Source organism: Streptomyces sp. NPDC048584 (assembly GCF_043199595.1).
Classification (GTDB): domain Bacteria; phylum Actinomycetota; class Actinomycetes; order Streptomycetales; family Streptomycetaceae; genus Streptomyces; species Streptomyces edwardsiae.
In genome coordinates, this window is the sequence record NZ_JBICWF010000004.1 from 458,595 (window position 1) to 513,326 (window position 54,732).

At 70.6% G+C, this 54,732-nt stretch carries 39 protein-coding genes (1 of these 39 cut by a window edge); 9 read left to right on the forward strand and 30 right to left on the reverse strand.

The features are described 5' to 3' along the window. From ACGFR9_RS12375 to ACGFR9_RS12385, 3 genes are all read right to left on the reverse strand, one after another. Window positions 1–181: the 5' portion of a LytR C-terminal domain-containing protein gene (locus tag ACGFR9_RS12375; protein WP_393206209.1), read on the reverse strand. Its footprint begins 1,550 nt before the window's first position; the window shows 181 of its 1,731 coding nt (coding positions 1–181); its start codon is at window positions 179–181; its stop codon lies off the left edge, out of view. A 16-nt stretch (window positions 182–197) separates the two neighbouring features. Further along, on the reverse strand, window positions 198–836 hold the full coding sequence (nadD, locus tag ACGFR9_RS12380; RefSeq protein ID WP_030217775.1) for a nicotinate-nucleotide adenylyltransferase: 639 nt from the start codon (window positions 834–836) through the stop codon (window positions 198–200). 61 nt (window positions 837–897) lie between these two features. Further along, complete coding sequence (locus ACGFR9_RS12385) at window positions 898–1,062, reverse strand: hypothetical protein (RefSeq protein WP_393206212.1); 165 nt, start codon at window positions 1,060–1,062, stop codon at window positions 898–900. Between the two features lie 421 nt (window positions 1,063–1,483). Between ACGFR9_RS12385 and ACGFR9_RS12390 the strand changes: the two genes are divergently transcribed. Beyond that, window positions 1,484–2,581 carry a M48 family metallopeptidase gene (locus tag ACGFR9_RS12390; RefSeq protein WP_393206215.1) on the forward strand — a complete coding sequence of 366 codons (1,098 nt, stop codon included), beginning with the start codon at window positions 1,484–1,486 and terminating at the stop codon, window positions 2,579–2,581. A gap of 91 nt (window positions 2,582–2,672) precedes the next feature. On the opposite strand, the gene ACGFR9_RS12395 is transcribed toward ACGFR9_RS12390, so the two are convergent. The 5 genes from ACGFR9_RS12395 to proB all read right to left on the reverse strand — a co-directional run bounded on the left by ACGFR9_RS12395 (window position 2,673) and on the right by proB (window position 7,606). After that, complete coding sequence (locus tag ACGFR9_RS12395) at window positions 2,673–3,746, reverse strand: hypothetical protein (RefSeq protein WP_393206218.1); 1,074 nt, start codon at window positions 3,744–3,746, stop codon at window positions 2,673–2,675. Window positions 3,747–3,834: 88 nt separating this feature from the next. After that, window positions 3,835–4,422 (reverse strand): hypothetical protein, encoded by a 588-nt coding sequence (locus ACGFR9_RS12400; protein WP_393206221.1) that lies wholly within the window; start codon window positions 4,420–4,422, stop codon window positions 3,835–3,837. A 51-nt stretch (window positions 4,423–4,473) separates the two neighbouring features. Continuing rightward, window positions 4,474–5,760 carry a glutamate-5-semialdehyde dehydrogenase gene (locus tag ACGFR9_RS12405; protein WP_393206224.1) on the reverse strand — a complete coding sequence of 429 codons (1,287 nt, stop codon included), beginning with the start codon at window positions 5,758–5,760 and terminating at the stop codon, window positions 4,474–4,476. A gap of 63 nt (window positions 5,761–5,823) precedes the next feature. Continuing rightward, complete coding sequence (locus ACGFR9_RS12410; protein ID WP_393206227.1) at window positions 5,824–6,291, reverse strand: hypothetical protein; 468 nt, start codon at window positions 6,289–6,291, stop codon at window positions 5,824–5,826. Between the two features lie 133 nt (window positions 6,292–6,424). Further along, window positions 6,425–7,606 (reverse strand): glutamate 5-kinase, encoded by a 1,182-nt coding sequence (proB, locus tag ACGFR9_RS12415; RefSeq protein ID WP_393206230.1) that lies wholly within the window; start codon window positions 7,604–7,606, stop codon window positions 6,425–6,427. Window positions 7,607–7,917: 311 nt separating this feature from the next. On the opposite strand from proB, the gene ACGFR9_RS12420 reads away from it, so the two are divergent. Further along, window positions 7,918–9,963, forward strand: a complete 2,046-nt coding sequence (locus ACGFR9_RS12420) for a hypothetical protein (RefSeq protein ID WP_393206233.1) — start codon at window positions 7,918–7,920, stop codon at window positions 9,961–9,963. 78 nt (window positions 9,964–10,041) lie between these two features. Here the strand turns inward: ACGFR9_RS12420 and galE are convergent, their stop codons facing one another. Next, window positions 10,042–11,010: a UDP-glucose 4-epimerase GalE gene (gene galE, locus ACGFR9_RS12425; protein WP_393206329.1), complete on the reverse strand. Its 969-nt coding sequence runs from the start codon at window positions 11,008–11,010 to the stop codon at window positions 10,042–10,044. 326 nt (window positions 11,011–11,336) lie between these two features. Here galE and ACGFR9_RS12430 point away from each other — a divergent pair, with 326 nt between their 5' ends. Together ACGFR9_RS12430 and ACGFR9_RS12435 are read left to right on the forward strand one after the other, a co-directional pair. Further along, on the forward strand, window positions 11,337–13,568 hold the full coding sequence (locus ACGFR9_RS12430) for a CDP-glycerol glycerophosphotransferase family protein (protein ID WP_393206236.1): 2,232 nt from the start codon (window positions 11,337–11,339) through the stop codon (window positions 13,566–13,568). Window positions 13,569–13,593: 25 nt separating this feature from the next. Next, window positions 13,594–17,157, forward strand: coding sequence for a CDP-glycerol glycerophosphotransferase family protein (locus tag ACGFR9_RS12435; RefSeq protein ID WP_393206239.1), 3,564 nt, complete (start codon window positions 13,594–13,596; stop codon window positions 17,155–17,157). Between the two features lie 103 nt (window positions 17,158–17,260). Here the strand turns inward: ACGFR9_RS12435 and ACGFR9_RS12440 are convergent, their stop codons facing one another. The 8 genes from ACGFR9_RS12440 to ACGFR9_RS12475 all read right to left on the reverse strand — a co-directional run bounded on the left by ACGFR9_RS12440 (window position 17,261) and on the right by ACGFR9_RS12475 (window position 28,109). Next, window positions 17,261–18,403: a glycosyltransferase family 2 protein gene (locus ACGFR9_RS12440; protein WP_393206242.1), complete on the reverse strand. Its 1,143-nt coding sequence runs from the start codon at window positions 18,401–18,403 to the stop codon at window positions 17,261–17,263. Between the two features lie 198 nt (window positions 18,404–18,601). Then, window positions 18,602–20,047, reverse strand: coding sequence for a GTPase ObgE (gene obgE / locus ACGFR9_RS12445; protein WP_393206245.1), 1,446 nt, complete (start codon window positions 20,045–20,047; stop codon window positions 18,602–18,604). Window positions 20,048–20,152: 105 nt separating this feature from the next. Then, window positions 20,153–20,407, reverse strand: coding sequence for a 50S ribosomal protein L27 (gene rpmA, locus ACGFR9_RS12450; RefSeq protein ID WP_030217742.1), 255 nt, complete (start codon window positions 20,405–20,407; stop codon window positions 20,153–20,155). Window positions 20,408–20,421: 14 nt separating this feature from the next. Beyond that, window positions 20,422–20,742, reverse strand: coding sequence for a 50S ribosomal protein L21 (gene rplU / locus ACGFR9_RS12455; RefSeq protein WP_030217740.1), 321 nt, complete (start codon window positions 20,740–20,742; stop codon window positions 20,422–20,424). A gap of 191 nt (window positions 20,743–20,933) precedes the next feature. Next, entirely contained in the window at window positions 20,934–21,995 is a 1,062-nt protein-coding gene (locus ACGFR9_RS12460) for an iron-containing alcohol dehydrogenase family protein (protein ID WP_393206249.1), read from the reverse strand. Then, window positions 21,983–22,735, reverse strand: a complete 753-nt coding sequence (locus ACGFR9_RS12465; protein ID WP_393206251.1) for a sugar phosphate nucleotidyltransferase — start codon at window positions 22,733–22,735, stop codon at window positions 21,983–21,985. Before ACGFR9_RS12465 ends, ACGFR9_RS12460 begins: the two co-directional genes overlap by 13 nt. A gap of 163 nt (window positions 22,736–22,898) precedes the next feature. Next, window positions 22,899–27,026 carry a ribonuclease E/G gene (locus ACGFR9_RS12470; protein WP_393206253.1) on the reverse strand — a complete coding sequence of 1,376 codons (4,128 nt, stop codon included), beginning with the start codon at window positions 27,024–27,026 and terminating at the stop codon, window positions 22,899–22,901. Window positions 27,027–27,287: 261 nt separating this feature from the next. Further along, entirely contained in the window at window positions 27,288–28,109 is an 822-nt protein-coding gene (locus tag ACGFR9_RS12475; protein WP_393206255.1) for a TIGR03936 family radical SAM-associated protein, read from the reverse strand. 640 nt (window positions 28,110–28,749) lie between these two features. On the opposite strand from ACGFR9_RS12475, the gene ACGFR9_RS12480 reads away from it, so the two are divergent. The 3 genes from ACGFR9_RS12480 to ACGFR9_RS12490 all read left to right on the forward strand — a co-directional run bounded on the left by ACGFR9_RS12480 (window position 28,750) and on the right by ACGFR9_RS12490 (window position 33,076). Next, entirely contained in the window at window positions 28,750–29,481 is a 732-nt protein-coding gene (locus tag ACGFR9_RS12480) for a DUF2637 domain-containing protein (RefSeq protein ID WP_393206257.1), read from the forward strand. Window positions 29,482–29,582: 101 nt separating this feature from the next. Next, the gene (locus tag ACGFR9_RS12485; protein ID WP_393206259.1) at window positions 29,583–30,812 is read left to right on the forward strand and encodes a septum formation family protein; all 1,230 of its coding nucleotides are present in this window, start codon (window positions 29,583–29,585) and stop codon (window positions 30,810–30,812) included. 701 nt (window positions 30,813–31,513) lie between these two features. Next, entirely contained in the window at window positions 31,514–33,076 is a 1,563-nt protein-coding gene (locus ACGFR9_RS12490; protein ID WP_393206262.1) for a recombinase family protein, read from the forward strand. Window positions 33,077–33,421: 345 nt separating this feature from the next. Here the strand turns inward: ACGFR9_RS12490 and ACGFR9_RS12495 are convergent, their stop codons facing one another. Continuing rightward, window positions 33,422–33,619 (reverse strand): hypothetical protein, encoded by a 198-nt coding sequence (locus ACGFR9_RS12495; RefSeq protein WP_393206265.1) that lies wholly within the window; start codon window positions 33,617–33,619, stop codon window positions 33,422–33,424. Between the two features lie 991 nt (window positions 33,620–34,610). On the opposite strand from ACGFR9_RS12495, the gene ACGFR9_RS12500 reads away from it, so the two are divergent. After that, entirely contained in the window at window positions 34,611–36,614 is a 2,004-nt protein-coding gene (locus tag ACGFR9_RS12500; protein ID WP_393206332.1) for a SpoIIE family protein phosphatase, read from the forward strand. Between the two features lie 194 nt (window positions 36,615–36,808). Here the strand turns inward: ACGFR9_RS12500 and ACGFR9_RS12505 are convergent, their stop codons facing one another. The 12 genes from ACGFR9_RS12505 to ACGFR9_RS12560 all read right to left on the reverse strand — a co-directional run bounded on the left by ACGFR9_RS12505 (window position 36,809) and on the right by ACGFR9_RS12560 (window position 53,445). Then, the gene (locus ACGFR9_RS12505) at window positions 36,809–38,767 is read right to left on the reverse strand and encodes a TIGR03960 family B12-binding radical SAM protein (protein ID WP_393206268.1); all 1,959 of its coding nucleotides are present in this window, start codon (window positions 38,765–38,767) and stop codon (window positions 36,809–36,811) included. A gap of 64 nt (window positions 38,768–38,831) precedes the next feature. Next, a complete protein-coding gene (locus ACGFR9_RS12510) occupies window positions 38,832–40,403 on the reverse strand; it encodes a CHAD domain-containing protein (protein ID WP_393206271.1) in 1,572 nt (523 codons plus the stop codon). 63 nt (window positions 40,404–40,466) lie between these two features. Continuing rightward, the gene (gene rodA, locus ACGFR9_RS12515; RefSeq protein WP_393206274.1) at window positions 40,467–41,669 is read right to left on the reverse strand and encodes a rod shape-determining protein RodA; all 1,203 of its coding nucleotides are present in this window, start codon (window positions 41,667–41,669) and stop codon (window positions 40,467–40,469) included. Then, the gene (gene mrdA, locus ACGFR9_RS12520) at window positions 41,666–43,960 is read right to left on the reverse strand and encodes a penicillin-binding protein 2 (protein WP_393206277.1); all 2,295 of its coding nucleotides are present in this window, start codon (window positions 43,958–43,960) and stop codon (window positions 41,666–41,668) included. The genes rodA and mrdA overlap by 4 nt, the downstream gene beginning before the upstream one ends. Before the next feature lie 115 nt (window positions 43,961–44,075). Continuing rightward, window positions 44,076–44,744, reverse strand: coding sequence for a rod shape-determining protein MreD (gene mreD / locus ACGFR9_RS12525; RefSeq protein WP_393206280.1), 669 nt, complete (start codon window positions 44,742–44,744; stop codon window positions 44,076–44,078). A gap of 13 nt (window positions 44,745–44,757) precedes the next feature. Further along, window positions 44,758–45,699: a rod shape-determining protein MreC gene (gene mreC / locus ACGFR9_RS12530; protein WP_030217707.1), complete on the reverse strand. Its 942-nt coding sequence runs from the start codon at window positions 45,697–45,699 to the stop codon at window positions 44,758–44,760. Between the two features lie 196 nt (window positions 45,700–45,895). After that, entirely contained in the window at window positions 45,896–46,915 is a 1,020-nt protein-coding gene (locus ACGFR9_RS12535; protein ID WP_004001297.1) for a rod shape-determining protein, read from the reverse strand. Between the two features lie 304 nt (window positions 46,916–47,219). Next, on the reverse strand, window positions 47,220–47,633 hold the full coding sequence (ndk, locus tag ACGFR9_RS12540; protein WP_030217700.1) for a nucleoside-diphosphate kinase: 414 nt from the start codon (window positions 47,631–47,633) through the stop codon (window positions 47,220–47,222). A 65-nt stretch (window positions 47,634–47,698) separates the two neighbouring features. Further along, window positions 47,699–48,049: a DUF4233 domain-containing protein gene (locus ACGFR9_RS12545; protein WP_393206285.1), complete on the reverse strand. Its 351-nt coding sequence runs from the start codon at window positions 48,047–48,049 to the stop codon at window positions 47,699–47,701. Between the two features lie 6 nt (window positions 48,050–48,055). Next, window positions 48,056–49,576 carry a bifunctional folylpolyglutamate synthase/dihydrofolate synthase gene (locus ACGFR9_RS12550; RefSeq protein WP_393206288.1) on the reverse strand — a complete coding sequence of 507 codons (1,521 nt, stop codon included), beginning with the start codon at window positions 49,574–49,576 and terminating at the stop codon, window positions 48,056–48,058. A gap of 43 nt (window positions 49,577–49,619) precedes the next feature. Beyond that, window positions 49,620–50,663 carry an acyltransferase family protein gene (locus tag ACGFR9_RS12555; RefSeq protein ID WP_393206291.1) on the reverse strand — a complete coding sequence of 348 codons (1,044 nt, stop codon included), beginning with the start codon at window positions 50,661–50,663 and terminating at the stop codon, window positions 49,620–49,622. Between the two features lie 130 nt (window positions 50,664–50,793). After that, a complete protein-coding gene (locus ACGFR9_RS12560) occupies window positions 50,794–53,445 on the reverse strand; it encodes a valine--tRNA ligase (RefSeq protein WP_393206294.1) in 2,652 nt (883 codons plus the stop codon). 137 nt (window positions 53,446–53,582) lie between these two features. On the opposite strand from ACGFR9_RS12560, the gene ACGFR9_RS12565 reads away from it, so the two are divergent. Further along, entirely contained in the window at window positions 53,583–54,542 is a 960-nt protein-coding gene (locus ACGFR9_RS12565; RefSeq protein WP_393206297.1) for a hypothetical protein, read from the forward strand. The last annotated feature ends 190 nt before the right edge of the window (window positions 54,543–54,732 follow it).

The following is a 54,732-nucleotide window of genomic DNA, read 5'->3' on the forward strand; positions in this document are numbered from 1 at the left end:
GGTACGGGTCGTAGCCGTAGCCCTGCTGCTGGTAGGCGTCGTACTGCTGGGCCTGCTGGGTCTGCTGGGCCTGCTGGTCCGTGGCCTGGCGGTAGACAGGCCGGCCGTACTCGTCGTAGCCGACGAGTTCGTACGGGGCGCCCCCGTCGGCCCCGTATCCCGCGTCGTATCGGTCGTTCACCGGTGCCCCTCTCGGCTCACTCGCCGCGGTACAGGTCGCGCTTGTCGATGTAGCGCACGACGCCGTCCGGCACCAGATACCAGACGGGTTCTCCCTTGGCGACTCTCGCACGGCAGTCCGTCGAGGAGATGGCGAGGGCGGGAACCTCGACGAGCGAGACCCCTCCCTCGGGGAGACCGGCGTCGGTCAGATGGTGGCCGGGCCGGGTCACGCCGATGAAGTGCGCCAGGGAGAACAGTTCCTCGCTGTCGCGCCAGGTGAGGATCTGGGCGAGGGCGTCGGCGCCGGTGATGAAGAACAGGTCGCTGTCCGGGTTGAGCGCGCGCAGGTCGCGCAGGGTGTCCACGGTGTAGGTGGCACCGCCGCGGTCGATGTCGATGCGGCTGACCGAGAACTGCGGGTTCTCGGCGGTCGCGATGACCGTCATCAGATAGCGGTCCTCTGCGGGGGACACCGCGCGGTGGCTCTTCTGCCACGGCTGGCCGGTGGGAACGAACACCACCTCGTCGAGGCCGTACTGCGCGGCGACCTCACTGGCGGCCACCAGGTGCCCGTGGTGGATCGGGTCGAAGGTGCCGCCCATCACGCCGAGACGGCGTCTGCCCTGCCGGGACGGGCCGCTGCCGGGGCCGGTAGGCATGTCCTGCTCTCCCATGCGTGCAGACCCTACCGGCCCCGCCCGAGGACCCCGTCCGCCAGGGCGGCCGTCGCGGGGCTCAGCGGTCGCGGTTGAAGCGGGTGGTGATCCAGAGCAGGAGCAGCAGGATGAACAGGGCTCCACCGCCGACGAGGGCGGGGTTGAGGCTTTCGTGGTTGCCACCGTGCTCTCCGCCCTCGGCGGCAAGGGTGGCGAACTGGGCAGCGGCGCTGTGGATGCTCATCTTCGGCAGGACCTATCGCGTGTGGGCGGGATAAAGACGTGGCCTCATCGTATGCGGGGGCCTTCGCGGCGATCACGCCGACTCCGCCGTTCCGGGCGGACGCGAGGGCGGACGCGGAGGTCGACGCGAGGGCCGACGCCGGGGCCGACGCGGGGGCCGACGGGAGGACGCGAGGAACCTTCCGCGCCGCTCAGTCGTCCTTCCGGCTGTAGCCGCGCAGCAGGAACCACGCGGTGAGCGCGCAGCCCACCAGCATCACGACCAGAAGCACCCGGATCAAGATCTCGCACCTCCTCGGCCGTCCCGTTCGTCCGGCACTGCCCGTCCAAGGTAACTCCGCCTAGGCTGGGCTTCGCCGCGGGGGACGCGCAAGGGCCGCACCAGGGGCCGCGAGGGGTCACCAGACGCACATGGGGGATACATGTCCGACGGCCATCAGCACAACGGGCACGAGAGCGTGCCGAGCAGGCAGCGCAGGCGCTTCCCCGGGATCTCCACGCGCGCGTACGAGCATCCGGCGGACCGTTCCGCGCTGGTGGCGCTGCGCAAGCTGACCGGTTTCGACACGGTGTTCAAGGCGCTGAGCGGTCTGCTGCCCGAGCGCAGTCTGCGGCTGCTGTTCCTGTCCGACTCGGTGCGGGTCTCGGACCGGCAGTTCGCGCATCTCAACGACATGCTGCGGGACGCCTGCTACATCCTGGACCTGGAGAAGGTCCCGCCGATGTACGTCAAGCAGGACCCGAATCCGAACGCGATGTGCATCGGCCTGGACGAGCCGATCATCGTGGTGACCACGGGCCTGGTGGAACTCCTCGACGAGGAGGAGATGCGGGCGGTCGTCGGGCACGAGGTCGGGCACGCGCTGTCCGGGCACGCGGTGTACCGGACGATCCTGCTGTTCCTGACGTCGCTGGCGGTCCGCGTCGCGTGGATCCCGCTCGGCAATGTCGCGATCATGGCGATCGTGACCGCGCTGCGGGAGTGGTTCCGCAAGTCGGAGCTGTCGGCGGACCGTGCGGGGCTGCTGGTCGGCCAGGACGTCCAGGCCTCGATGCGCGGCCTGATGAAGATCGCGGGCGGCAACCATCTGCACGAGATGAACGTGGACGCGTTCCTGGAGCAGGCCGAGGAGTACGAGGCGGGCGGGGATCTGCGCGACTCCGTGCTGAAGATCCTGAACGTGCTGCCCCGTTCGCACCCGTTCACCACGGTGCGGGCGGCGGAGCTGAAGAAGTGGGCGGCGTCCCGTGACTTCCAGCGGATCGTCGACGGGCACTATCCGCGCCGCGAGGAGGACAAGGACGCGTCGGTGCGGGATTCCTGGCGGGAGTCGGCGAGTAGTTACGCGGGGGATGTGCGTAGCTCGAAGGATCCGCTGATGAAGCTGGTCAGTGATATCGCGGGTGGTGCGGGGGATCTGGGCGGGCGGGTTCGCCGGGGGTTCGGCGGGTTCACGTCGGCGCCGCCGCCGCCGAAGCCGGCCGCGGGGGACGACGAGCCGCCGCGCGACGGGGCGTAGTTTCTTCGCCCCCGCCGCCCGTTCCCGTTCCCCGGGGGCGCTGCCCCCGGACCCCCGCTCCTCACACGCCGGAGGGGCTGGGTTGCGACTCTCACAGCCTCGGCTGAGCCCCGGCGGCGAGCGTGCCGCACAGGGCCGGGGTGCTGCCCGTGGCGTACGGGTCGGTGCCGGTGGGGGCGGCGGACTTCGCCGTCTGGCCGGAGAGCAACGGGTTCAGGCGGGTGGTCGCGTCCTCCGCACAGGACAGCGGCCCAGCCTGGACGTACGCGAGGACGAGTTCCGCCTGGTGCAGCCGCAGATCGTCGCGGTCGAAGCGGAAGTGCAGTTCCCGCCGGACGGTGAAGAGGGACGCCTCGGTGTCCTGCCCCGGCCCGGCCGGACGCAGTGCGTAGACGAAGGTGTGGTCCGTGACGACCTCGAGGGTGGACGAGTCGGTCTCGGCGGCCTGCATGGTGCCCCGGACGCGGATCTCGTGGTCGGCCAGCCGCACCCGGGCGGGGTCGAAGCGGACCAGCCATCCGGTGGGCGCGTGCCGCCCGTCGGTGGTGGGCCGGTCGAAACTCTCGTCGAACTGGTCCAGCTGACCGGAGTCCACCAGCACCCGCACCGGCCGGGTCTCGCCGCCGGTGAGCACTCCCGGGTCGAGTCCGGAGCGTACGAGGTAGTCCTTGGCGGTGAGCAGCGCGGACACCACCTGGCCGTCGGAGAAGTGCTCGGTACGGCGGGACGCGGGGAGCGGGACCCCCTCGGCGCCGGGCCGGAACCCCGCCGCGGGACTGTGCGCGTACAGCCGTTCGACGTCGGTGGTGCCGGGGACCTCGCCCCGTGGGGCGAGCGGGACGACGGTCATCCGCAGCGGCTCGGCGGGCCGGTCGGCGGCGGGACTGCGGTAGGGGTGACGTACGCCCATGTAGACGGCGGTGCCGAAGGCCACGGCGATCAGCAGGACCAGGATCAGCGCCTGCCGGGACAGTCCGCGGCGGCTGCGCGGCGGGCGGCGGCGTACGGCGGGGGCGTGGTCGGTGATGCGCTCCTGGGCGGAGTACTCCTGGAGCCGGGCAGCGCGGACGAAGGACTCGTCGAAGACGACGGACCTGTACTCGTCCTCTCCACCTCCGGGGGCTCCCTCGGGCGTCCCCTCGGGTGGGTCCGAAGGCCCTCCCATATCTTCAGGGTAGGTCGGGGAGGGTCCCGGTAAACGCCCTGCCGAGGCCAACTTCTGACAGGTTCTCAACAGGTCGGAGGGCCGGTCCTCAGGGGCTGCCGGGCGGGATCACCGGGACGGTCTGCCGGGAGTGGTCGGCCGGCGCGGAGGGTGTCGCCGCGCCGCCCTGCTCCACGCCGGTGGTGGCGGGCGGCGGGGCCGGCTCCTGCCGGCCGGAGGAGGCACCCCGGTAGACGGCCGAAAAGGCGAGCGCGACCATGCCGACGCCCATCACCAGGGCGAGCATCCAGGCGACGGGACGGTGCCAGCGCACCTGGCCGCCGTAGGAGCCCGGGAAGCCGTAGCCGTCCTCCAGGACGTCGGGGTCGTCGTCCCGGTCGTCGTAGCCGCCCCGGTAGCCGCCGTACCCGTCGTCGTACCGCTCGCCGCGCGCTCGGGCCCGGTGGGCCTCGGCCTCGGATGCCTCGGCTCCGGCCTGCGCGGCCGCCAGGAGACGCTCGACGGCGGTCGGCTCGTGCATCTCGGCCGCCTGTACGAAGGCCTCGTCGAAGACCACGGAGGCGAACTCTTCGTCCGACACCCCGCGGTCGTGGTCGTCGTCGGGCTCCCCGCCGTCAGGGAACGGCGTGCCCCCCACGTCCTCCGGCACACATCCAGAGTAGACCTGGGGGGTCATTTTGGGCAGACGGTATGGAAATTCATCCGTCCGCCGAGACGCCTGTGCGGCTCAGCGCCGTACGTGACCGTCGCCGGTGACGATGTACTTGGTGCTGGTCAGCTCCGGCAGGCCCATCGGCCCCCGGGCGTGCAGCTTCTGCGTGGAGATGCCGATCTCCGCGCCGAAGCCGAACTGGCCGCCGTCGGTGAACCGGGTGGACGCGTTCACCGCGACCGTGGTGGAGTCCACCAGCTGGGTGAACCGGCGGGCGGCCTGCTGCGAGGTGGTGACGATGGCCTCGGTGTGGCCGGAGGTCCACAGCCGGATGTGCTCGACGGCCCGGTCGAGGGAGTCCACGACGGCGGCGGCGATGTCGTGGGAGAGGTACTCGGTCTCCCAGTCCTCCGTGGTGGCCTCCACGACGGTGGCGCGGGAGTCCTTGGCGTACGCCATCACTCGCTCGTCGGCGTGCACGGTCACCCCGGCGTCGGCGAGCGCGTCCAGGGCGCGGGGCAGGAACTCGGCGGCGATGTCCTGGTGGACGAGGAGCGTCTCGGCCGCGTTGCACACGCCGACCCGCTGGGCCTTGGAGTTGACCAGGATCTCGACGGCCGTGCCGAGGTCGGCCTGCGCGTCCACGTAGACGTGGCAGTTGCCGGTGCCGGTCTCGATGACGGGGACGACGGACTCCCGGACGACCGTGTTGATCAGCGAGGCGCCGCCGCGCGGGATGAGTACGTCGACCAGGCCGCGGGCGCGCATCAGCTCGCGCACGCTGTCGCGGCTCTCGCCGGGCACCAGCTGGACGGCGTCGGCGGGCAGGCCCGCGCCGTGCACGGCGTCGCGCAGCACCCGCACCAGCGCGGTGTTGGAGCGGTAGGCGGAGGACGAGCCGCGCAGCAGGACCGCGTTGCCGGACTTCAGGCAGAGGGCGGCGGCGTCGACCGTCACATTGGGGCGGCCCTCGTAGATGATCCCGACGACACCGAGCGGCACCCTGACCTGGCGCAGATCGATGCCATTGGGGAGCGTGGAGCCGCGGACGACCTCGCCGACCGGGTCGGGCAGCGCGGCCACGTCCCGTACGTCGGCGGCGATCGCGCGCACCCGCTCGGGGGTGAGCGTGAGCCGGTCGATCATGCCCTCGCTGATGCCGGCCTCACGGGCCCTGGCGACGTCCTCGGCGTTGGCCTCGACGATCTCGCTCGTACGGACCTCCAGCGCGTCCGCGACGGCGAGCAGCGCGTCGTCCTTGACGGCCCGCGGCAGCGGCGCGAGGGTCGCGGCGGCCCCCTTGGCCCGGTAGGCGGCCTGGTTGACCGGGGACATCGAGTCGTACGGCGAGAGCGTGGTCATGAGGGAAGGGTAGTGCGGGCGGCCGGCCCGGACGGCGGTCATCCCGAACCATGAGACACGGGTTCAAAAGGGATGGACGCCCACCGGGGTGGCCGGCACCGGCCCGTACCCGGCGGCGACCCGCTGGTGGTAGGTGGCCCGGTCGATGACCTCCAGGCCGACGATCTCCCACGGCGGCAGGCCGGCGGTCTGGCGGTGCTCGCCCCACAGGCGCAGCGCGACGGCGGCCGCGTCGTGCAGATCGCGGGCCTCCTCCCAGTAGCGGATCTCCGCGTGGTCGTCGGCGTAGCGGCTGGTCAGCAGGAACGGGTGGTCGTGGGCGAGCTGCTCCAGCGACCGCCGCACCTCGGCGACGGGGGCGGGCGCGCCGGAGACGCTGAGGGTGACGTGCCACAGGCGGGGCAGATCCCGGGGTTCGCCGCCGCCCTGGCACCGGTCACCGGTCGTGACGCTGCTCAGAGCGCGCTCCTCGCCGGCCGCACGGGAGCCGGCACCGCGAGACGCCGTCGTCCCCGGGCGCACTCGTCTCACGACGGCCTCCTTCACGCGCGGACCCACCCGGCGGTCGGGCGGATGTGTCCTCGCAACAAAGTTGAGCAGGCCGCCGGGGCCCGTGGGGCGCTTTTGCGGAACGTCCACCACCGGGGGTGGACGATTCGGCACATTACGGATGCAGGACCACCAGATCGTCCCTGTGTACGACCTCGCGTTCGTACTCCGGTCCGAGATCCCGGGCGAGTTCATGGGTGGAGCGGCCGATCAGGAGCGGGATCTCCCTGGCGTCGAAGTTGACCAGGCCCCGGGCCACCGCCCGCCCCTCGCGGTCCCGCAGCTCCACCGGGTCGCCCGCGCTGAACTCGCCGTCGACGCCGGCGATCCCGGCCGGCAGCAGCGACTTGCGGCCCTGGACGACCGCGCGCACGGCACCGTCGTCGAGGGTGATCGAGCCCTGCGGCGCGGAGGCGTGCTGGAGCCACAGCAGCCGGTCGGCGGAGCGGCGCCCGGTGGGGTGGAAGTAGGTGCCGGTGTCGCCGCCGGTGAGGGCGTCGGCGGCGTGCACCGTGCTGGTCAGCACCACCTGGATGCCGGCGGCGGCGGCGATCGAGGCGGCCTCGACCTTGGTGACCATGCCGCCGGTGCCGACGCCCGCCTTGCCGGCGCTGCCGATCTCGACGTGGGCGAGGTCTCCGGGACCCCTGACCTCGGCGATACGGGAGGTGCCGGGGCGGGCGGGGTCGCCGTCGTAGACGCCGTCCACGTCGGAGAGCAGCACCAGCAGGTCGGCGCGGACCAGGTGGGCGACGAGGGCGGCGAGCCGGTCGTTGTCGCCGAAGCGGATCTCGTCGGTGGCGACGGTGTCGTTCTCGTTGACGACCGGGAGCGCGCCCATCGCCAGCAGCTTGTCCAGGGTGCGGGAGGCGTTGCGGTGGTGGGCGCGGCGGCTCATGTCGTCGCTGGTCAGCAGCACCTGGCCGACGCGGACGCCGTAGCGGGCGAAGGAGGCGGTGTAGCGGGCGACCAGCAGCCCCTGGCCGACACTGGCGGCGGCCTGCTGCCGGGCCAGGTCCCGGGGCCGGCGGCGCAGCCCCAGCGGGGCGAGTCCGGCGGCGATGGCACCGGAGGAGACGAGGACGATCTCCCGCTCCCCGCCGCCCGCCCGTCTCCCGCCACCGCCCTCGGCCGAGGCCCTGCGGGCCGGGCCCGCGTTCCGCACCTTCGCCAGGACGTCCACGAGCGCGTCCACCCGGTCGGCGTCGAGTCCGCCCTCCGCGGTGGTCAGCGACGAGGAGCCGACCTTGACGACGATCCTGCGCGCCTCGCCCACGGCCCGCCTCACCCCTGCCACCTTGCCGCCGTCCCCTCTCCTGGCCCGCCCTGCTCACCGGGCAATCTACGTGAACGGGATGTGTGTCACGTCACTGGTCCACGCTACGGACAGCCCCGGCCGCCATCCGGAACGAAGGCCGACAGGCGGGAGAAGGGCCCCGGCCGCCACGGACGCCGCGGACGCCACGGACGCCACGGAACGGGCCGGCCGGAGCGGCGGCCCGTTCCGCGGCCCGTTCCGCGGCCGCTTCACGGATACGCGCGTGTCGTCGGGCGGTCACCGGGCGTTAACCGGGCACGGACGACCTGGTCCGTCCCAACGCTCCTGGAGTGACCGCAGTGCCCGTACCTCTTCCCCGTCCGCCGAGCCTCCTGGGAGGGCTGGTGGGTGCCGTGCTCGTCACCGCCGTCCTCGCGCAGGCGGTGGCGGCGCTCCTGCCGCACGTACCGCTGCTCGTCGCCGCGACCGCCGTGTCCCTGGCGGCCGAGTGCGTGCTGTACCGGTGGCAGCCCGGCATGGTGTCGCTGTTCGCCAAGTCGCACGCGGACGTCACCGTCCGCCATGTGCTGCGCGATCTGCTGCTGGTGGTGGGGCTGCTGCGGCTCGGCGAGCAGCACCGGGAGACGCAGTACGCCCCGCTCGTCGCCGCGCTGCTCGCCTTCTACGGGCTGCACTGCGCCGTCCAGGCGGTGTCGGTGCTGGTCCGCCGTACCCGCACGCTGCCCGTGGTGACCCGGAACATCGACGCCCGCGCGCTGCGGCTCTCCCCCGCCCCGCCCGTGCTGCTGCGCCGCGCCGGGCACCGGCTGCTGGTGTTCGGCCTGCCCGCGACGGCCGGACTGGCGGGGACGGCGGTGACCGACGACACCCGGTGCGCGGCGGCCGGTGTCGCGCTGTCGCTGGTACTGGCCCTGGCCGGGCTGGCCGTTCTGCTGCTGCGGCTGCTGCCGGGGCGGCGCCCGGCGGACGAGCAGGAGGTGCTCGACTGGTTCGACGCGTGGCTGGCGGAGTACCGGCCGACGGTCGGGCTGTACTTCTCCGGCGGGGTGTCCTCCGCCTACCAGGCCGGTATGTGGCTGGGGCCGCTGGCCGCGCTGGACGCCCGGCCGGTGATCATCCTGCGCGAGCGGTTCATGGTGCCGAAGATCGCGGCGACCGACATCCCGATCGTGTGCCTGCCGAAGGTGCCCACGCTGCTGCGGCTCGAGCACTCCACGCTCCAGGTGCTCATCCACCCCTCCAACTCCGGCAAGACCTCGCAGGTGCTGCGCATCCCCACCATCAAGCACGCCTTCGTCAACCACGGGGAGAGCGACAAGCCGTCGTCCTGCAATCCGTACGCGAAGGCGTACGACGAGGTGTGGGTGGCCGGTCCGGCGGCGCGCGAGCGGTACGCGCTGGCCGAGGTGGGGGTCGAGGACAAGGACGTGGTGGAGATCGGCCGCCCGCAACTGGACGCCGTACGCCCGTACGCGGGCCCGCCGGCCGGACGCCCCGTGACAGTGCTGTACGCGCCGACCTGGGAGGGCTGGGACGGCAATCCGGGCAACACCTCGGTGATCGCGGCCGGGGAGAACCTCGTACGGGCGCTGCTGGCGGACCCGGGGGTGCGACTGCTGTACAAGCCGCATCCGCTGACCGGCTCGGTGGATCCGCGGGCGGGCGCCGCGGATCGCCGGATCCGGGCGCTGATCCACGCGGCGGACCGCTCCCGCGCCACCGCGCCGTCGGCCGAACTCCTGCGCCTGACAGCGGAGTTGGACCGGCTCACCACCGCCGGTTTCCGGCCGGCCGCCGACGCGGCCGAGCGGATGCTCGTCCGGCCGGGCCCCGTGCCGGGCCGGGCGGAGGCGGTGGCCCGGGTGACGGCGGCCTGGGAGGAGGCCTACTGGGCGTCCCTCCCGGACAACGGACACCGGGTCATCGCGGACGCCCGCCCCTCGCTCTACGCCTGCTTCAACGTCGCCGACCTGCTGATCAGCGACGTGTCCAGTGTGATCACCGACTTCCTGGCGAGCGGCAAGCCCTACGCGGTGGCCAACACCGGTGACCTCCCCGAGCCGGCGTTCCGTACGGCCTTCCCGACGGTGGCGGCAGCGACGGTGCTGACCCCGGACGCGGCCGGGGTTCCGGCACTGCTGGACGCCGTACGGCATCCGGAGCGGGACGAACTGGCAGCGGCGCGCGCCGAGTTGAAGCTACGGCTGCTGGGGCCGGCGGAACCCGCCTCCCAGGAACGCTTCGGGGCGGCGGTGCGGGCGTTGTGCGCGACGGCGCTGGAGCACCGGGCGCGCACGACCGGGCCCGTTCCGGCGGAACTCCCGGGCCAGCGTCAGACGCGGCCCCGCCCGGCCGGCGTGATCACACGGGCGTGAGCCCGGGCCGGCCGCCCTGACGGGCAGGCAGACGCCACGGCTGCGGCACCCTGCCCGTCCGGCCCTCCGCGATTCCGGCTAGCGCCGGTGCCGCCACCCCTGCCAGGCCGAGTCGATCATCTCGTCCAGGCCGTGCCGGGCCGTCCAGCCCAGTTCCTCGCGGATGCGGTCCGCCGAGGCCACCACACGGGCCGGGTCGCCGGCGCGGCGGGCGGTCACCTCGGCGGCGACGTCCTCGTTGCCGGTGATCTTGAGGATGCGGTCGACCATCTCGCGCACCGAACTGCCCTCGCCGCGGCCGATGTTCAGCGTGAGCGCGGTGCCCTTCGGGGCCTCGTCGAGGCGGCGGGCGGCCGCGAGGTGGGCGGAGGCGATGTCCTGGACATGGATGTAGTCGCGGACGCAGGTGCCGTCGGGGGTCGGGTAGTCGTCGCCGAAGATCCGGGGTGCCTCTCCCGCCTCCAGCCGTTCGAAGACCATGGGGACGAGATTGAAGACCCCGGCGTCGGACAGTTCGGGGGAGGCCGCGCCGGCCACGTTGAAGTAGCGCAGGGAGGCTCCGCGGACGCCGTACGCGGTGGCGGCCGCCTTGATCAGCCACTCGCCGATGAGCTTGGTCTCGCCGTACGGGCTCATCGGCACACAGGGGGTGTCCTCCGTGACGAGGTCCACATCGGGCATGCCGTAGACCGCGGCGGAGGACGAGAAGACGACCTTGTCCACGCCGGTGGCGTTCATCGCCTCGAGGAGCGTCTGCAGACCGGTGACGTTCTCGCGGTAGTAGTGGAGCGGCCGTTCCACCGACTCACCGACCTGCTTCTTGGCCGCGATGTGCACGACCCCTGTCACAGCATGGTCACGAATTGCCTGCTCCAGCAGGTCACGGTCCAGGACGCTGCCGATGACGAGCGGTACCCCGTCCGGCACCCGGTCCCTGCTGCCGGTGGACAGGTCGTCGTACACGACCACGGACTCGCCGCCGTCGCGCAGGGCACGCACCACATGCGCGCCGATGTATCCGGCCCCACCGGTGACCAGCCAGCTCATGCTCATGCCTCCAGGGTCGCAGTCACTGCATGCAGAGTGTTCCGCGGGCCCCGAAAAATCGAATCGGGCCAACCGCACACAAGGGGTCATTGGAGCAGACCGGACGTCGACAGGTATGCGCAGCCGCGATCAGGAAGCTCCTGGAATCGGTCGATTCCGCCACCGGCCGGTCGCCGGGCGCTCGACTACCGCGCCCACGGAAACTTCGCGTGAATCCTTTACGCTGATGCGGCGACGCCCTCCAGGTCCATGGATGCCCGGAGCGCGGCCAGGCCCCAAGCCCACGCCAGAGCGCACTCGGTCAGTTCTCGGAACAGGTTGTAAGGATGCCCAGACTCTCCCTCGTTGTCCCTGTGTACAAGGTGCAGGGCTATCTGCCCGAGTGCCTGGATTCCCTTCTCGGACAGGACTACACGGACTTCGAGATCATTGCCGTCGACGACTGCTCGCCGGACGGTTCGGGCGCCGTTCTCGACCAGTACGCGGCAAGAGACGCCCGTATTCATGTGATTCACCTCACCGAGAACGTGGGGCTGGGGCGCGCGCGCAACGCGGGTCTTGAGCGGGCCCAGGGCGACTACGTCCTGTTCCTGGACAGCGACGACACACTGTCCGACGGCGCGCTGGCGGCGATAGCCGACCGCCTCGAGGCCACCGGTGACCCCGAGATACTCGTCTACGACTACGCGCGCACCTACTGGGACGGGGAGATACGCCCCAACCAGCGGGCGGACCTGCTGAGGAGCGAGGGCCCGGACGTCTTCCGCCTCGCCGACCGCCCCGAGTTGCTCAATCTGCTGCAGATCGTCTGGAACAAGGCCTACCGCCGCGACTTCATCGCCCGCACCGGCCTCACCTTCCCCCCGGGGTACTACGAGGACGCCCCCTGGACGTTCTGCTCGATGATCAGCGCCGAGCGCATGGCCGTCCTGGACCGCGTCTGCGTCCTGTACCGGCAGCGCCGCGAGGGCGGCAACATCCTGAAGACGGTCAGCCGCAAGCACTTCGACGTCTTCGACCAGTACCGCCGGGTCTTCGACTACGTCGACGCGCATCCGGAACTCGACGAGTGGCGCGGGCCGTTGTTCCGCAAGATGGTCGACCACTATCTGACCGTGCTGGAGCGTCCGGGCCGGCTGCCGCAGTCCGCCCGCGCTGAGTTCTTCCACCGCGCCTCGGCCGACTACCGTGACCGTCTGCCCAAGGGGTTCCAGCGCCCGGCCGGCGGCCGCGGCCACAAGTACGCGATGCTGGAGCGCGACGCCTACGCGACCATGGCCGGCGCCACCGCCGCCGTGAAGTTCCGACGGAAGGTCAGGAACGGCGCGGCGGCCGCGATCAGCCGGTCCAAGCGCAGCGCGGTCGGCATGTCCTACCAGTCGCAGCTGCGGCTCCCCATCGACGAGAACCTCGCCGTGTTCTCCGCCTACTGGAGCCGCAGCGTCTCCTGCAACCCGGCGGCCATCGACGCCGAACTGGCCAGGCTCGCCCCCGGAATCCGCCGGGTGTGGGCCGTCCGGGCGGACTCGGTGGACGGTGTGCCCGAGGGCGTGGACCACGTCCGGGTCGGCTCGCGCGCCTACTGGGCGGCCGTGGCGCGTGCCAAGTACCTCGTCAACAACGTGAACTTCGCGGACACGGTGGTGAAGCGGGAGGGCCAGATCCATCTGCAGACCCACCACGGCACCCCGCTGAAGACGATGGGACTGGACCAGCAGAAGTACCCGGCGTCCACCCACATGAACTTCGCCAAGCTCCTCGAGCGCTGTGACCGCTGGGACTACAGCCTCAGCTCCAACAGCTTCTCGACCGCCGTGTGGGAGCGGGTGTACCCCTGCTCGTACACCACCCTGGAGACCGGCTACCCGCGCAACGACTTCCTGGTCAACGCCACGGCCGAGGACGTCCGCCGGGCCCGCGCCGCGCTCGGACTGGCCGACGGCACCAGGGCCATGCTGTACATGCCCACCCACCGCGAGTACCAGCCCGGGTTCACACCGGCCCTCGACCTCGCGCGGCTCGCCGACGAGCTGGGCCCCGACGTGACGCTGCTGATCCGCGGCCACTACTTCTACGGCAGCTCCCCGCACATCGCCGAACTGCGCCGCAGCGGCCGCATCCTGGACGTGTCGGACCACGGCCGGGTGGAGGAGCTGTACCTGGCCGCGGACGCGCTCATCACGGACTACTCGTCGGCGATGTTCGACTACGCCCTCCTCGACCGGCCGATCATCGTCTACGCCCCCGACTGGGACATCTACTCCGCGGTCCGCGGCACCTACTTCAACCTGCTGGAGGAGCCGCCCGGTGCGGTGGCCACCACGCAGGCGGAACTGATCCGGCTGCTCGGCTCGCGGGAGTACGACGGACCGGAGGCCACCGAGCGCCGGGCCGGGTTCCGGCTCCGTTTCTGCGAATTCGACGACGGGCACGCAGCCGAAAGGGTGGTGCGGCGCGTCTTCCTCGGTGAGGAGACCGCACTGCCGTTCGTCCCGTTCACCGAACGACCCCACGCACCGACCCCCGACCAGGCGCTCGAACTGGTCGAGCGGGCCTGACCCCAGGAAGGAGATCACAAAAGCCATGGCCCCTCGGCTCAGTGTCATCGTCCCCATCTACAACGTCGAGCGCTATCTGCCCGCGTGCCTGGACTCGCTCGCCGCGCAGACCTTCCGGGACATCGAGGTCCTGATGGTCGACGACGGCTCCCCCGACGGCTCCGCCGCGATAGCCGCGGCGTACGCGAAGCGCGACGAGCGCTTCAAGCTGATCCGCAAGGAGAACGCCGGACTCGGAGCGGCCCGCAACACGGGCATCCAGAACGTGTCGGACGCCTCGGAGTACCTCACCTTCGTCGACAGCGACGACCTCATCCCGCCGGACGCCTACCGGCAGATGCTCGCCAGCCTGGACGACTCCGGTTCGGACTTCGCCACCGGCAACGTCTTCCACCTCAAGGGCGAGAAGACCTGGCAGGTGCCCCTGCTGAAGATGCTCGCCGGTGAGGCCCGCAGGGGCACGCACATATCCAGGAACCCGAAGCTCATCGCCGACCGCATCGCCTGCAACAAGATCTTCCGGCGGAGCTTCTGGGAGAAGGAGGGCTTCGTCTTCCCCGAGGGGATCCTCCACGAGGACATCCCCGTCGTCCTGCCCGCCCACTACCGGGCTCAGGCCGTCGACGTCATCGGCGAGCCGACGTACTTCTGGCGGCTGCGCGAGGGCGAGTCCGCCCCCTCGATCACCCAGCGCCGCAAGGAGCCCCAGGCCATCCGCGACCGGGTCACCGCGGTCAGCATGGTCAGCGACTACCTCGCCGAGCAGCCCGGCGCCGAGTTCGCCGAGTACAAGCGCCAGTACGACGACCGGGTGCTCCGCGACGACCTGCGGCTGTTCCTGCGGGTGCTGCCGGACTCCACGGCCGAGTTCCACGAGGCGTTCCTCGAGGCCACCAACCGCTACCTCGACATGGTGGACCCGAAGATCGTCATGGCGCTGCCGACGGATCTGCGGGTGCAGTGGCTGCTGGTCCGCAAGCACGCCATGCCCGAGCTGATCGCCCTGCTGGCCTCGCAGCGCCGCAAGGAGCCGGTGGAGGTCTCCGGGACCTTCCGCAAGTACGCGAGCTTCCGCACGCTGGAGGAGAGCGGCCTCGAGCTGCCGAAGTCGGCGCTGCGCATCGACGGCGACCTGGACCTGCGCGCCCCGCTGCGCTCGGTGACCTGGCAGGACGGCAAACTCGTCCTGTCCGGCGACGCCTACATAGACAAGATCGACGTATCGTCGAAGCGGAGCAGCGTCAAGATCGTCCAGTTGAAGCGCAACGGCTCGCGCCGGCGTGTCTTCCTGCCGGCCAGGAACGTCCACCGGCCCGAGTGCACCACGGACTCCGGTCAGCAGCGCTACAACTACGACTGGGCGGGCTGGGAACTGGCCCTCGACCCGGCGAAGCTGCGCAAGGGCGGCACCTGGCAGGAGGGCCTCTGGCACGTCGGCATCAACGTCTACGCCTCCGGTCTGGTGCGGCGCAGCGGCATCTGGACCCGCGGCGGTTCGGCCGCGAACTTCCCGCCGTACCAGTGGCTCGACGAGGATTTCCGGCTGCTGCCGACCGTCGAGCGCAGCGCGCTCAAGCTGCGGGTCGAGAAGGTGCGCGCCCTGATCACCGACCGCCGGCTGGACGGCGACGCGGTGGAGATCACCGGTGACATCCGGGAGCCGCTGAACGCCGGGGAGACGGTGACGTTCCGGCTGAGCCACGGCAAGAGCGGCGAGCTGCGCAACTACCCGGTCGATGTGGCGGAGCAGGGCGGTTCGAGGACGTTCCGTACCCGGGTACCGCTGGCGGACGTGGCCCTGCTGAGCACCAGCACGGTCGACGACCAGGCCCAGCCGGACCGCCGCCGGTGGAGCACGGTGCTGGTGGCCACCGCCGAGGACGGCACGGAGCGCCAGTTCAGCAGTGTGGTCCGGGAGGGTCTCGAGGACCTGTCCTTCGATCTGCCGGCCTCGTTCGGCGAGGAGGGCGCCCACCGCGAGATCGCGCTGACGTCCGGTCACAACGGCTATCTGAAGATCACCGGCCGGACCCGCCGTGCCGTGCTCACCGATGTCGTCCTCGACGACGGGAAGCTCGTGGTGCGCGGCCGCGCCAGCCGGGAACTCGCCGGCTCCGACCTCGTCCTCAAGGCGACCAACCGCTACGACGAGCGCACGGCGTCCACCGACTGGTCCGAGGACGGCACGTTCACCGTGGCCTTCGACCCGTCGGTGATGGGCGGCTCCGGACAGGTGCCGCTGAAGGCGGGCCGCTGGAACCTGCTGCTGCGCTCCGCGAACCCGGACGTCCCGGACGCCCAGTTCGTCATCGACCGGCCGGCCCTGCCCCGCTTCCCGCTCCACACCGAACTGGGCGGCCGCCGCTACTGGTTCGAGAACCGCTGGAGCGACTACCCGCAGCTCAACTGCCGTTCCGAGCTCAGCGACCTGGAGCGCGGTCCGTACCGTCAGCTCCAGCTGCGCCGCGAGGTGTACGACACGGGCTGCCAGGAGCCGCTGCGCGACCAGGTGTTCTTCCTCAGCTACAACGGCAAGCAGTACTCCGACAGCCCGCGGGCGATGCACGAGGAACTGCTGCGCCGCGGCAGCGACATGAAGTACCTGTGGGCCGTGCGCGACGGTCAGGTGGTGCTGCCGCACACCGCGGACAAGGTCCGCATGTGGGGCCGCGAGTGGTTCGAGGCCCTGGCCACCTCCCGGTACATCGTCACCAACGGGCATCTGCCCGAGTGGGTGAAGCGCCGGCCCGGCCAGGTCATCGTGCAGACGTGGCACGGCACGATGCTGAAGAAGATCGGCCACGACATCGAGACGCTGTACTTCGACCGCGAGTACCAGAACCGTCTGGCGCTCGAGGCCAAGAACTGGAGTCTGCTGGTCTCCTCCAACCGGTTCTCCACCCCGATCCTCAAGCGGGCCTTCTCCTACGACGGGGAGATCCAGGAGGCCGGTTACCCGCGCAACGACTACCTGTACTCGCCGGACCGCGACAAGATCGCGGACAAGGTGCGCAAGACGCTCGGCATTCCGAGCGGCAAGAAGGTCGTGCTGTACGCGCCGACCTGGCGGGACGACCAGTCGCACAGCGCCGGGCAGTACCTGTTCGACCTGCGGATCGACCTCGACGACGCCCGCCGCCGGCTGGGCGACGACCATGTGCTGCTGATCCGGCGTCACTCCAACGTCGTCGACGCCGTGCCGGGCGCCGGCAACGGTTTCGTGTGGGACGCGTCCGAGTACCCGGACATCGCCGACCTGTACCTGGCGGCGGACATGATGATCACGGACTACTCGTCCGTGATGTTCGACTACGCCCACCTGAAGCGGCCCATGCTGTTCTTCACGTACGACCTGGAGCACTACCGGGACACGCTGCGCGGCTTCTACTTCGACTTCGAGAACGACTCGCCGGGACCGCTGATCTCCACCTCCGAGGAGCTCGTCACGGCGATCCGCGACATCGACAAGGTGTCCGCCGAGTACGAGGAGCGCTTCGCGCGGTTCCACCACCTGTTCTGCGACCTCGACGACGGCGAGGCCTCGAAGCGGGTCGTGGACCGGATGATCGAGCAGGCCGGGGAGGTCTGAGCCGGCCGGTTGCCGGGGGACCGGAGGTTCCCCGGCAACGGGAAGGGCGACGGCCGGGCGGAATCGCCCGGCCGTCGCCCTTTCGCTGTGAGCGGCCCCGTCCTCAGTGCCCGGTCTTCCCGGCGGGACCCGCGCGGCCGGCCAGTGCGACGGTCAGTGCGCGGATCCGGCCCCGCAGCCGCGGGCGCCCGGCGCCCTGCGCCACCTGCCGGTGGGGCGTCTGCTCCGGAGCCCGAGCAGGCGCCGGCTCCGGTCTGGGCACCAGGGCGCACAGGGCGGTGATCTCCTCCACCAGCCCCTGGGAGAGCAGCAGACAGCGCAGCCGGGACAGCGGCGGCAGTTCGGCCACCAGTTCGCTCGGCATGTACGCGCGCAGCAACTGCCCGGCGAGCTCCACATGCTGGGCCCGTGTCGCGTCCGGCAGCTCGGCGAAGGTCTCCTTGAAGCGGCCGAGTATCTCCAGGGTGAGCCAGCGGTACAGCAGGCTGTTGCGCCGGCTGCCGGGCGGGACGTGTTCGACGACCACGTCCAGTACGTCACGCACATTGGCGTAGAAGGGGGCGGGGTCGGGGACCTCGTGGGTCAGATGCGGGAAGCCGTCCCGGTGGATCAGGTGGTAGCAGTCGTAGTCGGCCACCACGGACATCGACCGGGCGTGCAGATAGGCCGGGACGACGAACATCTGCTCCTCGGCCAGCCTGACCCCCTCGGCGAAGCGCAGACCGTGCTCCACCACGAGAGAGCGCCGGAACAGTTTGTGCGCGGTCAGGGTCCAGACGGCCTTGCAGGAGAAGATGTCACCGCGCTCGACGTTCTTCCGGAACGGTGTGACCGGCGCCTTGCGGCCCACTCCGCGGATGCGTCCGAGCACCACGTCCGAGCCGTCGCGCCGGGCGGCCCCCACCAGTCGCTCCAGCGCCTCGGTCCCGAGGCGGTCGTCGGGATCCGCGAAGAACAGGAACTCGCCGGTGGCCGTCTCGATGCCCCGGTTGCGCGGACCGCCCGGGGCACCGGAGTTCCTCTCGAACCGTACGACGGTGATCCGCCCGGGGTGGCGTTCCGCCCAGGCGTCCAGCACGTCCCCACTGCCGTCCGTGGAGGCGTCGTCCACGGCGATGATCTCGATGTGGTCGAATCCCATGGACTGGTCCGCGATCGACTGCAGACATTCCGTCAGGTAGTCACCGGCGTTGTAGACCGGAATGACCACCGAGACGGTGGGCCCCCCTACGGGCTCGGTATTCAATGCGCCCCCCACGAGCAGCGTTTTTCATCACTGTAGTTCCCTGTTTGGACCGTTCCGTTGCGATGATCCGTCGGCCGGTGCACAGTCACGTAACAGTTGACGCACCGTCAAACCATGTGTGACGGAAGAGAAAAGGCGGTGCCCCGGACCGGCACACGGCTCGGTCCGGGGCACCGCCTCACGGGGGCGTCCGCCGGTCTAGAACGGCTCGAAGTCGTCGTACTCCCGCTCGGAGTCGTCCCGTTCGGCCTGGCGGTCGCGGCGTCGCTGCGCGGCCGGGCGGGGGGCCTCGAAGCGGTGGTCCTCACCACGGCGGCCGAGCATCTCCGCACCGGCGGTGACGGTCGGCTCCCAGTCGAAGACGACCGCGTTCTCCTCGGGCCCGATGGCCACACCGTCGCCGGAGCGGGCACCGGCCTTCATCAGCTCCCCCTCGACGCCGAGGCGGTTGAGACGGTCGGCCAGATAGCCGACGGCCTCGTCGTTGTTGAAGTCGGTCTGGCGGACCCAGCGTTCGGGCTTCTCGCCTCGCACCCGGAACAGCGGCTCTCCGTCGGCCTCCTCGCGGGTGACGGTGAAACCGGCGTCGTCCACGGCCTTGGGCCGGATGACGATACGGGTCGCCTCCTCCTTGGGCCTGGCGGCCCGCGCCCCCGCCACCAGCTCGGCGAGCGCGAACGACAGCTCCCGCAGTCCCCGGTGCGCGACCGCCGACACCTCGAAGACGCGGTAGCCGCGCGCCTCCAGGTCGGGGCGGACCATCTCGGCGAGGTCCTTGCCGTCGGGCACGTCGGTCTTGTTGAGGACGACGACGCGGGGACGGTTGCCGAGGCCGCCGTACTGGCGCAGCTCCTCCTCGATGGTGTCGAGGTCGGAGACGGGGTCGCGGTCGGACTCCAGCGTGGCGGTGTCCAGGACGTGCACGAGGACGCTGCACCGTTCGACGTGGCGCAGGAACTCCAGGCCGAGCCCCCTGCCCTGGCTGGCGCCGGGGATGAGACCGGGCACGTCGGCGATGGTGTAGACGGTCGACCCGGCGGTGACGACCCCGAGGTTCGGGACGAGGGTGGTGAAGGGGTAGTCGGCGATCTTCGGCTTGGCGGCGCTGAGCACGGAGATCAGGGACGACTTGCCGGCGCTGGGATAGCCCACGAGCGCCACGTCCGCGACGGTCTTCAGCTCCAGCACGATGTCCTGGCGGTCGCCCGGCACACCGAGCAGCGCGAATCCGGGCGCCTTGCGCCGCGCCGAGGCGAGGGCGGCGTTGCCGAGCCCGCCGCGTCCGCCCTGGGCGGCGATGTACGAGGTGCCGTGACCGACGAGGTCGGCGAGCACGTTGCCCGCCTTGTCGAGGACGACGGTGCCGTCCGGCACGGGGAGGATCAGGTCCTGGCCGTCCTTGCCGCTGCGGTTGCCGCCCTCACCGGGCTTGCCGTTGGTGGCGTTGCGGTGCGGGGAGTGGTGGTAGTCGAGGAGGGTGGTCACGGACTGGTCGACGGTGAGGATCACGTCGCCGCCGCGTCCGCCGTTCCCGCCGTCGGGTCCGCCGAGGGGCTTGAACTTCTCACGGTGGACGGAGGCACAGCCGTGACCTCCGCTACCCGCGGCGACGTGCAGCTCGACGCGGTCCACGAAGGTGGTCATGGGATGTGCCTCCATTTATTGCGCGGAATGTCTCTTGCCTAACACGCGAAAGGCGGACCCGCCTTCCCGACCGGGAAGTGAGGTCCGCCTCGCGAAAGCTTCCGATCAGGCGACCGGAACGATGTTCACGACCTTGCGGCCACGGTGGGTGCCGAACTGCACCGCACCGGCCTGCAGGGCGAACAGCGTGTCGTCGCCGCCACGGCCGACGCCGGCGCCCGGGTGGAAGTGGGTGCCGCGCTGGCGGACGATGATCTCACCGGCGTTGACGGCCTGACCGCCGAAGCGCTTCACGCCGAGCCGCTGGGCATTGGAGTCGCGACCGTTCCGAGTGGACGATGCGCCCTTCTTGTGTGCCATGTCTCCTCAGTCCCTTACTTCGCAGCCGCGGGGATCTCAGTGACCTTGATCGCCGTGTACTGCTGGCGGTGGCCCTGACGACGGCGGTAGCCGGTCTTGTTCTTGTAGCGCAGAATGTCGATCTTCTGGCCCTTGTGGTGGTCCACGACCTCGGCCTGGACCTTGATGCCGGCCAGCACCCACGGGTCGCTGGTCACGGCCTCGCCGTCGACCACGAGCAGGGTCGAGAGCTCGACCGTGTCGCCGACCTTGGCGGTGGAAATCTTGTCAACCTCGACGATGTCGCCGACAGCAACCTTGTGCTGGCGACCACCGCTGCGCACGATGGCGTACACGCGGATCTCACTCTCACTCGAAGAACGGCACCCCCGCAGGCCAGCCGCCCGGCCATGGACACGGACGACCTCTTCCGGCCGCCGAAGCACCCGGAAGGAAGAGGTTTACGGGGATGTGGCAGTCCCGATGGACACGCCGACGGTCAAGGTTACGGGGCCCGGCCCGCGAGGGTCAAACCGGACCCCCGGCCTCAGTCGGTGACCGACGCCGCGTAGTCCGCGTAGGCGTCCTTGATCCGCTCCGGCGACAGGTCCAGATGCTCCAGGATCGTGTAGCGGCCCGGGCGGGTCTCCGGGGCGAACTCGACGGCGCGGACGAACTCGTCGTCGTCGAAACCGATCTCCTGCGCGAGGACCGGCAGCCCGTGCCGGCGGAGCGCGTCGGCCATCATCCGGGAGCTGTCGTGGTCGCCCCGCAGATGCATCGCGAACGCCGCGCCGATGCCGACCTGTTCGCCGTGGCTGGCGGCACGCCGGGGATACAGCAGGTCGAGCGCGTGACTGATCTCGTGGCAGGCCCCGGAGGAGGGCCGGGTGTGCCCCGCGATCGACATGGCGATGCCCGACAGCACCAGGCCCTCGGACAGCACGGTCAGGAAGCCGTCGTCGCCGCAGCCGCCGGGGTGGCGCAGCACGGCCTCCCCCGCCTGGCGGGCCATGGCGGCGGCGAGACCGTCGACCTTCTCGCCGTTGACCCGGTGGGACAGTTCCCAGTCGGCGACGGCGGAGATGTTGGACACCGCGTCCCCGATCCCCGAGCGCACGAAGCGGATCGGCGCCTCGCGGATCACCGCGAGGTCGATGAGCAGCGCGATGGGCATCGGCACGCCGTAGGAGCCGCGGCCCGCGTCGTTGTCCAGGATGGAGACGGGCGAGCAGATGCCGTCGTGCGAGAGGTTGGTGGCCACGGCGACCATGGGCAGCCCGATGCGCGCCGCGGAGTACTTCGCGCAGTCGATGACCTTGCCGCCGCCGAGTCCGACGACCGCGTCGTAGCGGCCGGACTTCATCTTGTCGGCGAGCCGGACCGCGTCGTCGATGGTGCCGCCGCCGACCTCGAACCAGTCGGCCCCCGGCAGGGCGGCCGACAGCCGCTGCCGCAGCCGCGTCCCGGAGCCGCCGCTGATCGCCACCGCGAGTCTGCCCGACTGGGAGATCCGCTGGTCCGCGAGGACGCTCGCCAGATCATCGAGGGCACCCGGGCGGATGTCGACGACGACCGGCGAGGGGATGAGCCGGGTCAGTACTGGCACGTGATGTCCCGTCCACGGGCGAGGTCCTCGTGGTTGTCGATCTCGACCCACTGGACGTCGCCGATCGGCGCCACGTCGATCCGGAAGCCGCGGTTCACCAGCTCCTGGTAGCCGTCCTCGTAGTACAGCTGCGGGTCCCGCTCGAACGTCGCCTTCAGCGCGTCGGCCAGTTCCGATGCCGCCTCGCCCTCGATGAGGGTGACGCCGATGTACTCGCCCGTCGCCTCGGCGGGGTCCATCAGCTTGGTGATCCGCGTCATCCCCTTCTCGGGGTCGACGACGACCTTCATCTCCTCGTCGGCGAGCTTCTTCACCGTGTCCAGGGCGAGGATGATCTTCTTGCCGTCGCCGCGGGCGGCGAGCAGGGTCTTCTCGACGGAGACCGGGTGGACGGTGTCGCCGTTGGCGAGGATCACACCGTCCTCGAGGGCGTCACGGCCGCACCACAGGGAGTAGGCGTTGTTCCACTCCTCGGCCTTGTCGTTGTCGATGAGGGTGAGCTTGACGCCGTACTTCTGCTCCAGAGCCGTCTTGCGCTCGTAGACGGCCTCCTTGCGGTAGCCGACGATGACACCGACCTCGGTCAGCCCGATCTCGGCGAAGTTGCCGAGCGTCAGGTCCAGCACGGTGACCGCGTCCGGGTCGCCCTCCGCGCCCACCGGCACCAGCGCCTTGGGAAGCGTGTCGGTGTAGGGGCGCAGACGGCGTCCGGCGCCGGCCGCAAGCACGAGGCCTATCATCGCGGTTTTCTCCTTACGTTCCCCGGATCCGACCGAGTCGGGGAAATGTCATCTCGGCGGCAGAACTGTCTGAACGGGCCGCGCCCGCGCGGCGGGCGCGGCCCCTGGGAAAGGGTGTGGTCCCGTCCTAGGGGGACAGGACCACACAGCGTGGACGCGACCGCTAGTCCTCGTCGGTCACGGCCGTCACCGAGGACGGCGGCTGCTCGGCCGCGGCCGCGGTCTTCTTCGACGCCGTCTTCTTCGCGGTCGTCCTGGTGGTGGCGGTCTTGGTGGCGGCGGACTTGGTGGTCTTCGCCGCCGCCTTCTTGGCCGTCGTCTTCTTGGCGGCCGTCTTGGCGGTGGTCTTCTTGGCCACCGTCTTCTTGGTCGCGGCCTTCTTCGCCGTGGCCTTCTTGGCCGCCGTGCGGGCGGTCTTCCTGGCCGGGGCGGCCTCGGTCTCCGCCTCGGCCTCCTCGGCGGGCGCCGTCTCCGCCGCCGAGGGGACGACCACGACGGCCGTCTCCTCGGACGCGGTCGACGTGCTCGGCCCCCGCACCGCGCGACGGCGCGGACGGGGCGGGGCGACCTCGGCCGGTGCCGGGGCCTCCTCCGGCTCGGGCGCCGGCTCGGCGACCGGGGCCACGGGCTCCGCGACGACCACCGCGGCCTCCGCTCCCGCCGGGGGACCGGCCGGCGCGGACACCTTGCGGGTGGCCCGGCGACGCGTACGGCCCGTCGGCGCGGCCTCCTCGGCAGCCGGCTCGGCCGGCTCGGGGACCACCGCGTCCTCGACGGCCGCGGGCTCGGCCAGTGCCTCGGCGGCGGGCTCCGGACGCACCGGACGCGCGACCTCGTCGGCGGCCGTCACGTCCTGCGCCGTCGGGGCCTCGGCCTGCTCGGCGTGCTCGGACTGCTCGGGCTCCTCGGCCCTGCGCCGGTCGGCCCTGGCCGACCGCTTCGGCGTGCCCGCCGGGGCCGACACCCGCCGGCTCGACCGGCGGCGCGTACGGCCGCGGGTGGCCGCGGCCTCCGCCTCGGCGGCGCTGCTGTACAGCTCCTCGTCCGGCACGAAAGCGTCCTTGAGCGGCTCCGCCGCGGGGGGCGCGGGCAGCGCGACCGGCTCGGCGGCGACCTCCGTCTCCGTCTCCGCTTCCTGCTCGGCCGTCTCGACGCCCACGGCCGTCTCGTGCTCGTGCGGCTGGTCCGCCGCGCCGGCCCGCGCCCGCTTCCGGCGCTTGCCGCCACCACCGGCGGCCGCCGGCTGGTCGAGGTGCACGATGACACCGCGTCCGTTGCAGTGGACGCAGGTCTCCGAGAACGACTCCAGCAGACCCTGGCCGACCCGCTTGCGGGTCATCTGAACCAGGCCCAGCGACGTCACCTCGGCGACCTGGTGCTTCGTACGGTCCCGGCCCAGGCACTCCAGCAGGCGCCGCAGCACCAGGTCCCGGTTGGACTCGAGGACCATGTCGATGAAGTCGATGACGATGATGCCGCCGAGGTCGCGCAGCCGCAGCTGACGCACGATCTCCTCGGCCGCCTCCAGGTTGTTCCTGGTGACCGTCTCCTCGAGGTTGCCGCCCTGACCGGTGAACTTGCCGGTGTTGACGTCGACCACGATCATCGCCTCGGTCCGGTCGATCACCAGCGAACCGCCGCTGGGCAGCCAGACCTTGCGGTCCAGCGCCTTGGCGAGCTGTTCGTCGATCCGGTACGTGGCGAAGACGTCGACCTCGCTGGTCCACCTGGACAGCCGTCCGGCGAGGTCCGGCGCCACGTGCGACACATAGCCGTGGATGGTCTCCCAGGCCTCGTCGCCGCTGACGACGACCTTGGTGAAGTCCTCGTTGAAGATGTCCCGCACGACCCGGACGGTCATGTCCGGCTCGCCGTACAACAGCGTCGGGGCGCTGCCGCCACCGTTCTTGGACTTCTTCTTGATCTCTTCCCACTGCGCCTGCAGCCGCTCGACGTCCCGGCGCAGCTCATCCTCGCTCGCGCCCTCGGCGGCGGTGCGCACGATGACGCCGGCGTCCTCGGGGACGATCTTCTTGAGGATGGTCTTCAGCCGGGCCCGCTCGGTGTCGGGCAGCTTGCGGCTGATGCCGGTCATCGAACCCTCGGGCACGTACACGAGGTAGCGGCCCGGGAGGGAGACCTGGCTGGTGAGACGGGCACCCTTGTGGCCGATCGGGTCCTTGGTGACCTGCACCAGGACCGGCTGCCCGGACTTCAGCGCGGACTCGATTCGGCGCGGGCCGCCCGACATGCCGAGCGCCTCGAAGTTGACCTCGCCCGCGTACAGCACCGCGTTGCGGCCCTTGCCGATGTCGATGAAGGCGGCCTCCATCGACGGCAGCACGTTCTGCACCTTGCCGAGGTAGACGTTCCCGACGTACGAGGTCGCCTGCTCCTTGTTGACGTAGTGCTCGACGAGCACGCCGTCCTCCAGGACGCCGATCTGCGTACGGTCGCCGTGCTGGCGGACCACCATGACGCGCTCGACGGCCTCACGGCGGGCCAGGAACTCGGCCTCGGTGATGATCGGCACCCGGCGGCGGCCCTGCTCGCGGCCCTCGCGGCGGCGCTGCTTCTTCGCCTCCAGACGCGTGGAGCCCTTGATGGACTGCACCTCGTCCGACGGCTCGGACGCCTTGCGCGGCTCGCGCACCTTGACGACGGTGCGCTCGGGGTCGTCGGCGGACTCGCCGTCACCACCGCCGTCACCGGAGCGGCGGCGACGACGCCGGCGGCGCCGGCTGCTGCTGGAGCCGGAACCGGAGTCCTCGTGGTCGTCGGAGTCGTCCTCCGCGTCCTCCTCGGCCTGCTCCGCGGTGTCCTCGGCGTCCTGGGCGGCCTGCTCGGCGGAGGCGTCCGCCAGGTCGCCGCCCTCGGCGTCGGTCTCGGCGGAGTCACCGCGCCGGCGGCGGCGGCCGCCACGGCGCCGGCGACGGCGTGAACCGGAGGCCTCGCTGTCGTCCTGGTCGTCGCCCTCGGCGTGGTCCTCGGACTGCTCGTCGGCGTCCGCGTCCTCGTCCTCGTCCTCGGTCTCGTCCTCGGCGCGGGTCACGGGCGCGGCCTCGGGCTCGTCGCCCGCGCCGCGACGGCGGCGACGGCGGCGACCGGCGGCGGCGGGCTGCTCCTCCGGGAGCTCCTCGGCCGGCTCCGGCTCGGCGGCCGGTTCGGTGACCTCGGCGGCCGCTTCGGCGGCGGCCCGCTCCGGGGTCTGGAAGCGGGGCTCGGTGAACACCGGCGGCTGGAACACGGCGACGGCGGGACGCGCGGGGCGTCGCGGCGAGGTCTCCGCCTCGTCGTCCGCGGCGGGCCCGGCGCCGCGGGCGGAACGCTCGGGCTCGGCGAAACCGGCGGCGGCCTTGCGGACCACGCGGCGCCGGCGCCGGGAGCCGGTCTCGTCGGCGGCGGCCTCGGGGGCCTGCGCGGGCTCGGGAGTCTCAGGGGTCTCGGTCACCGGGGTCTCCTCGGCGGCGGGCGCGTCGGCACGCCGCGTGGCGCGACGCCGGGTACGGCGCGGGGCGGTGTCCTCGGTCTCGGTCGTGTCGACGGGGGTCTCCACCGTCTCCACGGCCTCGGCGACGGCCTCCGGCGCGGACGCGGTGCGCGTGGCACGGCGCCGGGTACGGGCGGGAGCGGCCTCCTCGGCGGGGGCCTGAGCGGTCTCGGCGACGGCCTCCGGCGCGGACGCGGTGCGCGTGGCACGGCGCCGGGTACGGGCGGGAGCGGCCTCCTCGGCCGGGGCCTGAGCGGTCTCGGCGACGGCCTCCGGCGCGGACGCGGTGCGCGTGGCCTGCCCGGCCGGGGTCTCCGTGGCCTGGGCGGCCTCCGGAGAGGTCACGCTGCGGGTGGCACGGCGCCGGGTACGGGGCGGGGCCGCGTCCTCGGACGTCGCGGCCGGCACGGCGGGCTGCTCGGGGGCGGTGGCGGGCGTCGCCGCCACGACCGTCTCGGCGGCCTCGGCCGACTCCGGTGCCCCGGCGGACGCGGCCGCACGGCGCACCACACGACGGCGCCGGGGAGCGGCGGGCGGGGCCTCGACGGCCTCGCTCTCCTTCTCGTCCTCGGCGGCCTTCCGTGCCACGAGCTCATCGAGCTCATCGGCCTCGACGGACTCGTCGGCTTCGGGGGCCTGCGCGGCCGGTATGGCCGGCGCGACGGCCTCGGCCGTCGTCCCGTCCGCCCCGGTGGGCGGTCCCGCGGGGCGGGAAGCGGCACGGCGCCGCCGCCTCGGCGGCAGGGTGTCGCTGGGGGTGTTCGGTTCGGAGCCCTCTACGGGCTCGATCGGTTCGAGCATGCGGGCGTTTCTCCCGTCAGGCTCCCGGGCGCCGCACCTGGTCCGGCGATGCCGGTGACGTCCGCGGCTCGCGCGATGCGCGACAGCCGCCGTCCGGGGCGCGGGCGCCGCACGGGAGCACTCTGTGTCCTGTCTCGCCGGTTCCGTACGCCGAATGCGTACGGCCTGGCGAAAGTCTTGTGGTCGGTGCGCTGCCCGCCCCAGGTGGCTCCCGAGTGCGAGGGCGGCGCTTACGACATCCGTCCCTTCGCGGGACCTTCCTTACGCCGGCGCCGTCGCGGCGGCAGTGGCGCCGGCCGGTTGCGGCTCGGTCGCTGCTGCCTCGCGGTCGGGCGCGAGCGGGTCGGTCACCGTGCCGGTCTCTTCATCGAGCAGCCCCTGCGCCAGCCTGGTCACCGCTGCGGGGACCGGCGGCGCCAGGTCGGCCACGGCGCGGAGACCGGACAGGACGTCGTCGGGTCGTACGGCAGGCGTCACGTGCCGAACAACCAGCCGCAGTATCGCACAGGGGTGGTCGGTCGGCCCAGTAAGGTGCGCGGCGTCAGCCGCTCCGGTGGAGCCGACGCCCCCGTCGGACGGTGACAAGTCGGTTCCCGCGGTCTCCAGCCCGACCACCGCGGAGCGGGCGTCGAAGGTGCGGACGCCGTTCTTGGTCCGGCGCTGGACCTCGACGGTCTCCGCCGCGTTGAAGACGTCCACCGCACGGCGGGCGTCCTCGGGGCCGACGCCGTCCAGCCGCAGCTCCCACACGGAAGCCGTCAGCCGGTCGGCGAGACCGGGGGTGCGGGCATCGACCGCCTCGACGATGTCGAGCCCGGCGGGCATCGACTCGTCGAGAAGGACCCGGAGCCGCTCGGGGTCACGCGGAGCGGTGAGCGCGATCTCCAGATACTCGGCCTCACTGCCCGTGCCGGTGGGTGCGGCATTGGCGTACGACACCTTCGGATGCGGCGTGAACCCCGCCGAGTACGCCATCGGCACCTCGGCGCGGCGCAGCGCACGCTCGAAGGCGCGCTGGAAGTCACGGTGGCTGGTGAACCGGAGGCGGCCGCGCTTGGTGTAGCGCAGTCGGATGCGCTGCACCGCGGGTGCGGGCGGCGGGCCTTCGGGCTGTCGCTTGCCCAGTGGATCTTCTCCTTGTTGCAAGGGGGCGCGGGGCGCGCCTCCCTTATAGCGTACGGCTGTGCGACGACGACCGGACGGTACCGGGGTCGTCATCCCACTCAGAGTACGCGCGAGGCGGGCCGCCGGTTCCCGGCGAACGGGATGCCCCCGCGCTCGCCGGTGTCCGGGACGGGGATCACCAGGCGGCGGGGCGGCCCGGGCCACCGGGCGTGTGCGGCGGAATGTCTCCGCCGGTGCCCTGGGTCCGCGGATCCGCGTACAGGAAGGGGGAGTCCCCGGTGCGGGCGGGCGGCACCAGACGGTTCGGCGTGGGCACGGAAGCGGACGGCTTCTCCAGATCCATGCCGGTGGAGACGCAGCCGCGTCCCGCCCGGATTTTTACCTCATATGCTGAACGCCGATCCGATATAGGAATGACGCGGCTTCTATAAACCAATTTTCCCTCCGGCCGTTCACTCATTCGCCACGCATCCAAGCGAAACACCCGCCGTTAGTCGCTATATGACGAAGGCAAGCATGTCCGGGCTCATCAGGCCCGACGGGGGGAATTCATGGCAATCCGACGTCTCCGCCCGCAGGATCGGCGCGGCCCGCTGACATGAATGACGAACGCTACGACCCTCTCGTCTACGCGGAGCCCATGGAACCGCCCGTACCGCACTGGGACCCCGCCGAGGAACTCGCCTATCTGCTCCAGGAGGCCCGCAGCGAGGAATACTCCCGGGTCACCATGCCGGGGCCCCGCGAGGAGAACCCGGTCACCGATCCCCTCGCCGGCAGTCCCATGGGCAGCCTCCAGGACATCACGGCGCAGCTCCCACCCCCGCACACAGCAGCACCGCGCGGCCACCGCAAACCGCCCCGCAAACGCCCCGACGCACTCCGCCTCGCCAGCTATGTCACCGCCGCCCTGGCAGCGGTCACCGTGGCGATGGTGAGCGTCTTCAGCGGCGTCGTCACCTACGAGCCGCTGCTCCTCGTCACCACGGCCCACAGCAGCGGCGACTCCTCGGCCTGGTGGCCCGTGCTGGTCTACGGCCCCTGGCTGGCCGGCACGCTGTCCATCCTGCGCGCGGCACTGCACCAACGGCGCGCGCTGCACTCGTGGTTCGTCGTGCTGCTCTTCTCGACCGTCGCGGTGGTGCTCTGCGTCGCCCAGGCCCCACGCACCCTCACCGACACGGCCGCGGCGGCCCTCCCGGGCGCGGCCGCCCTGGCCTGCTTCCAGCAGCTGGTCCGCCAGATCACCCTCACCCGCCCACCCCGCCGCGCCGCCCCCCGCCACCGCGGACGGCCCCCCATGGCCCACCCGGGCCACCACACCCCGTAACCCTCCCCCGCCCCCAGCGGCCTCCGCCGACGGCGGGGGCCGCAGGAGTTCCGGATCCCGTGCGAGGGCAACCCTCCAAGCCCCAGCCAGGTCTTACCGGCATGATCAGACAGCTTGCCCGTGCGGGTGCGACGCTCACCATGGCGTCCTTACTCCTGACAGCCTGCTCCGGCGAGCAGGGCACCTCCGCCGAGCACCCCGCCGAGCACCCCGTGTTCGACCAGAAGCTCGACCTCCAGGTCTACCTCGCCCTGCGCCAGACGCAGAAGGCGGGCGGTGCCGACTTCGTCCAGACCATGACCTTCGAATCGAAGAAGGGCCGGGCGGTACAGACCCTCAGTGGGCGGATGGACTTCGCTGAGAAGACGGGCGAGGCGACAGTGAAGTGGCAGCTGCCGAAGGAGCTCCCCCAGGAAACGAAGGACACACTGCTGGGCGCCACGCCCGGCGAGGGCAATCCCCACGCGGCACACGTCCTCGTCGACCCGCAACACGTTCACTACCGCGCCGGATCGGCGGCGTACTGGCTCCGCTACACGATGGCCGACACCGGCCCGAACTTCCGCATCAACGCCGTCGACCACCTGCGGGGAGCCGAGGGGGCGGTGGGCGGCACCCTCCTCGAAAGCCTCGGCGCCACGAAGGCGACGTCCCGGCAAACCGACGGCTCCCAGCGCGTCTACGCGGCGGGCATACCCAAGAGCGCCATCGCGCGACTCCTCCCCGAGGATCTCGAGCGCGAGCTGCCCGCCCTCTCACCCGTCGGATCGTCCGCCGAGAACACCCCGCTGCCGACGACCGTATCCGTGGACGGCCGGGGACGCGTCACGCATGTGCGGGCCGACCTGTCGGCGATCCTGGAAGGGAGGGGCAGCGCGTTCGAGGACATGACCTCCCTGACCGTCGACCTCCGGCTCTCCGAACACGGCGCGTCGACGCCCACCGCGAAGCCCGACGGTACCGTCCGGCCGGCCTCCGAGGCGGTCCGTTCCGTCGGCTCGATGAAGCCGGGTGGCTGCTTCGACTTCAGCACGGGCCAGCGCCTCCTGGACACCGTCGTGGACGTCCCGTGCTCGGGCGCGCACGACGCCAGGCTCTTCGCCCAGAGAACACTCGGCACGAGCCCCTACCCGGGCAGGAAGGCCGCCCGTGAGATGGCCGCCGCCACGTGCAGCGCGGCTTATGACACCGCCCCGGGGTCCTGGACCTCCGAGGCGCACCGGCCCGGAGACTACTGGTTCATGTGGTCGTCACAAGAGGAATGGGACAAGAACGGAGAGGACGCAGAAGACGTCAGCTGCTTCGTCACCACCACCGGAGACACCGACTGAAGCAACGAACGCCGGTGGACGTGCCCCCCTGCGACCGCTCATCCTCCGCCGACCGGACGGGCGCCGGACTCCGCTCAGGCCCTCGACGCCTTCCGCGACCTGCACGAAGACGCCGAACGGAACCGGCTTGGTCACCCGTCCGGTCAGTCTCCGCCCCACCGTGACCCGGTCGGCGAATTCGAGGAAGGGCTCCGTCCGGGTCGCCCCCAGAGACAGACAGGCCTCCCCCATGCCGCCCAGGATCCCACTGAAGGCTCAAGTAGGCCCCTCCGCGGGACGAGGACGCGGCGGGCGTCGAGGAGAGGCGCCCGGACCGCGACGGTCCGAACGCCTCTCATCAGCTACACCCACTCCACAGCAGAGACGATGCTCGGGTCTCGCCGAGGAGCAGGGAGCGGCGTGCGCCGCGCGGGGCGGGAAGCCTGCTCGCGCCCTTTCGTCCCGAGACCACGAAGGATCTCAGCACGCTCTGACTCACTCAGCCCCGTGAGCGTCTCAGCCACCCTCCGGGCAGCCCTTTTTCAGCCGGCCGGAGCGCTGTTCTTCACGGTGAGCGGCAGAAGCTTCTTGCCAGTTGGTCCGATTTGAATACTGGTATCCATTTGAGGACACACGGAAAAACACCCAAAACCAGGCCTACGCTGGTCACCATGAGGAAACGAGGACAGCGGCGGCTCGCGGCAGACCGAGCGGCCTACAACGTGGAAGCCGAGTGGACCAAAGCCGATCTCGCGCTTCTGGAGGAGCTGAAGCAGGCTGAGGCGCTACTCCCCGAAGACGCACCCCGGGCACTTCTGTCGATCCGCTTATCCGTACTGACGGACGACACGACGTCGCCGGTACGCCAGGAGCTCGATCTCCGCATCCTGGCCAGGGAACGAGGTTGCCGAGTCATCGGCGTCGCTTCGGACCTGAACGTGTCGGCGACGAAGGTTCCGCCGTGGAAGCGGAAGGAGCTCGGGGACTGGTTGAACAACCGCTCCCCCGAGTTCGACGAGATCCTGTTCTGGAAGCTCGATCGCTTCGTACGTCGTCTCTCCGACCTCTCGACGATGATCGAGTGGAGCCTGAAGCGCGGGAAGAACCTGGTCTCGAAGAACGACAGCCTTGATCTCACCACGACCGCCGGAAAGATCATGGTCACGATCATCGGTGGTATCGCCGAGATCGAGGCGGCCAACACCTCCACCCGTGTCACGAGCCTGTGGGACTATGCGAAGTCCCAGGAAGACTGGCTCATCGGGAAGCCGGCGTACGGCTACGTCACGGATGAGGACGACACGGGGAGGGTCGTTCTCGTCATCGATCCCGAGGCGTACAAGGCACTGCACTGGGCTCGCCGCATGGCACTTCGCGGGCGATCCGCCCGTTTCATGGTGCGCTGCCTGAAGCGGGCCGGTCTCATGAGCCAAGGACTCACCGTGGTGACGCTCCTTCGCCGTCTCCGTAACCCGGCGCTCCTCGGCTACCGGGTGGAGGAGGACAAGAACGGCGGACAACGGCGTTCGAAGCTGATCCTCGGCAAGGACGGCAAGCCGATCAGGGTCGCTCCCCCCATCTTCACCGAAGAGGAGTTCGAGACTCTCGGCGCAGCTCTCGACATACGGATGAAGAAGCAGCCGCCACGCCGTCCCGGCGGAGCTACACAGTTCCTCGGTGTGCTCCTGTGTGCCGACTGCAAGACGAACATGACCGTGCAGGTCACGAGAAACGGTTTCGGGACCTACCCATACCTGCGGTGCCGCAACTGCAAGAGCGGCGGGCACGGAGCACCCAACCCCGAGCGGGTCTACGAGCGCCTGGTGGAGGACGTGCTCAAGGTCCTCGGAGACTTCCCCGTGCAGGTTCGTCAGTACGCGGAGGGCGCCGAAGCGCGGCGGGAGATCAAGCGTCTTCAGGAGTCCATCGCGCTCTACATGAAGGAACTCGAACCCGGAGGCCGGTACACGAAGACGCGGTTCACGAAGGAGCAGGCAGAGACGACACTGGACAAGCTCATCGGGGAGCTCGAAGCGATCGATCCCGAGACGGCGAAGGACCGATGGGTCAACGTCCACGGTGGGAAGACGTTCCGTGAGCACTGGCAGGAAGGCGGCATGGAGGCCATGTCCGCAGACCTGTACCGCGTAGGGATCCGCTGCGAGGTCACCCGCACGAAGGTGCCGGGAGTCCGGGCCCCGAAGGTACACCTTCGCTTGCTGATCCCGAAGGACGTGCGCGAACGGCTCGTGATCCGCGAAGACGACTTCGCGCACGCTTCCTGATCCCGGTCCCCAGAACAGCGAGGCCGCCTTCCCATCCCGCTGGGGAGGCGGCCTCACCTCTCACTTGAACCGGGTGGCATCGAACGTTTCTCGTTCCGCCCTCATCCACGCTCACGACTCAGGTCTCGATCAGGCTCGTAGCTCTGTCGTTTGCGGCTCAGCCCTGGGAAGGAAGTAACCAACCCCACCTTCTCGTTGCGGCGGCGTTGCGCTGCTGGTTTCCGTCAGTTCCGGCAGGATCCTGCTGGCCGCGCCTCGGGTCCAGCGGCAACGGTCTGGCTGTGGAGACCGCATTGGCATGGCATCACGGTCAAGTGCATGGCACCAACCGCTATGTGCCAGGGACTACTGGCTCAGGAAGGTCAGAGTGGCCAGGCTCAGGGTTAGGGCTGCCGCGAAGACGATGCCACTTCGCGAGAGGGCCGCTGGAATTTCTGCTCCCTCCCACCGGGCGAGGCCGAAGGCGATCATCGCAGCCACTGCAGCGAACAGTACAGCCACCGCAAGGACGAGAAGCAGGAACGCCGTGGAGCTGTAGTTCACGAATACACCGCCTTGACGAGATGCCCTGAGGAAGTTAGGGCGATCTTCAGTAAAACCTGCTGATGAGCCGATTGAATGTTCTCCAGTGACAACAGGGGGTTGTCCGGCGAACAAGTAAGTGGGAGGACGCGTGGGCGGCAGGGGGAAGCGACCGGGACGGCCGTGGGCATCACCGCGAGGATCATGTGCCGAGATCAACGAACTGGTCACGCATGCCCGGTCCTGGCTGGACGAGGCCTCCATCTCAGTGGGCCAGCTCCACCAGCGTCTTACGCCCGACCACTTCAAGTCCGGTGCCGTGCCGGAATTGCGCCGTCTGCGAGACCTCTTGGCCGGAGAAGCGCTGACGTGGGACTTGGTTGAGGCAGTGGCTGACGTCTGCTTCCCTCACGAACCGGCAGTTCGCACCAAGGAGCGTCTCAAGACGGCCAGGGCGTTATGGGACCGCGCTCAGGGCAGCCCTACCCCGCTCGCTGGAGGTACGCAAGAACTCGCCCTCGCCCACCAACTGCTGGCTGCCAAGGACCGCACCATTGAGGTGTATGAGGAACTGCAGGTCGTCCGGCAGGCCTACGAGGCCAGCGAGCGTAGCCGAGCTCAGGCACTGCAGATCGCCACGCTCCTGTTCGCCATACTCGGGCAGGCGCAGGCGAAAGCGGCGGAGCTGAAACGCCGGGTGGATGCTCTGCAAGAGTTACCTCCGAAGGACCCGCAGGCCTATACAGCGCTGGAAGTACGCTTGTCCCGCGCGGAACGACAGCAGACCGACCTGCGCCAGCAACTGACTCGTGCCGAACGAGAGAGGGACACCGCCCAACAGGTCGCCGACCATGCCGCCCGTCGCATTCAGAGCCTGGAAGCCGAACTAGCCACACTGCAAGAGTGGGTTGGAGAGGCAAACCGCGACGCCGCACAGGAGCCGACTCCATGGCTCGCTCAGCCCAGGATGCAAGCGATCTCCGACGATGACGCAGCCCTTGACGACGTCGATATCGCCCTGGAGAAGGCACGCATCGTGCTTGACGAAGAGCACCATGCCGTTCAGCAAGCTGCTCATGACATGGGCTACCAGACTCCACCGACTTCACCATCTGCCGGTACACGCACGACGACGATTGTGCCCGGGCAGGTTCAGCACAGTCATGAGCCGCCTTCCTCACGTCGAGCATCCGAAGCGCTTGTCGAGTTGTCCCGAACAACTCAGGACAACCCGTCGTCCAGCAGTACCACCACCCTTGTACCCGTCAGTCAATCACCGCAGCGCCTATCCGGTGATCGGTTGCGTTTCGTGGGTGCCGCGACCCGGCGGATCGCCCGCGGTATCGATCTGGACGAGATCGTGATGGGGCTGTGCCGGGCCACCGTGCCCACCTTCTCCGACGCGATCCTGGTCTATCTGCGTGATCCGCTGCCGGTCGGCGACGAGCGGCCCACTGGCCCGCTGGTGTTACGGCTGCGCCGAACCGATCGGATCCCGGCCGAGCAGAACACCGAGTACGGGGTTGTGCCGCCGATCCAGCCCGAGATGGACCCCGTCGGTGCAGAGTTGTGCGAGGTACAACCGGGCAGTGCGTTGGCAGAGGTGCTGCGCGGGGTACGTCCGGTCTTCACGGATGCGCCCACCGTTCGTAAGGCTCTGCCCGAACTTCTGGGAGGTATTGCCGATTTCGTCACCCCTGGCAGTCAGCGCGCCATCCTCGCGCCACTGCGCGGTCGGCGGCGCGTGATCGGCGCGGCGCTGTTCCTGCGCCGCCCGAAGCGGTTGGGCTTCGATACCGAGGACCTGCTGGTGGCGGCCCAACTCGCCACACACAGTGCGCTCGGAGTCGAGCGGGCCGTAGGGGACAGGCATACGGCGAGTATCGCGGGGGAACTCCAACGCAAAATGCTTCCGGTGGCGCTCCCGCGCTGCACCGGCGTACGGCTGGCATTCCGCTATCTGCCGGCCGCCGAGACCGCGCGGGTGGGCGGCGACTGGTACGACGCGATCCCGCTGCCCGGCAGCAGGGTCGCGCTGGTCGTCGGTGACGTCATGGGGCACTCCATGACCTCCGCGGCACTCATGGGCCAGCTGCGCACCACCGCGCAGACCCTCGCCGGGCTCGATCTGCCGCCGCAGGAGGTGCTGCACCACCTCGACGAACAGGCACAGCGACTTGGAACCGACCACATAGCGACCTGCCTCTACGCGGTGTACGACCCGGTAGCGCACCGCATCACCATCGCCAACGCCGGCCATCCGCCGCCGGTCCTGCTGGAGCTGGGCGGCCGCGCCGAGGTGCTGCGGGTGCCCGCGGGCGCGCCGATCGGTGTGGGCGGGGTGAACTTCGAGGCCGTGGAGCTGGACGCACCCGCGGGAGCGACCCTGCTGCTGTACACCGACGGTCTGGTGGAGTCCCGGCTGCGGGACGTGTGGACCGGGATCGAGCAGCTGCGGGAGAAGCTCGCCGCGACCGCGCAGCTGACCGGCCCCGACCATCCACCGCCGCTCGAGGCACTGTGCGACGAGGTGCTCGACATGCTCGGCCCGGGCGACCGGGACGACGACACCGCGCTGCTCGCCGCCCGCTTCGACGGGATCGCGCCGAGCGATGTGGCGTACTGGTTCCTGGAGCCGGAGGACAAGGCCCCCGGCCGGGCCCGCCGTCTCGCCCGGCGCGCGCTGTCCCGCTGGGGCATGGAGGAACTGAGCGACACCGTGGAGCTGCTCGTCAGCGAGGTGGTGACGAACGCGGTGCGGTATGCGACACGGCCGGTCACACTGCGGCTGCTGCGTACCGACGTGCTGCGCTGCGAGGTCGGTGACGACGTGCCGCAGCTGCCCCGGCTGCGCCAGGCACGCGCCACGGACGAGGGCGGCCGCGGGCTGTACCTGGTGAACAGGCTGGCCCGGCGCTGGGGCACGACCCGGCTGAGCACGGGCAAAGTGGTGTGGTTCGAGCTTGATCAGCCGACGCCTCCCCCATGCCGCCCAGGATCTCACGCAAGCAGTTAGACCCAGTCCACCTCGGACTCGATACTCGCGTGAGCGCCTGCGGTCGGCAGAGGCGTCCGGGGGGCCTCTCGGGTCGCCTGCCGCAGCTGCGCCGACCCGAGGGCACCGAGCACCACGGCCACCTCATCCTCCGTGGCATCCGCCACAGCCTCAGCGATGCGCCGCAGTGGCTCCGTCATCCCCGCTCCCCCGTTTCAGCTGTTCGGAGCCGACTTCTTGACCGTCAGCGGCAGCATCTTCTTGCCGCTCTCGCTCAGTTGTGGCCATGTGTCGAACTGAGGACACACGCCGCAGTCGAAGCACGGGGTCCAGCGGCAGTCCTCGACCTCCGTCTCGTCGAGGGCGTCCTGCCAGTCCTCCCAGAGCCAGTCCTTGTCCAGGCCCGAGTCGAGGTGGTCCCAGGGGAGGACCTCCTCGTAGGAGCGCTCGCGGGTGGTGTACCAGTCGACGTCCACGCCGAAGGAGGGCAGGGTCTTGTCCGCGCAGGTCATCCAGCGGTCGTACGAGAAGTGTTCGCGCCAGCCGTCGAAGCGGCCGCCGTCCTCGTAGACCGCGCGGATGACCGCGCCGATGCGGCGGTCGCCGCGGGAGAGCAGGCCCTCGACGATGCCGGGCTTGCCGTCGTGGTAGCGGAAGCCGATGGAGCGGCCGTACTTCTTGTCGCCGCGGATCTTGTCGCGGAGCTTGGTGAGGCGCTCGTCGGTCTGCTCGGCGGAGAGCTGCGGGGCCCACTGGAAGGGGGTGTGCGGCTTGGGGACGAAGCCGCCGATGGAGACCGTGCAGCGGATGTCGTGGGAGCCGGAGACCTCGCGGCCCTTGGCGATCACGCGGGTGGCCATGTCGGCGATCTGGAGGACGTCGTCGTCGGTCTCGGTGGGCAGGCCGCACATGAAGTACAGCTTCACCTGACGCCAGCCGTTGCCGTAGGCCGTGGAGACGGTGCGGATGAGGTCGTCCTCGGAGACCATCTTGTTGATGACCTTGCGGATGCGCTCCGAGCCGCCCTCGGGGGCGAAGGTGAGGCCGGAACGGCGGCCGTTGCGGGTCAGCTCGTTCGCCAGGTCGATGTTGAAGGCGTCGACGCGGGTGGAGGGGAGGGAGAGGCCGACCTTGTCCTCCTCGTAGCGGTCGGCGAGGCCCTTGGCGATGTCGCCGATCTCCGAGTGGTCGGCGGAGGAGAGGGACAGCAGTCCGACCTCCTCGAAGCCGGTGGCCGCCAGGCCCTTGTCGACCATCTCGCCGATGCCGGTGATGGAGCGCTCGCGGACCGGGCGGGTGATCATGCCGGCCTGGCAGAAGCGGCAGCCGCGGGTGCAGCCGCGGAAGATCTCCACGGACATCCGCTCGTGCACCGTCTCGGCGAGCGGGACGAGGGGCTGCTTGGGGTAGGGCCACTCGTCGAGGTCCATCACCGTGTGCTTGGAGACGCGCCACGGGACGCCCGACCTGTTCGGTACGACACGGGCGATGCGGCCGTCGGGGAGGTACTCGACGTCGTAGAAGCCGGGGACGTACACCCCGCCGGTCCTGGCCAGGCGGAGGAGGAGTTCCTCGCGGCCGCCGGGACGGCCCTCCTCCTTCCAGGCGCGGACGATGCGGGTGACCTCGAGGACGGCCTGCTCGCCGTCGCCGATGACCGCGCAGTCGATGAAGTCGGCGATCGGCTCGGGGTTGAAGGCGGCGTGGCCGCCGGCCATGACGATCGGGTCGTCGAGGCCGCGGTCCTTCGCCTCCAGGGGGATGCCGGCCAGGTCGAGGGCGGTGAGCATGTTGGTGTAGCCGAGCTCGGTGGAGAAGCTCAGGCCGAACACGTCGAAGGCCTTCACCGGGCGGTGGCCGTCGACCGTGAACTGCGGGACGCCATGCTCCCGCATCAGCGCTTCCAGGTCCGGCCAGACGCTGTAGGTGCGCTCGGCGAGGACGCCGTCCTGTTCGTTGAGGACCTCGTAGAGGATCATGACGCCCTGGTTGGGCAGTCCGACCTCGTAGGCGTCGGGGTACATGAGCGCCCAGCGGACGTCGCAGCTCTCCCACGGCTTGACCGTGGAGTTGAGCTCTCCGCCGACGTACTGGATCGGCTTCTGCACATGCGGGAGCAGAGCTTCGAGCTGCGGAAACACAGACTTCACAGACTCGGCGGCTTCGGCAGGCATCTCGCGAACCTTTGTGTGCTGACAGGGGGGACCATTCAGCGTAACCCGGCTCGAGGGGCGGTCCCTACGTTGTCCAGGGCCGGAGGTCCCTCGTGATGGAGCTCCATGCCTCGGGGAGGGCGGCCTCCGCGAGTTCGGCGCGGCGTTCCTCGCGGCCGTGGAGGACGCCGTAGGTGAAGGCGCTCTCGCCCGCGGCGTGCGCGACGGCGGCGAGTTCGCGCAGGGTGCTGCGGGCCATGACGCTGTCCTGGTGGTCGCCGAGCAGGGTCTGGAGCGACTTCATGTCCCTGGCCAGGTCCTTGGCGGGGGTGCCGAGTGCGGGCGTGGCGGCCTCGGCGGCGTAGCGGGTGCGTTTGGTCTTCTTGCGGGCGTCGTGGAGGGCGAGGTCGCGGTCGGTGCCGGGCGGGAGGTCGAGGGCGTGGGTGACGAGGGCGGCGAGTTTGTCGAGGTCCTTGCGTACGGCTTTGGTGAGGACCTTGTCGGGCCGTGCGGCCGCCTTCCGGCGCAGGGGCGGGTCGGCGAGCAGGGCGTCCAGCCGGTCGAGGAGGGCGAGGTGGCGGGGGGAGTCGAGGATGCCGGTGAGGTGGCCGTGGGCGCCGGCGTGGCGGGTCTCGGCCCAGGTGCCGAGCCGGTGGCCGACGGGGCCGGTGACGAGGGTGTCGGGGAGGGCGGCGAGGGAGGAGCGGAGGCGTTCGGCGAGCACCTCCTGGTCGCGGTCGACGCCGAGTTCGGCGGCGAGCCATTTCAGATCGGCGGCGACGGGGTCGGTCACCTCGCGGTCGAGGACGGTGCGGAAGGTGCGGAAGGTGCTGCGCAGGCGGCGGGTGGCGACTCTCATACGGTGCACGGAGTCGGGGACGTCCTGGCGTACGGCGGGGTCGAGCTCGACGAGGGCGTCGCGCTGGGCGCGGATGTGGGCGAGGACGTGGTCGCCGGCGGTGACGGGTGTGCCGGCCGGGCGTGACCTGCGTTTCTGCCGTGGGGCGGCGTCCGGGGCGGTGGCGGGGGCGCGGGTGCCGGCGGCGGTGCTGGTACCGGTTGGTGCGGTGTCGGCGAGGGCCCTGGCGAGTTTGGAGGCGGAGGCGGAGGGGCGTACGCCGGCTTTGCGGAGGCGTTTGTCGACCTTGTCGAGGAAGGCGGGGTCGCCGTCGTCGGCGAGTTCGACCTCGATCTCGGTCCACCGGGCGGTGCCGCCGGTGCCGGTGAGGCGTTCGGCGTGGACGGTGTCGACGCTGACCTCGGCGAGCAGCCGTCCGTCGGCGTCGACGAGGTGGCGTACGTCGCGGTCGGAGCGCAGCCGGACGACGGGCAGGAGGGCGTGGTCGCGGACGCGGGAGCGGACGAGGGCGGCGAGCTCGTCCGGGAGGGTGTCGGAGAGCGGGGCGCGGATCTCGTCGCGCACTCCGGGGGCGACGGGGAACTTCAGATGCCAGCCGGCGTCGGAGCCGCCGGTGCGGTGGCGCAGGGTGATGGACGACGCGGCGAGGCGTTCGTCCGCGGTGTCGTGGTACGTGGCGTCGAGGTGGGTGACGCCTCTGTCGTGGACGGCCGCCACGCCGGGGACGCGGGTCAGGTCGGGCAGTCGGCTGTCGTCGGAGTCGTACTTTCGCTCGATCTCGCGCTTGGTGTCCGCCATGAACCGAATCTAGTCGCCGTGGGCGCGGGGCGGCAGTGGGCTGCCGCCGCGCGTCCGGCGTGGTCACGCGGACATCGGCCGTTGTATCCGGATCGACTGCAGCAGGCCGACGGCCAGCCAGACGGCGAACATCGAGGAGCCGCCGTAGGAGACGAACGGCAGCGGGAGGCCGGTGACGGGCATGATGCCGAGGGTCATGCCGACGTTCTCGAAGGCCTGGAAGGCGAACCAGGCGACGATGCCGGCGGCCACGACGGTGCCGTACAGGTCGGTGGTGTCGCGGGCGATGCGGCAGGCGCGCCAGAGGATGACGCCGAGCAGGCCGATGATGAGGGCGCCGCCGACGAAGCCGAGTTCCTCACCGGCGACGGTGAAGACGAAGTCGGTCTGCTGTTCGGGGACGAACTGGCCGGTGGTCTGGGAGCCGTGGAAGAGGCCGGAGCCGGTGAGTCCGCCGGAGCCGATGGCGATACGGGCCTGGTTGGTGTTGTAGCCGACGCCGGCGGGGTCGAGTTCGGGGTTGGCGAAGGCGGCGAAGCGGTTGATCTGGTACTCGTCGAGGATGCCGAGCTGCCAGACGGTGATGACGCCGGCCGCCCCGGCGCCGAGCAGGCCGAAGATCCAGCGGTTGGAGGCGCCGGAGGCGAGCAGGACGCCGAGCACGATGATGACCATGACCATGACCGACCCGAGGTCGGGCATGAGCATCACGATCAGCATGGGGACGACGGCCAGGCCGAGGGCCTGGAGGACCGTGCGGTGGTCGGGGTAGGGCTTGTCGCCGGCGTCGACGCGGGCGGCGAGCAGCATGGCCATGCCCAGGATGATCGTGAGTTTGACGAACTCGGAGGGCTGGAGGGAGAAGCCGCCGGGGAGTTTGATCCAGGAGTGGGCGCCGTTGATGGTGGAGCCCAGTGGGGTGAGGACGAGCAGGATCAGGAAGAGCGAGGCGCCGTAGAGCAGGGGCACGGCCGTGCGCAGGGTGCGGTGGCCGAGCCAGAGGACGCCGACCATCAGGGCGAGTCCGATGCCGGTGTTGAGCCAGTGCCGGACCAGGAAGTAGTAGGGGTCGCCCTGGTTGAGTTCGGTGCGGTTGCGGGTGGCCGAGTAGACCAGGAGCGAGCCCAGCAGGGAGAGGGCGAGCGCGGAGAACAGTATCGGCCAGTCGAGCCGCCGGGCCAGGGAGTCGCGGGCGAGGACCCGTGTCCAGCCGGCCCGCTCCGGCCCGTAGCCGGAGACCTGGAAGCTGTTGACGCCGCCGGTCATACCGCTGCCCTCCGCGTTCCCGTGCCGCCGGTGCGGCCTGTGCCGCCGCGTCGTCGCCGGTGCCGGCGGCGGGTCTGGCGGTTGCCGATCTCCGGTGAGGGGACCGTGCCCGTCTGCTGGGGGTCGGCCGGGTCCTGCTGCGGAGTGCCGGCCTCGGCGTCGGGCGAGGGGCTCACCCGGTCCTTGGCGGGGTCCTTGGCGACCTTCGGGGACTTGATGGTGCCGTCGGTGCGGACCTTCGGGAGGTTCTTCTGCGGCGTGTAGAGCAGCGCCTTCTTCTTGTCGATCTCGCCGTCCTCGGAGACGCCGTACAGGGCGTTGTAGATGTTGCGTACGGCGGGGCCCGAGGCGCCGGAGCCCGTACCGCCCTGGGAGATCGTCATGACGATCGAGTAGTCCTTGGTGTACGTGGCGAACCAGGAGGTGGTCTGCTTGCCGTAGACCTCGGCCGTACCGGTCTTGGCGTGCATCGGGATCTCGTCCTGCGGCCAGCCGCCGAAGCGCCAGGCGGCCGTACCGCGGGTGGCGACTCCCGCGAGGGCCTCGTCCATCTGGCTGAGCGTCTTCTTCGACGTGGGCAGCTTGCCGTGCGCCTTGGGCTCGATCTCCGTGACGGTGCTGCCGTCGGGGCTGATGACGGCCTTGCCGACGGTGGGGTCGTAGAGGGTGCCGCCGTTGGAGATGGCGGCGTAGATGGTGGCCATCTGGATGGGGGTGACGAGGGTGTCGCCCTGGCCGATGGAGTAGTTGACGGAGTCACCGGCGCGCAGTCGGTTGCCTTCGAGGCAGTTCTCGTAGGCGATCTTCTCCGCGTAGCTGCCGTCCTTCTTGCCGGTCTTGCACCAGACGTCCTTGTTGGCCGTCCAGTAGTCGAGCTTCCACTGGCGGTCGGGGACGCGGCCGGTGACCTCGTTGGGCAGGTCGATGCCGGTTTCGTCGCCGAGGCCGAACTGGTGGGCGGTCTTGTAGAACCAGTCGTTGGCGTCCTTCTTCGGCTTGTTGCCGCCGTCGCGCTTCCACTCCTCGTGGGAGAGCGCGTAGAAGACGGTGTCGCAGGAGACCTCGAGGGCGCGGCCGAGGCTGATCGGGCCGTGGTTCTGGGATTCGAAGTTCTTGAAGACCTGGTTGCCGATGGAGTACGAGCTGGAGCAGTTGTAGGGGCCTTCGAAGGAGTAGCCGGCCTGTATGGCGGCGGCGGTCGGGATGACCTTGAAGATGGAGCCGGGTGCCGACTGTCCCTGGATGGCGCGGTTGAGCAGCGGGTAGTTGGACTTCTTGCTGGTGAGGGCGGTGTAGTCCTTGGCGGAGATGCCCCCGACCCAGGCGTTGGGGTCGTAGGTGGGGTTGGAGGCCATGGCGACGACGCGGCCGGTCTTGGCCTCCATGACGACGACGGCGCCGGAGTCCGCCTCGTAGTTGCGGTTGGTGTTGCGGTCGTGTTCCTTGCGGGCGGCCTTCATCGCCTCGTTCAGCTCGTACTCCGCGATGCGCTGGACGCGGGAGTCGATGCTGGTGACGAGGTTGGCGCCGGGCTGGGCGGGGTCGGCCTCGGCCTGGCCGATGACGCGGCCGAGGTTGTCGACCTCGTAGCGGGTGACGCCGGCCTTGCCGCGCAGCTGCTGGTCGTACTGCCGCTCCAGGCCGGACCGGCCGACCATGTCGGAGCGCAGATAGGGCGAGCTGGTGTCCTGGGCCTTGGTGATCTCCTCGTCGGTGACGGGCGAGAGATAGCCGAGGACCTGGGCGGTGTTGGCCTTGCCGGGGTTCGCGTAGCGGCGCAGTGCCTGCGGTTCGGCGGTGATGCCGGGGAAGTCCTCGGCGCGTTCGCGGATCTGCAGGGCCTGTTTGGCGGAGGCCTCGTCGGTGATGGGGATGGGCTGGTACGGCGAGCCGTTCCAGCAGGGCTGGGGGGTTTCGGCGTCGCAGAGGCGGACCTTCTGGATGACCTCCTGGGCGTCCATGCCGAGGACGCCGGCGAGTTTGGTGAGGACGGCCTTGCCGTCGTCCTTCATCTTCAGCAGGTCGGTGCGGGAGGCGGAGACGACCAGGCGGGTCTCGTTGTCCGCGAGGGCCACTCCGCGGGCGTCCAGGATGGAGCCGCGGACGGCGGGCTGGACGACCTGCTGGACGTGGTTGCCGGAGGCTTCCTTGGCGTAGGCCTCGCCCTCGCGGATCTGGAGGTACCACAGGCGCCCGCCGAGGGTGCCGAGGAGGGAGATGACGAGGACCTGGATGACGACGAGCCGGATCTGGACCCGGGGGCTGCGGCCGGTCTCGGGGATGTTGGTCACGCGGCTTCCTCCCCTCTCGGAGCGCGTACGGATGAGTCGGTACAAGTGATGAACGGCCGGGCGGCGCGTCGGCGTTCCGCCGGCGCTTCACTCGATCCGGTGAAGTCGGGCGAGTTCACAGGCGCTTGACCCCCTTGATGCGTCCGGCGCGGGCCACCCGGGCGCGGGCCGCCTTGACGCGCAGTCCGTTGCGCTGGCCGCCGATGCGCAGTCCGGTGCCGCCGGACAGCCAGCCTGAGGCGATGTCGCCGGACTTGCCGGAACTCGTCTCGGCGAGCGGGTCGTTCTCGGCGCGGCGGGCGAGGGCCATGACGGCGGGTACGACGAACGGCGCGAGCAGCAGGTCGTACAGGGCGGCGGTGAACAGCAGTCCGCTCAGGCCGACATGGCGGGCGGCGGTGTCGCCGACGAGGGCGCCGACGCCGGCGTAGAGCAGGGTGGAGCCGACGGCGGCGGCGACGACCACGGCCATGGGGCCGGTGGCCGACCTGACCTGGCCGCTCTCGGGCTTGACGAGTCCGGCGAGGTAGCCGATGACGCACAGCACGAGGGCGTAGCGTCCGGCGGCGTGGTCGGCGGGCGGGGCGAGGTCGACGAGGAGTCCGGCGGCGAAGCCGACGAGGGCGCCGCCGACATGGCCGTAGACGAGGGCGAGGCCGAGGACGGTGAGCAGCAGCAGGTCGGGGACGGCGCCGGGCAGGTGGAGGCGGGCGAGGACGCTCACCTGGATCACCAGGGCGACGACGATCAGCGAGCTGGAGAGCAGGATCCGGTTGACGCGCATGGGGTGACAGCTCCTACTGCTCTTGCTGGTTCAGGCCGTCGGCAGGGGCGGAGGGTGTGACGGTCACCGTCACGGTCGGGGTGGGGGTCGGCTGCGGCTTCTTCGGCAGCACCGTGTCGCGCGGGTCCTTGCCGGGGGCCTGGACGACGACGCCGACGACGTCGAGCTTGCTGAAGGCGACGTACGGCGTGACGTAGACGGTGCGGGTGAGGTCGCCGCCGGAGGGGTCGACGCGGGAGACGACTCCGACGGGCACGCCGGGCACGAACGGTTTGTCGGCCTGCGAGCCGAAGGTGACGAGCCGGTCGCCCTTCTTGATCTCGGCCTTGCCGTTGAGGAGTTCGACGCGCAGCGGCCGGTCGCCCTGGCCGGCGGCGAAGCCGAGCTCGTCGCTGCCCTCCATGCGGGTGCCGACGGTGAAGTCGGGGTCGCTGGCGAGGAGCACGGTGGCGGTGGTCGGGCCGACGGTGGTGACGCGGCCGACCAGTCCGTCGCCGTTGAGGACGGTCATGTCGCGCTGTATGCCGTCGTCGGAGCCGGCGTCGATGGTGATGGTCCAGGAGAAGCCCTGGGCCGCTCCTATGGCGATGACCTGGGCGCCCTTGATGCCGTACTGGCCCTGGCCGGAGACCTTCAGCAGTTTGTCGAGCTGCTTGAGGCGGCTGCGGCCGCGGTCGTCGCTGCCGAGTTCCGCCTTGAGCGCGGCGTTCTCCCGCTCCAGTTCGGCGAGCCGGTCGTGCCGGTCGCCGGACTCCCGGACGGCGGTCACGGCGTTGCCGATCGGGTCGACCGCGCCGGACACGCCGTTCTCGATCGGGCCGAAGACGGTCGCTGCCGCCCGCCGGGCACCGTCGACCGGTGAATCCTCCCCGCCACGGATGTCCACCGTGATCAGTGCGAAAGCGATGGCGATCAGCAGCACCAGGAGCAGCCGGCTCTCTCGTGTGTCCCTCACGTGCGGCGGCCGTGCCTTCCTCGTCGAGAACGGGTATGAGGTGGGGGTCTGTTCAGCTGTATGACGCGACTTCGGAGAACGGTGCTCCGAGGTCGATTGCGGTGTTCCGAGGCGTTGTGGGGGAGTTTATGCCTCTATATCAACGATCCGCCGTACGGAAGAAGACCGTCCCGTACGGCGGAGTCGAAGAGTGGTGTCATCTGCGCGGCTGGGCGTCCAGCACCTGCTGCAGCGCCTCGAACTCCTCGACGCACTTGCCGGAGCCGAGGGCCACGCTGTCCAGCGGGTCCTCCGCGATGTGGATCGGCATGCCCGTCTCCCGGCGCAGCCGCTCGTCGAGTCCGCGCAGCAGGGCTCCGCCGCCGGTCAGGACGATGCCCCGGTCCATGATGTCGCCGGACAGCTCCGGCGGGCACTTGTCGAGGGTCGTCTTGACGGCGTCCACGATCGCGTTGACCGGCTCCTCGATCGCCTTGCGCACTTCGGCGGCGGAGATCACGACGGTCTTCGGCAGCCCGGACACCAGGTCCCGGCCGCGGATCTCGGTGTGTTCGTCGGAGTCGAGGTCGTACGCCGAACCGATCGTGATCTTGATCTGTTCCGCCGTCCGCTCACCCAGCAGGAGCGAGTACTCCTTCTTGATGTGCTGGATGATCGCGTTGTCCAGCTCGTCGCCCGCGACACGGATGGACTGCGCGGTGACGATGCCGCCGAGGGAGATGACCGCGACCTCCGTGGTACCGCCGCCGATGTCCACCACCATGTTGCCGGTGGCCTCGTGGACCGGCAGCCCCGAGCCGATGGCGGCGGCCATGGGCTCCTCGATGATGTGCACCTGGCGGGCGCCGGCCTGGGAGGACGCCTCGATCACGGCGCGGCGCTCGACGCCGGTGATGCCCGAGGGCACACAGACGACGACCCGCGGACGGGCCAGATACCGCCGCTTGTGGATCTTCAGGATGAAGTAGCGGAGCATCCGCTCGGTGATCTCGAAGTCGGCGATCACGCCGTCCTTCAGCGGACGCACGGCGACGATGTTGCCGGGGGTGCGTCCGATCATCTTCTTCGCTTCGGCGCCGACCGCGAGGATGCCACCGGTGTTGGTGTTGATCGCGACGACGGACGGCTCGTTGAGTACGATCCCACGACCCCTGACGTACACCAGCGTGTTGGCGGTCCCGAGGTCGACAGCCATGTCACGGCCGATGAACGACATTGAGTTCCCCATCAGGATTCGACTGGCCGTCCCACGGGCTTTTGAGGGCTTTTCAGGACGGCGAGGTGGGTGCGGTGACGTGAAGGGTTCCATCGTAGACGCGCCTTCGCGAACACCGTGCGAGGGTCTTCGCCATTGTCATCAGATGGCGTCCGCGCCTGCTTGTGGAGACGGTCCATCGGGGGCATCCGTTCCCCCGAACGCCACGCATATGCCAAAAAAGGTCCGGGGGCAAAGCCCCCAGACCATCCGACATACGGCAAACCCGCTGGATGCGGCCGCGACGTGATCGTTATGCGCGGGATCAGGCGTGACCGGGGAAGAAGATCTTCACCTCGCGCTCGGCGGACTCCTCGGAGTCGGAGGCGTGGATCAGGTTCTCCCGGACGATCACACCGAAGTCGCCGCGGATCGAGCCGGGCGCGGCGGCGATCGGGTCCGTGGGTCCGGCCAGCTGCCGCACGCCCTCGATGACCCGCTCACCCTCGACGATCAGCGCGACGACCGGGCCGGACGCCATGAACTCCACCAGCGGCTCGTAGAAGGGCTTGCCCTTGTGCTCGCCGTAGTGCTGCTCCAGCGTGTCCTGGTCCAGGGTGCGCAGTTCCAGCGCCACGATCCGCCAGCCGGCCTTGCGCTCGATACGGCCGATGATCTCGCCGGTCAGACCGCGGCGTACGGCGTCGGGCTTGAGCAGGACGAGGGTGCGCTGGGTCACGGAGGTGCTCCTTGTACGTGAAGTCGTGCGGTAGGACGAGGTTACCGGGCGTGTCGGGACACCTGTCACGCAGCGTCAGGCCGGCCCGCCTGCGCGGCGAACCGCGCCTTCGCTTCGTCCACCTTCCGCCCGAAGTGCACCGACGCCCACCACAGCAGTGCGAAGACCGCGCCCATGAAGTACATCGCCGGGACGAAGACACCGGAGGCGATCAGCGCGATCTGCAGCGCCCAGCCGAAGGCCACCCCGCCGGGGCGGGTGATCACGCCGCACAGGGCCACGCACAGGAACATCGCGATGCCGCAGACCGTCCACACGGTGACGGAGGAGAGGTCCGCGTCCTTCATCGCGACCAGTCCGGCGAAACCGATGACGAAGAACTCGCCGATCAGGGTCGAGGCGCAGAGCGTACGCACGGGATCTCAGCCCCTCCCCAGGAGCAGTCGGGCCTCGCCGACGGTGATGACGGAACCGGTGACGAGCACACCGCCGCCGGCGAACTCGCCCTCCTCCTCGGCCAGCGTGATCGCGGCCTCCAGGGCGTCGGGCAGCCGGGGCTCGACCTGGACCCGGTCCTCGCCGAACACCTCGACGGCGACGGCCGCCAGCTCGTCGGCGTCCATCGCGCGGTGGCTGGAGTTCCGGGTGACGACGATCTCGGCGAAGACCGGCTCGAACGCCTCCAGCAGCCCGCGTACGTTCTTGTCGCCGCTCGCGCCGACCACGCCGATGAGCCGGCTGAACTGGAACGCCTCGCCGATCGCGGCGGCCGCGGCCCGCGCGCCCGCCGGGTTGTGGGCGGCGTCCAGGACGACGGTCGGGGAACGCCGTACGACCTCCAGCCGGCCCGGGGAGGCGACGGCGGCGAACGCCTTGCGCACGGTGTCGACGTCGAGCAGTTGGGCACGCTGCGCGCCCACGCCGAAGAACGCCTCCACAGCGGCCAGCGCCACGGCCGCGTTGTGCGCCTGGTGCTCGCCGTGCAGCGGCAGATACACCTCGGGGTACTCGCCGCCGAGTCCGCGCAGCGTCACCAACTGGCCGCCGACGGCGACCTGTCGGGCGACGACGCCGAACTCCAGGCCCTCGCGGGCCACCGTGGCGTCCACCTCGACGGCCTTCTTCAGCAGCACCTGCGCGGCGTCCACCGGCTGCTGCGCCATGATCACCGTCGCGTCCCGCTTGATGATGCCGGCCTTCTCGCCGGCGATCTCGCCAGGCGTGCCGCCGAGCCGGTCGGTGTGGTCGAGATCGATGGGCGTCACCACGGCGACACCGCCGTCGATCACATTGGTGGCGTCCCAGCTGCCGCCCATGCCGACCTCGACGACCGCCACGTCCACGGGCGCGTCGGCGAAGGCGGCGTACGCCATGCCGGTCAGCACCTCGAAGAAGGACAGCCGGTACTCCTCGCGGGAGTCGACCATCTCGATGTACGGCTTGATGTCCTGGTACGTCTCGATGAACCGCTCGGGGGAGACCGGGGCGCCGTCGAGGCTGATCCGCTCGGTGACCGACTGGACGTGCGGCGAGGTGTACCGCCCGGTGCGCAGGTCGAAGGCGCCGAGCAGGGCCTCGATCATGCGGGCGGTGGAGGTCTTGCCGTTGGTGCCGGTGATGTGGACCGAGGGGTACGAGCGCTGCGGATCGCCCAGGACGTCCATCAGGGCGGCGATACGGGTGACCGAGGGCTCGAGCTTGGTCTCGCCCCACCGGTCGGCGAGCTGCGCCTCGACCTCGCGCAGCGCCCTGTCGACCTCGGGGTCCTCGGGCCGCGCGGGCACGTCGGCCTGGGGCGGGCCGCCCTGGGTGCGCAGGGTGCGGCTGCCCGCCTCGATCACCGCGAGGTCGGGATCACGGCGGGTCTCCTCCTCGACGAACTCCGTGAAGTCGTCGAAGGTGTCGTCCGGGTCGGGACCTGGTGATTCTGGGCGCTCGCTCACGGTGCCCAGTCTACGGGCGGCCCGGAGGGCGCCGTCCGCCCGGTCAGCCGAGCCACCGCCGCATCCCGAGCCGGCCCCACAGGACGCTCGCGGCGAAGGACAGCACGACGGCGGCCACCGCGGTCACGGCGAGCGCGAGGGGAGCCGCGATGCCGTGCGAGACGTGCCGCGCGGCAGGCCTCACCAGCAGCATCACCAGCAGCAGATGCACGAGGTAGGTCCCGAACGAGGCGTCCGACAGCCGTCGCAGCACCGCCCGAGCCCGCTCCGGCACCCGTACCCCGGCCGTCGCTCCGACCACGGCGAAGGTCACGGCGGCCACCGCCGCGCTGCCGTACGCGGCGGGGTGCCGGACGGTGAACTGGTACACGGTGAGGGCGACGAGGCCGGCGGCGACGCCCGCGATCCACAGCCCGCGGGGGCCGAGCCGCCGGGCGGCCAGCAGCGCGGCGCCCGCCAGCGCGTACCCGAGCGCGTACAGCGACACGCTCCAGTTCCAGGCGGGCAGCGGCAGCCCGGTGAGGGTCTTCAGGTCCCCGGAGGCCGCCGGGGCGACGGCGAACGCGGCGAGCAGGATCAGCGACCCGCGGGGCGCGGGGCGCCGTCGCACGACGAGCACGGCGACGCCGAGGAGCAGGAGGAGGGGGACGTAGATGTAGAGGTACCAGAGGTGGAAGGCGGCCTCCACGGAGCCGGACAGGGCGTTTCCCGCTTCCCGTGCGGCACCGTCCTCGAAGCCCGGCCCGGCCACGTACTGCCACAGGAGGTAGAGCACCGTCCACACCGCCATCGGGCGCAGGACCCGGCCGAGGCGGGTGAGGAGCTGGGCGTCGCCGCGCACGGGTGAGCCGACGAGGGCCGCCCAGCCCGCCATCGCGAAGAACACGGGGACGGCGAACCGTCCGGCCGAGTCGCCGAGGATGCCGGTGGTGCGGTGGCCGGCGTCGGTGAACTCGGCGGCCGCGTGCACCAGGACGACGGCGGCGGTGCACACGACCCGCAGCAGGTCGACGTCGTACCGCCGCTCGCGGACGGGTCCGGCCTCGGCTGTCGGTCCGGTGGGCGGCGCGGCGGCGGGGCGGGGCATCGTGGGGGTGCTCCTGACGGCGTGGGGCTGTGCGAGGGACAGAGCCGCAGGCTGCCTCGGGCGGGTTACCGGAACGTGAACGGCCCCCGACCACAGGGGTCGGGGGCCGTTCGGTGTCCTGGCCGGGGTGTCAGGCCTGCGGCAGGCGCTCCAGCTGGGCCGTGATGCGGATGATGTCGTCCTCCGCCTTGGCCAGCCGGGTGCGGATCTTGTCGACCACGTGGTCCGGGGCCTTCGCCAGGAACGCCTCGTTGCCGAGCTTGGCCGTGGCCTGGGCCTTCTCCTTCTCGGCGGCGGCGAGGTCCTTGGCGAGGCGCTTGCGCTCCGCGGCGACGTCGATCACCCCGGACAGGTCCAGCGCGACCTCGACACCGGCGACCGGCAGGGTCGCCGTCGCGGTGAAGGAGTCGCCCTCCGGCTGGAGGCGCAGCAGCTGCCGGACGGCAGGCTCGTGCGGGGCGAGCGCCGTACCGTCGAGGGTCAGCCGGGCCGGGACCCGCTGGCCGGGCTGGAGGCCCTGGTCGGCGCGGAAGCGGCGGACCTCGGTGACGACGGACTGCAGCGTCTCGATCTCCCGTTCCGCGTCCGCGTCCCGGAAGCCGCCCGGTGCGTCGGCACCAGGAACGGACACAGCGGCCGGCCAGTCGGCGATGACGACGGACTCGCCGCCCGTGAGCGTCGTCCACAGCGTCTCGGTGACGAAGGGGACGACCGGGTGGAGGAGCCTGAGCGTGACGTCGAGGACCTCGCCGAGAACCCGCTTGCTGACCTCGGCCGGCTCACCCCCCGCCTGGAACGTCGTCTTGGAGAGCTCGACGTACCAGTCGAAGACCTCGTCCCACGCGAAGTGGAACAGCGCGTCCGAGAGCTTGGCGAACTGGTAGTCGTCGTAGTACGCGTCGACTTCGGCGACCACCGAGTTCAGCCGGGACAGGATCCAGCGGTCGGTCGGCGACATCTCCGACGCGTCCGGCAGCGGGCCGTCCACCGTCGCGCCGTTCATCAGCGCGAAGCGGGTGGCGTTCCAGATCTTGTTGGCGAAGTTGCGGGAGCCCTGGACCCAGTCCTCGCCGATCGGGACGTCGACGCCCGGGTTGGCACCGCGGGCGAGGGTGAAGCGGAGCGCGTCGCTGCCGTACTTGTCCATCCAGTCCAGCGGATTGATGACGTTGCCGAAGGACTTGGACATCTTCTTGCCGTTCTGGTCACGGACCATGCCGTGCAGGGCGATGGTGTGGAACGGCGGGACGCCGTCCATCGCGTAGAGACCGAACATCATCATCCGGGCGATCCAGAAGAACAGCAGGTCGTAGCCGGTGACCATGACGGAGTTCGGGTAGAACTTCGCGAGCGACTCGGTCTGTTCGGGCCAGCCGAGCGTGGAGAACGGCCACAAGCCGGAGGAGAACCAGGTGTCGAGGACGTCGGTCTCCTGGTGCCAGCCCTCGCCCGCCGGGGCCTCGTCGTCGGGTCCGACGCAGACGACCTCGCCGTCGGGCCCGTACCAGACGGGGATGCGGTGGCCCCACCACAACTGGCGCGAGATGCACCAGTCGTGGAGGTTGTCGACCCAGTCGAAGTAGCGCTTCTCCATCTCCTGCGGATGGATCTTGACCTTGCCCTCGCGGACCGCGTCGCCGGCCGCCTTCGCCAGCGGGCCGACCTTGACCCACCACTGCATGGACAGCCGCGGCTCGATGGTGGTCCTGCAGCGCGAGCAGTGGCCGACGCTGTGGACGTAGGGCCGCTTCTCGGCGACGATCCGGCCCTCGGCGCGCAGCGCGGCGACGATGGCGGAGCGGGCCTCGAGGCGGTCCAGGCCCTGGAAGGGGCCGTGGGCGGTGATGACGGCGTGCTCGTCCATGACGGTGATGGCGGGCAGGTCGTGCCGCCGGCCGATCTCGAAGTCGTTCGGATCGTGCGCCGGGGTCACCTTGACGGCACCGGTGCCGAACTCGGGGTCGACGTGCTCGTCCGCGACGACCGGGATGGAACGGTCGGTCAGCGGCAGCTTGACGAGCCTGCCGACGAGGTGCTTGTAGCGCTCGTCCCCGGGATGGACGGCGACGGCCGTGTCACCGAGCATCGTCTCCGCGCGGGTGGTGGCGACGACGATGGTGTCGTCCCCCTCGCCGTACTTCATGGAGACGAGCTCGCCGTCCTCCTCCTGGTAGTTGACCTCGATGTCGGAGATCGCGGTCAGACAGCGCGGGCACCAGTTGATGATGCGCTCGGCGCGGTAGATCAGCTCGTCGTCGTAGAGCCGCTTGAAGATGGTCTGGACGGCCTGGGACAGGCCCTCGTCCATCGTGAAGCGCTCGCGGGACCAGGCGACGCCGTCGCCGAGGCGGCGCATCTGGCCGGAGATCTGCCCGCCGGACTCGTCCTTCCACTGCCAGACCCGCTCGACGAACGCCTCCCGGCCGAGGTCGTGGCGGGACTTGCCCTCCTTGGCGAGCTCCCGCTCGACCACGTTCTGCGTGGCGATGCCGGCGTGGTCCATGCCGGGCTGCCACAGCGTCTCGAAACCCTGCATCCGCTTGCGGCGGGTCAGGGCGTCGATGAGCGTGTGCTCGAAGGCGTGCCCGAGGTGCAGACTGCCCGTGACGTTCGGCGGCGGGATGACGACGGTGAACGGCGGCTTCTCGCTCTTCGCGTCCGCCTCGAAGTAACCGCGCTCTACCCAGCGCTCGTACAGCGGCCCCTCTACATCGGCCGGCGCGTACTGGGTCGGCAGTTCGGTGTTGGGCGCTGGTGGCTCCTGCTGAGCGTTCTCGGTCACGGGACTCAGTTTAGAGGCGTCACGGCCCTGTACCGAAACGCGATTCCTCTGTAACGGTGCGACCCCCACTGGCCTGAACCGTTCTCCTCTGAGTCAGGATGTCGGCAACGCATAAGCATCTGGAGGGGAACCCAGTCATGAGCTACAACCAGCCGGGCCCGTACGGCGGGCAGCAGCCCCAGCAGCCCGGGCCGTACGGCCAGCAGGGACCTTACGGCCAGCAGCCGCAGGCTCCGCAGCCCGGCTACGGCTACCCCCAGCAGCCCGGCCAGCCCGGATACGGCTACCCGCAGCAGGGCCAGCCGGGTGTCCCGCCGCAGCAGCCGTACGGTCAGCAGCCGCCCTACGGCCAGCCCGGCTACGGCGTGCCGGGCCAGCCCCCGGCGTCCGGTGGCGGCGGCAAGAAGGCCGGCATCATCATCGGCGCGGTCGCGGTCGTCGCGGCCATCGGCGTGGGCGCGTACTTCGTCATCGGCGGAGGCGGCGGCGCGGACGGCCTGGAGGACGACGGCGCGCACAAGCTGACGACGCCGACGACGGTGCTCGGCGAGTACACGCGGGCCGGCGAGGCCCAGGTGAAGGACGACGCCGACAACGCGAAGGACATGGAGAAGAGCGGCATCAAGAACGGCGTCAGCGTCATCGGACAGTGGTCCACGGCCGACTTGAGCAACTTCGACCCCAACGACCCGTCCACGCTTCCCGACCAGGCCGAGCTGCTGAAGGCCAAGGGCATGACGATGGTGGGCGGTTACGGCAAGATCGCCGAACCGCAGTCGACGCTCGACAAGTTCTTCGCGAACATCCAGAAGGAAGTCAAGGAGGGCTCGACCAGCAGCAGCGGCGGTATGCAGAACGTCGAGCTGGTCGGCGAACCCGAGGAGGTCGAGATCGACGGCGCCGTCGCCAAGTGCCAGTCGACGAAGGCCGTCAACGGGCTCACCAAGAAGGAGTCGACCGACTGGTTCTGCGCCTGGGCCGACTACAGCACGGTCGCCATGGTCTCCCCCGGTGACAACAACGGCACGGGCGTCGGCAAGGACACCGCGGTCGACCTCACCACGAAGCTCCGCAAGGAGATCCGCGAGAAGGTCTGACCCGCACGGACACGCGGAAGGGGGGCCCCGGCGGGGGGCGCGGGCCGCCGCGCGGGGGGGGGGGGTGGCGGGCCGGGCGGGCGGGCCGGCGCTGGCGGCGCGGCCCCCCCCGCCTCGACGCAGCTCGGGGGTGTCGTCGCCGGGCTCGGCGGTGAGCCGCAGTTGCACCCCCGGGGCCTCGCGGTGCGCC

Excerpts from the sequence above, each read along its gene's own strand:
- nadD (WP_030217775.1), bottom strand. The coding sequence starts at position 836 with ATGGGAGAGCAGGACATGCCTACCGGCCCCGGCAGCGGCCCGTCCCGG.
- ACGFR9_RS12385 (WP_393206212.1), bottom strand. The coding sequence starts at position 1,062 with ATGAGCATCCACAGCGCCGCTGCCCAGTTCGCCACCCTTGCCGCCGAG.
- ACGFR9_RS12390 (WP_393206215.1), top strand. The coding sequence starts at position 1,484 with ATGTCCGACGGCCATCAGCACAACGGGCACGAGAGCGTGCCGAGCAGG.
- ACGFR9_RS12395 (WP_393206218.1), bottom strand. The coding sequence starts at position 3,746 with ATGGGAGGGCCTTCGGACCCACCCGAGGGGACGCCCGAGGGAGCCCCC.
- ACGFR9_RS12400 (WP_393206221.1), bottom strand. The coding sequence starts at position 4,422 with ATGACCCCCCAGGTCTACTCTGGATGTGTGCCGGAGGACGTGGGGGGC.
- ACGFR9_RS12405 (WP_393206224.1), bottom strand. The coding sequence starts at position 5,760 with ATGACCACGCTCTCGCCGTACGACTCGATGTCCCCGGTCAACCAGGCC.
- galE (WP_393206329.1), bottom strand. The coding sequence starts at position 11,010 with ATGAGCTGGCTGGTCACCGGTGGGGCCGGATACATCGGCGCGCATGTG.
- ACGFR9_RS12430 (WP_393206236.1), top strand. The coding sequence starts at position 11,337 with ATGCCCAGACTCTCCCTCGTTGTCCCTGTGTACAAGGTGCAGGGCTAT.
- ACGFR9_RS12435 (WP_393206239.1), top strand. The coding sequence starts at position 13,594 with ATGGCCCCTCGGCTCAGTGTCATCGTCCCCATCTACAACGTCGAGCGC.
- obgE (WP_393206245.1), bottom strand. The coding sequence starts at position 20,047 with ATGACCACCTTCGTGGACCGCGTCGAGCTGCACGTCGCCGCGGGTAGC.
- rpmA (WP_030217742.1), bottom strand. The coding sequence starts at position 20,407 with ATGGCACACAAGAAGGGCGCATCGTCCACTCGGAACGGTCGCGACTCC.
- ACGFR9_RS12465 (WP_393206251.1), bottom strand. The coding sequence starts at position 22,735 with ATGATAGGCCTCGTGCTTGCGGCCGGCGCCGGACGCCGTCTGCGCCCC.
- ACGFR9_RS12470 (WP_393206253.1), bottom strand. The coding sequence starts at position 27,026 with ATGCTCGAACCGATCGAGCCCGTAGAGGGCTCCGAACCGAACACCCCC.
- ACGFR9_RS12480 (WP_393206257.1), top strand. The coding sequence starts at position 28,750 with ATGAATGACGAACGCTACGACCCTCTCGTCTACGCGGAGCCCATGGAA.
- ACGFR9_RS12485 (WP_393206259.1), top strand. The coding sequence starts at position 29,583 with ATGATCAGACAGCTTGCCCGTGCGGGTGCGACGCTCACCATGGCGTCC.
- ACGFR9_RS12505 (WP_393206268.1), bottom strand. The coding sequence starts at position 38,767 with ATGCCTGCCGAAGCCGCCGAGTCTGTGAAGTCTGTGTTTCCGCAGCTC.
- ACGFR9_RS12510 (WP_393206271.1), bottom strand. The coding sequence starts at position 40,403 with ATGGCGGACACCAAGCGCGAGATCGAGCGAAAGTACGACTCCGACGAC.
- rodA (WP_393206274.1), bottom strand. The coding sequence starts at position 41,669 with ATGACCGGCGGCGTCAACAGCTTCCAGGTCTCCGGCTACGGGCCGGAG.
- mreD (WP_393206280.1), bottom strand. The coding sequence starts at position 44,744 with ATGCGCGTCAACCGGATCCTGCTCTCCAGCTCGCTGATCGTCGTCGCC.
- ACGFR9_RS12535 (WP_004001297.1), bottom strand. The coding sequence starts at position 46,915 with ATGTCGTTCATCGGCCGTGACATGGCTGTCGACCTCGGGACCGCCAAC.
- ACGFR9_RS12555 (WP_393206291.1), bottom strand. The coding sequence starts at position 50,663 with ATGCCCCGCCCCGCCGCCGCGCCGCCCACCGGACCGACAGCCGAGGCC.
- ACGFR9_RS12565 (WP_393206297.1), top strand. The coding sequence starts at position 53,583 with ATGAGCTACAACCAGCCGGGCCCGTACGGCGGGCAGCAGCCCCAGCAG.